General features: G+C 70.2%; 58 protein-coding genes, 1 tRNA gene and 1 rRNA gene (1 of these 60 running past the window's edge). 24 read left to right on the top strand and 36 right to left on the bottom strand.

Annotated elements, in window-relative coordinates:
* A protein-coding gene (locus BCF44_RS00300; protein ID WP_116172036.1) for an MFS transporter crosses the window boundary here: on the bottom strand, window positions 1-942 show its 5' portion. Its footprint begins 294 nt before the window's first position; the window shows 942 of its 1,236 coding nt (coding positions 1-942); the start codon lies at window positions 940-942; its stop codon lies beyond the left edge, outside the window.
* 504 nt (window positions 943-1,446) lie between these two features.
* On the opposite strand from BCF44_RS00300, the gene BCF44_RS00295 reads away from it, so the two are divergent.
* Window positions 1,447-2,376: an SDR family oxidoreductase gene (locus BCF44_RS00295; RefSeq protein WP_116172035.1), complete on the top strand. Its 930-nt coding sequence runs from the start codon at window positions 1,447-1,449 to the stop codon at window positions 2,374-2,376.
* A gap of 130 nt (window positions 2,377-2,506) precedes the next feature.
* On the opposite strand, the gene BCF44_RS55190 is transcribed toward BCF44_RS00295, so the two are convergent.
* Entirely contained in the window at window positions 2,507-2,788 is a 282-nt protein-coding gene (locus BCF44_RS55190; protein ID WP_170217273.1) for a YciI family protein, read from the bottom strand.
* Between the two features lie 64 nt (window positions 2,789-2,852).
* Between BCF44_RS55190 and BCF44_RS00285 the strand changes: the two genes are divergently transcribed.
* Window positions 2,853-3,410, top strand: coding sequence for a SigE family RNA polymerase sigma factor (locus BCF44_RS00285; RefSeq protein ID WP_246014754.1), 558 nt, complete (start codon window positions 2,853-2,855; stop codon window positions 3,408-3,410).
* Here BCF44_RS00285 and BCF44_RS00280 read toward each other — a convergent pair.
* The gene (locus BCF44_RS00280) at window positions 3,407-4,171 is read right to left on the bottom strand and encodes a DeoR/GlpR family DNA-binding transcription regulator (RefSeq protein ID WP_116172796.1); all 765 of its coding nucleotides are present in this window, start codon (window positions 4,169-4,171) and stop codon (window positions 3,407-3,409) included. The genes BCF44_RS00285 and BCF44_RS00280 overlap by 4 nt on opposite strands.
* 75 nt (window positions 4,172-4,246) lie before the next feature.
* Here BCF44_RS00280 and BCF44_RS00275 point away from each other — a divergent pair, with 75 nt between their 5' ends.
* The 7 genes from BCF44_RS00275 (at window position 4,247) to BCF44_RS00245 (ending at window position 10,916) form a co-directional block, all read left to right on the top strand.
* The gene (locus tag BCF44_RS00275) at window positions 4,247-5,134 is read left to right on the top strand and encodes an SIS domain-containing protein (protein ID WP_246014753.1); all 888 of its coding nucleotides are present in this window, start codon (window positions 4,247-4,249) and stop codon (window positions 5,132-5,134) included.
* Between the two features lie 15 nt (window positions 5,135-5,149).
* A complete protein-coding gene (locus BCF44_RS00270) occupies window positions 5,150-6,097 on the top strand; it encodes an ROK family protein (protein ID WP_281283066.1) in 948 nt (315 codons plus the stop codon).
* 100 nt (window positions 6,098-6,197) lie between these two features.
* A complete protein-coding gene (gene nagA, locus BCF44_RS00265) occupies window positions 6,198-7,325 on the top strand; it encodes an N-acetylglucosamine-6-phosphate deacetylase (protein WP_116172031.1) in 1,128 nt (375 codons plus the stop codon).
* 81 nt (window positions 7,326-7,406) lie between these two features.
* On the top strand, window positions 7,407-8,057 hold the full coding sequence (locus BCF44_RS00260; protein ID WP_147328334.1) for a hypothetical protein: 651 nt from the start codon (window positions 7,407-7,409) through the stop codon (window positions 8,055-8,057).
* A 37-nt stretch (window positions 8,058-8,094) separates the two neighbouring features.
* The gene (locus BCF44_RS00255) at window positions 8,095-8,847 is read left to right on the top strand and encodes a DedA family protein (protein ID WP_342775549.1); all 753 of its coding nucleotides are present in this window, start codon (window positions 8,095-8,097) and stop codon (window positions 8,845-8,847) included.
* A 93-nt stretch (window positions 8,848-8,940) separates the two neighbouring features.
* The gene (locus tag BCF44_RS00250; RefSeq protein ID WP_116172028.1) at window positions 8,941-10,332 is read left to right on the top strand and encodes an FAD-dependent oxidoreductase; all 1,392 of its coding nucleotides are present in this window, start codon (window positions 8,941-8,943) and stop codon (window positions 10,330-10,332) included.
* Entirely contained in the window at window positions 10,290-10,916 is a 627-nt protein-coding gene (locus tag BCF44_RS00245; protein ID WP_170217272.1) for a TetR/AcrR family transcriptional regulator, read from the top strand. Before BCF44_RS00250 ends, BCF44_RS00245 begins: the two co-directional genes overlap by 43 nt.
* On the opposite strand, the gene BCF44_RS00240 is transcribed toward BCF44_RS00245, so the two are convergent.
* On the bottom strand, window positions 10,906-12,288 hold the full coding sequence (locus BCF44_RS00240) for an FAD-binding oxidoreductase (protein WP_116172026.1): 1,383 nt from the start codon (window positions 12,286-12,288) through the stop codon (window positions 10,906-10,908). The two genes, BCF44_RS00245 and BCF44_RS00240, sit on opposite strands and share 11 nt — an antisense overlap.
* 135 nt (window positions 12,289-12,423) lie before the next feature.
* Here BCF44_RS00240 and BCF44_RS00235 point away from each other — a divergent pair, with 135 nt between their 5' ends.
* From BCF44_RS00235 to BCF44_RS00215, 5 genes are all read left to right on the top strand, one after another.
* Window positions 12,424-12,921, top strand: a complete 498-nt coding sequence (locus tag BCF44_RS00235) for a MarR family winged helix-turn-helix transcriptional regulator (RefSeq protein WP_116172025.1) — start codon at window positions 12,424-12,426, stop codon at window positions 12,919-12,921.
* Window positions 12,918-15,491: an MFS transporter gene (locus BCF44_RS00230; protein ID WP_116172024.1), complete on the top strand. Its 2,574-nt coding sequence runs from the start codon at window positions 12,918-12,920 to the stop codon at window positions 15,489-15,491. Before BCF44_RS00235 ends, BCF44_RS00230 begins: the two co-directional genes overlap by 4 nt.
* 78 nt (window positions 15,492-15,569) lie before the next feature.
* On the top strand, window positions 15,570-16,241 hold the full coding sequence (locus BCF44_RS00225; RefSeq protein ID WP_246014752.1) for a DedA family protein: 672 nt from the start codon (window positions 15,570-15,572) through the stop codon (window positions 16,239-16,241).
* Between the two features lie 10 nt (window positions 16,242-16,251).
* Window positions 16,252-16,725, top strand: coding sequence for a hypothetical protein (locus tag BCF44_RS00220; RefSeq protein ID WP_116172023.1), 474 nt, complete (start codon window positions 16,252-16,254; stop codon window positions 16,723-16,725).
* Complete coding sequence (locus BCF44_RS00215; RefSeq protein ID WP_116172022.1) at window positions 16,722-17,066, top strand: hypothetical protein; 345 nt, start codon at window positions 16,722-16,724, stop codon at window positions 17,064-17,066. Before BCF44_RS00220 ends, BCF44_RS00215 begins: the two co-directional genes overlap by 4 nt.
* On the opposite strand, the gene BCF44_RS00210 is transcribed toward BCF44_RS00215, so the two are convergent.
* From BCF44_RS00210 to BCF44_RS00180, 7 genes are read right to left on the bottom strand one after another with little or no spacing between them, the layout of a single operon-like run.
* A complete protein-coding gene (locus BCF44_RS00210; RefSeq protein WP_116172021.1) occupies window positions 17,049-17,438 on the bottom strand; it encodes a CoA-binding protein in 390 nt (129 codons plus the stop codon). The two genes, BCF44_RS00215 and BCF44_RS00210, sit on opposite strands and share 18 nt — an antisense overlap.
* The gene (locus BCF44_RS00205) at window positions 17,435-18,061 is read right to left on the bottom strand and encodes a nucleoside/nucleotide kinase family protein (protein WP_116172793.1); all 627 of its coding nucleotides are present in this window, start codon (window positions 18,059-18,061) and stop codon (window positions 17,435-17,437) included. Before BCF44_RS00205 ends, BCF44_RS00210 begins: the two co-directional genes overlap by 4 nt.
* Entirely contained in the window at window positions 18,055-18,891 is an 837-nt protein-coding gene (locus tag BCF44_RS00200; protein WP_116172792.1) for a PfkB family carbohydrate kinase, read from the bottom strand. The genes BCF44_RS00205 and BCF44_RS00200 overlap by 7 nt, the downstream gene beginning before the upstream one ends.
* Before the next feature lie 5 nt (window positions 18,892-18,896).
* Window positions 18,897-19,892: a LacI family DNA-binding transcriptional regulator gene (locus tag BCF44_RS00195; protein ID WP_116172020.1), complete on the bottom strand. Its 996-nt coding sequence runs from the start codon at window positions 19,890-19,892 to the stop codon at window positions 18,897-18,899.
* Between the two features lie 56 nt (window positions 19,893-19,948).
* A complete protein-coding gene (locus BCF44_RS00190) occupies window positions 19,949-20,755 on the bottom strand; it encodes an ATP-binding cassette domain-containing protein (RefSeq protein WP_116172019.1) in 807 nt (268 codons plus the stop codon).
* Complete coding sequence (locus tag BCF44_RS00185; RefSeq protein WP_116172018.1) at window positions 20,752-21,774, bottom strand: ABC transporter permease; 1,023 nt, start codon at window positions 21,772-21,774, stop codon at window positions 20,752-20,754. Before BCF44_RS00185 ends, BCF44_RS00190 begins: the two co-directional genes overlap by 4 nt.
* A gap of 44 nt (window positions 21,775-21,818) precedes the next feature.
* Window positions 21,819-22,916: a substrate-binding domain-containing protein gene (locus BCF44_RS00180; RefSeq protein ID WP_116172017.1), complete on the bottom strand. Its 1,098-nt coding sequence runs from the start codon at window positions 22,914-22,916 to the stop codon at window positions 21,819-21,821.
* Window positions 22,917-23,319: 403 nt separating this feature from the next.
* Here BCF44_RS00180 and BCF44_RS00175 point away from each other — a divergent pair, with 403 nt between their 5' ends.
* Entirely contained in the window at window positions 23,320-24,321 is a 1,002-nt protein-coding gene (locus tag BCF44_RS00175; RefSeq protein WP_116172016.1) for a LacI family DNA-binding transcriptional regulator, read from the top strand.
* Here BCF44_RS00175 and BCF44_RS00170 read toward each other — a convergent pair.
* From BCF44_RS00170 to BCF44_RS00120, 11 genes are all read right to left on the bottom strand, one after another.
* Window positions 24,318-25,154 carry an NAD(P)H-binding protein gene (locus tag BCF44_RS00170; protein ID WP_116172015.1) on the bottom strand — a complete coding sequence of 279 codons (837 nt, stop codon included), beginning with the start codon at window positions 25,152-25,154 and terminating at the stop codon, window positions 24,318-24,320. The genes BCF44_RS00175 and BCF44_RS00170 overlap by 4 nt on opposite strands.
* Window positions 25,155-25,220: 66 nt before the next feature.
* Window positions 25,221-26,312, bottom strand: a complete 1,092-nt coding sequence (locus tag BCF44_RS00165) for a glycoside hydrolase family 76 protein (RefSeq protein ID WP_342775547.1) — start codon at window positions 26,310-26,312, stop codon at window positions 25,221-25,223.
* A gap of 42 nt (window positions 26,313-26,354) precedes the next feature.
* Window positions 26,355-27,011, bottom strand: a complete 657-nt coding sequence (locus tag BCF44_RS00160) for a TrmH family RNA methyltransferase (RefSeq protein WP_116172014.1) — start codon at window positions 27,009-27,011, stop codon at window positions 26,355-26,357.
* Complete coding sequence (locus BCF44_RS00155) at window positions 27,008-27,526, bottom strand: LemA family protein (RefSeq protein WP_116172013.1); 519 nt, start codon at window positions 27,524-27,526, stop codon at window positions 27,008-27,010. The genes BCF44_RS00160 and BCF44_RS00155 overlap by 4 nt, the downstream gene beginning before the upstream one ends.
* Window positions 27,527-27,535: 9 nt before the next feature.
* Complete coding sequence (gene pyrE, locus BCF44_RS00150; protein WP_116172012.1) at window positions 27,536-28,087, bottom strand: orotate phosphoribosyltransferase; 552 nt, start codon at window positions 28,085-28,087, stop codon at window positions 27,536-27,538.
* Between the two features lie 14 nt (window positions 28,088-28,101).
* The gene (locus BCF44_RS00145) at window positions 28,102-28,881 is read right to left on the bottom strand and encodes an SDR family NAD(P)-dependent oxidoreductase (RefSeq protein WP_116172011.1); all 780 of its coding nucleotides are present in this window, start codon (window positions 28,879-28,881) and stop codon (window positions 28,102-28,104) included.
* Window positions 28,882-28,921: 40 nt separating this feature from the next.
* Window positions 28,922-29,638: a type III secretion system chaperone family protein gene (locus BCF44_RS00140; protein ID WP_170217327.1), complete on the bottom strand. Its 717-nt coding sequence runs from the start codon at window positions 29,636-29,638 to the stop codon at window positions 28,922-28,924.
* Window positions 29,639-29,794: 156 nt separating this feature from the next.
* The gene (gene clpB, locus BCF44_RS00135) at window positions 29,795-32,386 is read right to left on the bottom strand and encodes an ATP-dependent chaperone ClpB (protein ID WP_116172009.1); all 2,592 of its coding nucleotides are present in this window, start codon (window positions 32,384-32,386) and stop codon (window positions 29,795-29,797) included.
* 182 nt (window positions 32,387-32,568) lie between these two features.
* The gene (locus tag BCF44_RS00130) at window positions 32,569-33,018 is read right to left on the bottom strand and encodes a MarR family winged helix-turn-helix transcriptional regulator (RefSeq protein ID WP_116172008.1); all 450 of its coding nucleotides are present in this window, start codon (window positions 33,016-33,018) and stop codon (window positions 32,569-32,571) included.
* Window positions 33,018-33,467, bottom strand: a complete 450-nt coding sequence (locus BCF44_RS00125; protein ID WP_116172007.1) for a MarR family winged helix-turn-helix transcriptional regulator — start codon at window positions 33,465-33,467, stop codon at window positions 33,018-33,020. The genes BCF44_RS00130 and BCF44_RS00125 overlap by 1 nt, the downstream gene beginning before the upstream one ends.
* A 63-nt stretch (window positions 33,468-33,530) precedes the next feature.
* Complete coding sequence (locus BCF44_RS00120; protein WP_116172790.1) at window positions 33,531-34,274, bottom strand: pyridoxamine 5'-phosphate oxidase family protein; 744 nt, start codon at window positions 34,272-34,274, stop codon at window positions 33,531-33,533.
* A 302-nt stretch (window positions 34,275-34,576) separates the two neighbouring features.
* Between BCF44_RS00120 and BCF44_RS00115 the strand changes: the two genes are divergently transcribed.
* A complete protein-coding gene (locus tag BCF44_RS00115) occupies window positions 34,577-35,680 on the top strand; it encodes an FAD-binding oxidoreductase (protein WP_116172006.1) in 1,104 nt (367 codons plus the stop codon).
* A gap of 72 nt (window positions 35,681-35,752) precedes the next feature.
* Here the strand turns inward: BCF44_RS00115 and BCF44_RS00110 are convergent, their stop codons facing one another.
* The 4 genes from BCF44_RS00110 to dnaK are packed head-to-tail and all read right to left on the bottom strand — an operon-like array spanning window position 35,753 to window position 39,830.
* The gene (locus BCF44_RS00110; RefSeq protein WP_116172005.1) at window positions 35,753-36,184 is read right to left on the bottom strand and encodes a heat shock protein transcriptional repressor HspR; all 432 of its coding nucleotides are present in this window, start codon (window positions 36,182-36,184) and stop codon (window positions 35,753-35,755) included.
* Window positions 36,184-37,362, bottom strand: coding sequence for a molecular chaperone DnaJ (dnaJ, locus tag BCF44_RS00105; RefSeq protein WP_116172004.1), 1,179 nt, complete (start codon window positions 37,360-37,362; stop codon window positions 36,184-36,186). The genes BCF44_RS00110 and dnaJ overlap by 1 nt, the downstream gene beginning before the upstream one ends.
* A 27-nt stretch (window positions 37,363-37,389) precedes the next feature.
* Window positions 37,390-37,989 carry a nucleotide exchange factor GrpE gene (gene grpE / locus BCF44_RS00100; RefSeq protein WP_116172003.1) on the bottom strand — a complete coding sequence of 200 codons (600 nt, stop codon included), beginning with the start codon at window positions 37,987-37,989 and terminating at the stop codon, window positions 37,390-37,392.
* Window positions 37,986-39,830 carry a molecular chaperone DnaK gene (dnaK, locus tag BCF44_RS00095; RefSeq protein WP_116172002.1) on the bottom strand — a complete coding sequence of 615 codons (1,845 nt, stop codon included), beginning with the start codon at window positions 39,828-39,830 and terminating at the stop codon, window positions 37,986-37,988. Before dnaK ends, grpE begins: the two co-directional genes overlap by 4 nt.
* 231 nt (window positions 39,831-40,061) lie before the next feature.
* Here dnaK and BCF44_RS00090 point away from each other — a divergent pair, with 231 nt between their 5' ends.
* Entirely contained in the window at window positions 40,062-42,266 is a 2,205-nt protein-coding gene (locus BCF44_RS00090; protein WP_116172001.1) for a (Fe-S)-binding protein, read from the top strand.
* A 54-nt stretch (window positions 42,267-42,320) separates the two neighbouring features.
* Here the strand turns inward: BCF44_RS00090 and BCF44_RS57295 are convergent, their stop codons facing one another.
* Complete coding sequence (locus tag BCF44_RS57295) at window positions 42,321-43,001, bottom strand: LPXTG cell wall anchor domain-containing protein (protein WP_116172000.1); 681 nt, start codon at window positions 42,999-43,001, stop codon at window positions 42,321-42,323.
* A 175-nt stretch (window positions 43,002-43,176) separates the two neighbouring features.
* Here BCF44_RS57295 and BCF44_RS00080 point away from each other — a divergent pair, with 175 nt between their 5' ends.
* Window positions 43,177-44,160, top strand: coding sequence for a cation diffusion facilitator family transporter (locus BCF44_RS00080; RefSeq protein ID WP_116171999.1), 984 nt, complete (start codon window positions 43,177-43,179; stop codon window positions 44,158-44,160).
* Here BCF44_RS00080 and dcd read toward each other — a convergent pair.
* A complete protein-coding gene (gene dcd, locus BCF44_RS00075) occupies window positions 44,157-44,738 on the bottom strand; it encodes a dCTP deaminase (protein ID WP_116172789.1) in 582 nt (193 codons plus the stop codon). The genes BCF44_RS00080 and dcd overlap by 4 nt on opposite strands.
* A gap of 70 nt (window positions 44,739-44,808) precedes the next feature.
* Between dcd and BCF44_RS00070 the strand changes: the two genes are divergently transcribed.
* Window positions 44,809-44,879: transfer RNA gene (locus BCF44_RS00070), tRNA-Gly, on the top strand.
* A gap of 238 nt (window positions 44,880-45,117) precedes the next feature.
* Here the strand turns inward: BCF44_RS00070 and BCF44_RS00065 are convergent.
* Window positions 45,118-45,996, bottom strand: coding sequence for a LysR family transcriptional regulator (locus BCF44_RS00065; RefSeq protein ID WP_116171998.1), 879 nt, complete (start codon window positions 45,994-45,996; stop codon window positions 45,118-45,120).
* A gap of 130 nt (window positions 45,997-46,126) precedes the next feature.
* Between BCF44_RS00065 and BCF44_RS00060 the strand changes: the two genes are divergently transcribed.
* Entirely contained in the window at window positions 46,127-46,729 is a 603-nt protein-coding gene (locus BCF44_RS00060; RefSeq protein WP_116171997.1) for an ester cyclase, read from the top strand.
* Window positions 46,730-46,743: 14 nt separating this feature from the next.
* Here the strand turns inward: BCF44_RS00060 and BCF44_RS00055 are convergent, their stop codons facing one another.
* From BCF44_RS00055 to BCF44_RS00045, 3 genes are all read right to left on the bottom strand, one after another.
* Window positions 46,744-47,106: a VOC family protein gene (locus BCF44_RS00055; protein ID WP_116171996.1), complete on the bottom strand. Its 363-nt coding sequence runs from the start codon at window positions 47,104-47,106 to the stop codon at window positions 46,744-46,746.
* 204 nt (window positions 47,107-47,310) lie between these two features.
* Window positions 47,311-48,021, bottom strand: coding sequence for a VOC family protein (locus BCF44_RS00050; RefSeq protein ID WP_116171995.1), 711 nt, complete (start codon window positions 48,019-48,021; stop codon window positions 47,311-47,313).
* Between the two features lie 31 nt (window positions 48,022-48,052).
* Entirely contained in the window at window positions 48,053-49,429 is a 1,377-nt protein-coding gene (locus tag BCF44_RS00045; protein ID WP_246014751.1) for a sugar porter family MFS transporter, read from the bottom strand.
* Between the two features lie 319 nt (window positions 49,430-49,748).
* Between BCF44_RS00045 and BCF44_RS00040 the strand changes: the two genes are divergently transcribed.
* From BCF44_RS00040 to BCF44_RS00025, 4 genes are all read left to right on the top strand, one after another.
* The gene (locus BCF44_RS00040) at window positions 49,749-50,450 is read left to right on the top strand and encodes a LuxR C-terminal-related transcriptional regulator (protein WP_116171994.1); all 702 of its coding nucleotides are present in this window, start codon (window positions 49,749-49,751) and stop codon (window positions 50,448-50,450) included.
* A gap of 9 nt (window positions 50,451-50,459) precedes the next feature.
* Window positions 50,460-51,089, top strand: coding sequence for a LysE family translocator (locus BCF44_RS00035; RefSeq protein WP_116171993.1), 630 nt, complete (start codon window positions 50,460-50,462; stop codon window positions 51,087-51,089).
* A gap of 90 nt (window positions 51,090-51,179) precedes the next feature.
* Window positions 51,180-53,015, top strand: coding sequence for an acyl-CoA dehydrogenase (locus tag BCF44_RS00030; protein WP_116171992.1), 1,836 nt, complete (start codon window positions 51,180-51,182; stop codon window positions 53,013-53,015).
* A 123-nt stretch (window positions 53,016-53,138) separates the two neighbouring features.
* The gene (locus BCF44_RS00025; protein WP_116171991.1) at window positions 53,139-53,480 is read left to right on the top strand and encodes a PLDc N-terminal domain-containing protein; all 342 of its coding nucleotides are present in this window, start codon (window positions 53,139-53,141) and stop codon (window positions 53,478-53,480) included.
* Here the strand turns inward: BCF44_RS00025 and BCF44_RS00020 are convergent.
* From BCF44_RS00020 to rrf, 4 genes are all read right to left on the bottom strand, one after another.
* On the bottom strand, window positions 53,477-53,770 hold the full coding sequence (locus tag BCF44_RS00020) for a GroES family chaperonin (RefSeq protein WP_116172787.1): 294 nt from the start codon (window positions 53,768-53,770) through the stop codon (window positions 53,477-53,479). The two genes, BCF44_RS00025 and BCF44_RS00020, sit on opposite strands and share 4 nt — an antisense overlap.
* 36 nt (window positions 53,771-53,806) lie before the next feature.
* Window positions 53,807-55,648, bottom strand: a complete 1,842-nt coding sequence (locus BCF44_RS00015) for an NHL domain-containing thioredoxin family protein (RefSeq protein ID WP_246014750.1) — start codon at window positions 55,646-55,648, stop codon at window positions 53,807-53,809.
* A 59-nt stretch (window positions 55,649-55,707) separates the two neighbouring features.
* Complete coding sequence (locus BCF44_RS00010) at window positions 55,708-56,082, bottom strand: hypothetical protein (protein ID WP_116172786.1); 375 nt, start codon at window positions 56,080-56,082, stop codon at window positions 55,708-55,710.
* An 80-nt stretch (window positions 56,083-56,162) separates the two neighbouring features.
* Window positions 56,163-56,249, bottom strand: a 5S ribosomal RNA gene (gene rrf / locus BCF44_RS00005); the annotation flags it as partial.

Raw genomic sequence — 56,249 nt, 5'->3', positions numbered from 1 at the left:
CACGAGATTGGGCTCCAGCGCGCAGATGAATAGCGGCAGTCCGGACAGAGCCGCCAGCGGACCGATCAACCGCAGCCGTTGTTCCGGCGGCATGCGGGTGATCACCAGGGCGCCGACGATGGCGCCCACCGGGGTGGCCGCGAGCAGCCACCCCACGTAGACCGGATCCGGCGTCGGCGTGTGGGCCAGCGCCGACAGGTAGGGCACGACCAGACCCTCCGCGGCGACCGGCAGGCCGATCATCCAGATCATCAGCGCCAGCGTGCGCAGCTGGCTGTCCGCCCAGATCAGCCGGGCGCCGCGATGGGTCGAGGTCCACAGCGACACCTGCTCGCCATCCGCCGACCCGGCGGCCGGGCGGGTCCGCACGCCGACGAAGATCAGCGCGGCGGAGGCGGCGAAGCTCGCGGCGTTCACCGCGAGCGCGCCGTACGGGGTGAGCAGCGTGACCAGGAAGCCGCCGGCGGCGAATCCGGCGACCTGGGAGATCTGGCCGACCACCGCCCGCAGGCTCTGCCCGACGGTGAGCTCGTCGCCCGCAAGAACATCGGCCAACAGAGCCCCACGCGCCGCATTCGACGGCGAACCCAGAAGTTGAGTGGCGAAAAGAAGGAGAAACAGCGACGGAAGCGAAACGCCGGGGATAGCCATGATCCCCATCAGCGTCGCCCGGCACAGATCCGCGCAGATCATCACGGTGCGTCGCGGATAACGATCGGCGAGGCCGGCGAGCAATGGCCCGAACAATGCGGGCAGCATCGTCAAAGCAAAGGTCAGCGCGGCCAGGGCAGCGGAGCGTGTTCGATCGAACACAAGAAGTGACAAAGCAACCCGGGCGACCTGGTCACCCGCGGTGGAAATGAGCTCGGCCAGCCACAAGGCCCGGAACTCGCCGTTGGCGAAAACGTCCCGGTACCTGGCAGCGCGCCCGGTCCCCTCCAACTTGCGCCCCTCGTCTCCCCCGTACCCCGCCCTCCCAGTAGCGGAGACAGTTCGTTTCCTGTCGTTTCGTCCGGTAGCCCGTCACCCCTGGCAGGCTCTTCCTCTCTCACCGTAGCCAGCGAAATCCCGTCAACCCAGCTCGTTCAGATATCGATCGCGTCATTCACAGTTGACTTTCCGTGATCGTACGGTCGCAGGGCCGATCCGCAAAGGGGTGACCCCAAGTTCGGGTCGGACGGCCCGATCGGGGTGATCACACCCGGCAGCGCGGGCTGCTTCAGCGCTATGTTCGAATGCCGGTGAAGATCGGAAGATCGGACCTTGGCGCGTCCCGTCCGACCTGGCCGACACGCCGGAAAACATCGTTCACCCCGGCCGACACATATGTCGAGGTCGAGGCCCACTTCTCGGAAATCCGGACCGGTCATCGTATTGAACTCGCCAGTAGCTTACTGGCAGTAGGTTGGGCTACCGTGCTCGGAGGAGCCATCCGAGGAGGCACACGTGGGCACGGACAACACGCTGGCCGGCAAGGTGGTGCTGATCACGGGCGCGGCCCGCGGGATCGGGGCCGAGACGGCCCGGCGCCTGGCGGCGCTGGGGGCGAAGGTCGCGCTGGTCGGGTTGGAGCGGGAGCAGCTGGAGGCCACCGCCAAGGAGTGCGGGCCGGAGGCCGGCGCCTGGGAGGCCGACGTCACGGACTGGGCGGCCATGGAGGCGGCGGTGGCCGGCGTGGTGGACCGCTATGGCCGCATCGACGTCGTGATGGCCAACGCCGGCATCGCGGCCACCGGCTTCGTCCGTTCCATCGACCCGGCAGCGTTCGAGCGGACCATCGAGATCAACCTGCTCGGCGTGTGGCGGACGGTGCGGGTCACCCTGCCGCACCTCATCGCCAGCCGCGGTTACTGCCTGGTGGTGTCGTCGCTGGCGGCCATCACGCACGCCCCCGGCATGGCGGCCTACGCGGCCAGCAAGGCGGGCGTGGACGCCTTCGCCGACAGCCTGCGGGCAGAGGTCCGCCATCTCGGCGTGGACGTCGGCACCGCGTACTTCTCATGGATCGCCACGGACATGGTCACCAGCGCCGACCGGCACCCGGTGTTCGGCAAGATGCGCAGCCGGCTGCCCGGCCCGATGGGCCGCACCTACCAGGTCTCCGACGTGGGCAAGGCCGTGGTGCTGGGCATCCGCCGCCGGGCCCGGGCGATCCACGTGCCGGGCTGGGTCGGCGGCCTGAAGCTGTTCCGCGGCGTCGTCAACCAGCTGTCGCTGCCGATCGCCGCGATGGGCGCGAAGGACGCCGACCAGGCGGCGCTGGACGACGTCAAGGCCCGCGGCGCGGAGGCGTCCCGGCCGGTCGGCCCCGGCGGGGCCGCCGGCTTCGACAGTGCTGAACGCCGCGCGTTCCGCGCGGAGCGAGGCCGCTCGTGACCGGTGCCTTCCCTGGCCGGATTTAGCCCGCCGCATCAGTTCAGGCGGTGGGTGCGTCGCGTGGCGGCGGGCGAAATCCGGCTGCGGTCCAGGCACCGGCGCGGCCTCGCGGCTACTTGGCGGGGCTAACTCAGCTCACCCAGGTGCCGAGCACCGCGTTCCACGGCGTGATCTTGGTCGCCGAGATCACCTCGGCCGCCTTGTACGGGTCGTTGTCCAGGTAACCCTGGACGGTCGCCTCGTCGTCGGCGTCGAACAGCAGCAGCGCGCCGTCGTCGGCGGTCCAGGCCCCGGCGGCGAGCAGCGCACCTGTGTCGACCAGCGTGCCCAGGTACTCGCGGTGCGCCGGTCGGACGGCGTGCCGACGCGGCACGTCCTCGATGTAGCTGTACTCGACGGCGAACTTGGGCACGGCATACCTCCGTAGTGAGCGTTCGACGGCCAACCTAATGCACCTGTTGGGTATTCTCGCCGCCGTGGACGTGCAGTCGAACAGCGTCGAGCGGACCTTCTCCCACCTGCGGGCGGTGGACGGCCCCGAGCCCTCCACGGCTGCCCCGCTGACCTTGGAGGATCTGTACCGCCAGCACCGGATGCGCCTGGTCCGGCTGGCGATCCTGCTGGTCGACGAGCCGGCGACGGCCGAGGACGTGGTGCAGGAGGCCTTCACCGGCCTGCACCGCAACTGGGGTGGCCTGCGGGACGCCCAGGCCGCGGTCGGCTACCTGCGCACGGCCGTGGTCAACGGCAGCCGGTCGGTGCTGCGGCGCCGCAAGACGGCCCGCGACTACACGCCGCCGCACACCGCCAACGCCCGTTCCGCGGAGAGCCTGGCGATGCTGACGGCCGAGCACCAGGCCGTGGTCAACGCGCTGGCCAAGCTGCCGCCGCGGCAGCGCGAGGTGCTGGTCCTGCGCTACTACGGGGACCTGTCCGAGGCCGAGATCGCCGAGGCCACCGGCATCTCCAAGGGCACGGTCAAGTCCACCGCCAGCCGTGCCCTGGACGCCCTCCAGAAGGCGATGGCCAACTAGACCAGCTGAACCTCGAGGCCACGGTCGCGGAACTGCGCGACCATGGCCTCGTCGGCGTGCACGTCGGTGATCAGCACGTCGATGTCCTCGACGGCGCAGATCCGCACGAACGCGGCCCCGCCCAGCTTGGACGAGTCCGTCACGGCCACCACCCGCCCGGAGCGCTCGGTGAGCAGCCGGTTGATGGCCGCCTCGCCCTCGTTGCTGGCCGTCGCGCCGTGCTGGGGGTCGAGGTGGTCGACGCCGAGGAAGATGACGTCCAGCGTCAGCTCCGCGGGGATCATCCGGGCCAGCGGCCCGATCAGCTCGTACGACTGCGGCCGCACCACGCCGCCGGTGACCACCAGCTTGATCTGCTGCCGGACGGCCAGCTCGTTGGCGATGTTCAGGGCGTTGGTGACGATGGTGAGGTCCAGGTCGGTGCGGGCGGCCAGCGCGCGGGCCACCTCGGTGGCGGTGGTGCCGCCGTTCAGCCCGACCACGGATCCCTTGGTGACCAGCGCGGCGGCCGCCTTGGCGATGCGCAGCTTGTCGTCGGCGTGCCGGGCGGTCTTGTAGCGCAGCGGCAGGTCGTAGGACACGGCGTGGGCCACGGCGCCGCCGCGGGTCCGGGTCAGCAGCTGCTGCTCGGCGAGGTGGTCGAGGTCGCGGCGGATGGTCGCGGCGGACACGTCGAGCTCCTCGGCGATGTCGTCGACCTCGATCCGACCGCGCTCGGCGAGCAGCTCCAGCAGCGAGTTGAGCCGCTCGTACCGGTTCATGCCGATCCCCTTCATTGCACGTTTCTGCGCAAGTATGCTCCTTAACGGACACTAATGAGCAGCCAAGGGAGGACTGTGGCCGCGCACTTCGTCGAGACGGAGATCATCACGCAACCGGACTGCTGGCGGCGGGCGGCCGGGCTCGCACCCGACAGTCTGCCAGCGCCGGGCGAACGCGTCGCGGTGATCGGCTGTGGCACGTCGTGGTTCGTCGCCCAGTCCTACGCGCGGTTACGGGAGGACGCCGGCCAGGGCGAGACCGACGCGTTCGCCGCCTCCGAGTTCCCGTTCGACCGCCGCTACGACCGGATCGTGGCGATCACCCGCTCCGGCACCACCACCGAGGTGCTGGACCTGCTGGACCGGGCGCGCGGCACGACGCCGACCCTCGCGCTGATCGGCGACCCCGAGACGCCGATCGTCGGCACGGCCGACCAGCTGGTGGTGCTGGACTTCGCCGACGAGCGGTCGGTGGTGCAGACCCGGTTCGCCACCACCGCGCTGGCGCTGCTGCGGGCCAGCCTCGGCGAGGACCTGGGCCGAGCCATCGCCGACGCCGAGCTGGCGGTCGTCGAGCCGCTGCCGGACGAGCTCGTCGAGGCCGAGCAGTTCACGTTCCTCGGGCACGGCTGGACGAACGGGCTCGCGCTGGAGGCGGGCCTGAAGATGCGCGAGGCCGCCGGCGCGTGGACCGAGTCCTACCCGGCGATGGAGTACCGGCACGGCCCGATCAGCATCACCGGCCCGAACCGGGTGGCGTGGATGTTCGGCACCGCGCCGGCGGGGCTGCCCGAGCAGATCCTCGCCACCGGCGGCATCTTCCGCGCCGGCGACCGCGACCCGATGGCCGAACTCGTGACCGTTCAGCGACTGGCCGTGGCGATCGCCCTGGGCAAGGGCCTCGACCCCGACCAGCCCCGGCATCTGACCCGCTCCGTTGTCTTGCGAGGTGTAGACCAATGATGCTTACCTCCGCTCGTGGCTCGCACTAGGTACGTGGTGTCCGTCGACGTCGGCGGCACGGACATGAAGGCCGCATTGGTCACCGGGACGTCCGCCCAGGCGTCCGTGGTGACGAGCCGGCGCCGCGGCACGCCGCGCGGCGAGGACGGCACCGCCACCGCGCACGCCGTGGTCGGCGCGATCGTCGAGCTGGTGGACGAGCTCAGCGCCGCCGTGGACCACCCGATCGACGCGGTCGGCGTGGTCGTGCCGGGCGTGGTCGACGAGGAGCAGGGCATCGGCGTCTTCTCGGCCAACCTGGGCTGGCGGGACTTCCCGTTCCGGCTGCTGCTGGCCGAACGGACCGGCCTGCCGGTGAGCTTCGGCCACGACGTGCGGGCCGGAGGTTTGGCCGAGCACCGCCTGGGCAGTGCCCAGGGCATGACGGACGTGGTCATCATGCCCATCGGCACCGGCATCGCCGCCGCCCTGATGGTCGGCGGCCGCCTCCACGTGCACGGGGGCGAGCTGGGGCACGTCGACGTCGGCCACGGCGAGCCGTGCGGCTGCGGCCAGCGCGGCTGCGTGGAGACCGTCGCCTCGTCGGCGGCGATCGCCCGCCGCTACTCGGCCCGTACGGGCAAGCAGGTCGACCGGGCGGCCGTGGTCGCGGACCTCGTGCGGGCCGGCGACCCGGACGCCGTGGCGGTGTGGCACGACGCCGTCGACGCCCTGGCCAAGGGCATCCTGATCGCCGCCACGCTGCTCGGTCCGGAGGCCGTGGTGCTGGGCGGCGGGTTGGCACTGGCGGGTGATCTGCTCATCGAGCCGTTGCGGAAGCGGCTGGCGGAACTGATCGTGTTCCAACGGCAGCCGGAACTGCTGCTCGCCGCGCTGGGCGACGAGGCCGGGTGCCTGGGAGCCGCGTTAATGGCCATCGACGCCGTGGACGCGCCGGCCTCTGGAGGTGAAGGACGGACATGACGCGTCTGTTCAGCGGCATGGCCGTCCGAGCCGAAGAGGCCGGCCACCTGGCGTCCACGGCCCCGCCCGGGACGGGCGGCATAGGCACAGCGGAGGCGTAGTGGCTGATCTGGTGCTTGCCGGCGGTCGGGTGCTGACTCCCGACGGCGTGCTGGACCCCGGCTGGGTGTCCGTGACGGGCGGCCGCATCGACGCCGTCGGCGCCGGTCCACGACCGGACGCCCTGGTCGACCTGGCCGGGAACTGGCTGGTGCCGGGCTTCGTCGACGTGCACTGCCATGGCGGCGGGGGCCGGGCGTTCACCGGCCACGACCCGGCGCTGGCGATCGCCGCGCACCGCCGGCACGGCACCACCACCACGATGGCGAGCCTGGTGTCACGGCCGATCCCCGAGCTGGCCCGACAGATCCGGGAGCTGTCGGAGCTGGTCCGAGGCGGCGATATCGCCGGCATCCACCTGGAGGGCCCGTACCTGTCGGCGGCGCGCTGCGGGGCGCACGACCCCCGGGTGCTGCGGCCACCGGACCTCGACTCCGTGCGCACGCTGCTGGCCGCCGGCGGCGACACCATCAAGATGATCACCATCGCGCCGGAGCTGGAGGGCGCGGTCGCGGCGACGAAACTGTTGGTGGACAACGGAGTTCTCGTCGCCATCGGACACACCGACGCCGCCGAGGCGCAGGTGCTGCCCGCGGTGGACGCCGGCGCCTCGGTCGCCACGCACCTGTTCAACGGCATGCGCCCGCTGCACCACCGTGAGCCCGGGCCGGTCGGGGCGCTGCTGGACGACGAACGCGTCAGCGTGGAACTGATCTGCGACCTCGTGCACCTGCACCCGACGGCCGTGCGGCTGGCCGCGCACCACGCGGGCCCGTCGCGGACGCTGCTCATCACCGACGCCATGGCGGCGGCCGGCATGGGCGACGGCGTCTACGACCTCGGCGGGCTGGAGGTCACCGTGCAGGACGGCGTGCCCACGCTGGCCGGCGGTTCGCTGGCCGGCAGCACGCTGACGATGGACCAGGCGTTCCGGAACTTCGTGCAGCAGTGCGGGTTGTCGATGGCGGAGGCGGTCGCCGCGACCGCCGGCCGGCCCGCGCAGCTGCTGGGTCTGGCCGACGAGGTCGGCGCGGTGGCGGTCGGGCTGCTGGCCGATTTCGTCGTGCTGAACCAGGATCTGCGGGTGGTGGACGTCTACCGCCGGGGTCACCGGGAGGATCGTTCGTGACCCTCACCCGAGCGGTGGATGCCGGCGCTTTCCCCGCGACCCGGCTGCTCCGCGTGCCCAGAAGCAACTAACGTGGTCTCCGTGAGCAAGTCCGACGACCCGGAGCGGCTGCTGGCGGAGGCGCTGCGCGCCCAGGCGGTGAGCACGCCGGTGACGATGCCGCCGCTGCCCGCGGTTCTGACGGAGGCGGCCGACGCCCCGAAGCCCGAGGCCGAGCCGGCGCCGGCCGTCGAGGACGATCCCGTCGACGACGAGGCCGTGGCCGACAAGGCCGAGGAGCAGCCCGAGCCGGACACGTTCACCAAGGCCAAGGCCGTCACCCTCGACGACGCCCTGGCCGAGCCGCCCGGCCGGACGGCGGACACGCCGTTCACCGAGGAGATGGTGCTGCGCGAGCTCTCCTCCGGCCCGATGACCGGCGAGCTGGCCACCATCCGGATCAACAACGCCCAGCAGCACTACGACACCGAGCGGTTCTCGCCGCTGGAGAACCTGTACGGCCCGGTCGGCGGCCCCGGCTTCGGGCTGATCTCCGGCACCGAGGTGGGCAGCACGGTCGGCCCGCCGGTCGGCGAGTTCGACCACCTGCCGCCGGAGCCGGTGACCCGGGCGGTGCCGACCACGAAGATGCCGGCCCAGCCGGGCCAGGTTCCGGGCTGGTTGATCCTGCTGTTCGCGCTGGTGCTGGGCCTGGCCGGCGGGGCCGTCGCGGCCGTGCTCAGCATGCTCTGAATCGGGCACTCAGGGAGCACCTGTACCTTGGTGAATCGTGACCACCGCGATCGCCGCGAGCACGACCACCATCGTCGCCCTGCCGGGTTGGCTCGACGCCAACACCATCCTCCAGGGCCTGGGGCCGTACGTCTTCCTGGGCGTGGCTCTGCTGATCTTCGCCGACTGCGGCATCCTGATCGGCTTCCTGATCCCCGGCGACACGCTGCTGTTCACCCTCGGCCTGCTGATCGCCCAGCACGTGGTGGACATGCCGATCTGGCTGGCCTGCGTGATCCTCTCGGTGTGCGCGGTCGTCGGCAACGTGACCGGCTACTACATCGGCGCCGCGATCGGCCCGAAGCTGTTCAGCAACCCGGATTCCAAGATCTTCAAGCGCAAGCACATCGAGCGCACACACGAGTTCTTCGAGCGCTACGGCGCGCGGGCCATCATCCTGGCCCGCTTCGTGCCCATCGTGCGCACGTTCATCACCGCGGTCGCCGGCATCGGCAAGATGGACCAGCGCAAGTACTTCACGTACTCCGCGATCGGCGGCGTGCTGTGGGCGGTCGCCGTGCCGCTGCTCGGCTTCTTCCTCGGCCAGGTGTCGCTGGTGCACGACCACCTGGAGATCTTCCTGATCGCCATCCCGGTGCTGTCGGTCATCCCGATCGCGTTCGAGGTCATCAAGGCCCGCCGCGAGCGGATCGCGCGGGAGGCGGTGGGCCCGGCCCTGGACGCCACCCAGCAGTTCGACGTGCAGGCCGAGGAGATGGACGCCACCCAACGCATCGACCGCATCCGCTGACCACCAGTCGACGCCGCCCCCTGGACGGGGGCGGTTTCTTCTGCTCCAATTTGTAAACAGTGCTGTACTGTTTACAAACCCTGGGGAGGGGTCATGACGGTGCTGATCGTGGGTGCGGGGCCGACCGGCCTGACGGCGGCGTGCGCCCTGCTGCAACGCGGCGTGCCGGTGCGGGTGCTGGACGCGGCGGACGGGCCGGCGACGACGTCCCGTGCGCTGGGCGTGCAGCCGCGCGGCGCGGAGGTGCTCAACCGCGTGCGGGCGCTCGGCGACCTGCCGGAGCGCGGCATGGACATCCGCTACGTCAAGGCCATCGCCGGCGGCAAGCCGGTGATGACGCTGCGGCTGGACCGGATGCGGGGCCAGGGGGCGCTGATCGGCCAGTCGGAGATCGAGAAGTCGTTGCGGGACCGCCTGTCCGAGCTCGGCGGCAAGGTCGAATGGGGCACGGCCGTCACGGACGTCAGCCAGGACGCCGACGGCGTCACGGTGCGGGCGGGCGAGGACATTCACGGCGACTGGCTGCTCGGCTGCGACGGGGCGCACAGCACCGTCCGCAAGCTCGCCGGTATCGACTTCCCTGGCGTCCCGCTGGCGGAACGGTTCCTGTTCGCCGACGTCCACCTGGACTGGTCGCTGCCGCGCGACGGCGTGACGACCTGGCTCGGCACCGCCGGCATGTTCGCGGCGTTCCCGTTGCCCGGCAACGATCTCTGGCGGATCCAGGGCGACTTCCCCGGCACGGAGCCGGTCGATGTGCTGACCGAGCTGCGGACGATGCTGCCGGCGCGGACGGGACTGCGAGCCGAGTTCAAGGCCTGCGACTGGACGTCCTCGTTCACCATCCACCGACGGCTGGCCGGCACGTACCGCAAGGGCCGGATCCTGCTCGCCGGCGACGCGGCACACGTGCACAGCCCGTTCAGTGGCCAGGGTATGAACACCGGCATCGGCGACGCCGAGAACCTGGCGTGGAAGCTGGCCATGGTGATCAACGGCCGGGCCGGGGACGGCCTGCTCGACACGTACGAACAGGAGCGGCGGCCGATCGCCCAGGAGGTGTTGAGCGGCACCACCGCCCTGACGTCCTTCGTGCTGGGCCTCGGCTTCTGGCGTCGGCTGCTCCGGGACGCGGTGCTGCTCCCGCTGTTCAATCTCCCGCTGGCGCAACGGAAGTTGTTCGAACGGACCAGCCAGCTGGCGACCAGCTACCGGCGCGGGCCACTCGGCCCGTACGGCGACCGGGACCCCGAGATCGCCGCCCGCTGGACCGACGGCCGCTGGGTGCTGGTGGTGCCCACCGAGAACGACCCGCACGTGGCCGTCGCCCAACAGCATCTCGGCGAGGACCTGCTCGTGGAGACCGGCCCCGAGCTCAAGCTGGTCCGCCCCGACGGACACCTGGCTTGGCACGGACGGCCGTCACCGGCAAGGCTACGCACGTGGCTGGAAACCGCGCTGATCAAAATCGGGCCGATGAGCTGAAGACCGCCGGTCGGCCCCGGGACCCCGAGGCCGACGCGGCGATCCTGCGGGCGGCGCTGGAGCTGTTCGCGGAGCGCGGGGTCGACGGCACCAGCATCGAGCAGATCGCCAAGCGGGCCGGCGTGGCCCGGCTGACCGTGTACCGGCGCTGGTCGTCCAAGGAGGAGCTGCTGGCGCAGGCGATCGTCTACGGCCGCAACGCGCCCGAACTGACCGACGAGGAGTACGACACGCTGCCGTACCCGGAGGTCATGGCGCGGATGGTCGGCTCGATGGCCGAGTCCATCGCCGACCGCCGGCTGGCCCCGCTGCTGGCCCAGCTCATGGGCTCCACCTTCAGCCACCCGGAGCTCTTCGACGCCTTCTGGGCGGCGTCCGGCGCGAAGCGCCGGGAGGGCGGCGTCCGCCTGATCCGGCGCGCGATTCGCGAGGGTCTGCTGCCGGCGGACGCCGACCCCGAGGTGATCGTGGACATCATCATCGGGTCGCTGTTCTACCGGCTGCTGGCGCCGCCGCGGCACGAGGACGTGGGCGATTTCGTGCTGAAGGTGTTGCGGCAGGTGGGTTTCCGGCCTACTCCATAGCGAACATGGACCCCGGGTTGAACAGGTTGCCCGGGTCCAGCGCCTGCTTGATCGAGCGGTGCACCGCCAGTCCGACCGGCCCGATCTCCCGGGCCAGCCACTCCCGCTTGATCTTGCCGACGCCGTGCTCGCCGGTGACCGTGCCGCCCAGGCCCAGCCCCAGCTCCAGGATCTCGTCGAAGGCGACGCGGGCGCGGGCGAACTCGTCGGCGTCGGCGGGGTCGTAGACCATCGTCGGGTGCATGTTGCCGTCGCCGGCGTGCCCGACCACCGCGACCTTCACCCGGTTCCGCTCGCCGATCCGCTGGCAGCCGGCGATCAGGTCGGCGATCGCGGTCCGCGGCACGCACACGTCGTCGGTGAGCCAGGCGCCGTAGACCTCCAGCGCGGTCAGCACCGCCCGCCGCGCGGTGAGCAGCATCTTGCCCTCGGCCAGATCGGTCGTCACGTACGTCAGGTCCGCGCCGGCGGCCTGGCAGGCCAGCTCGACCTTCTCCAGCTCCAGCCGGGCGACCTCGCCGCCGGAGTCGGACTGGCACAGCAGCAGCGCCTCGCAGCCGGGCGGCCCGACCTCGGTGTTCAGGTGCTGCTCGACCGCCTTGATGGAGACGGAGTCCATGATCTCCATCAGCGACGGCACGGTGCCGCTGCGCACGATGTTCGTCACGGCCACGCCGGCCGCCTCGGTCGTGCTGAAGGCGGCCATCAGCGTGGCCGGGGCCTGCGGCAGCGGCCGCAGCGCCAGCACGGCCTTGGTGATCACGCCGAGCGTGCCCTCGCTGCCGACGAAGAGTTTCGTCAGGTCGTAGCCGGCAACCCCCTTGACCGTGCGCCTGCCCGTCTTCAGGAGGGAGCCGTCCGCGAGAACCACTTCGAGACCCAGCACCGAGTCCGTGGTCACGCCGTACTTGACGCAGCACAGGCCGCCGGCGTTGGTGGACAGGTTGCCCCCGATGGAGCACCAGTCGTAGCTGGAGGGGTCCGGCGGGTAGAACAGCCCGTGCTTCTCCACGGCGTCGCGCAGGTCGAGGTTGACCACGCCGGGCTCCACGACGGCGAGCCGGTTGTCCGGGTCGATCTCCAGGATGGTGTTCATCCGGGTGGTCACCAGCATCACGCAGCCGTCGACGGCGTTGGCCGCGCCGGACAGCCCGCTGCCGGCGCCGCGCGGCACGATCGGCACCCCCGCCTCGCCGCAGACGCGGACCACCGTCTGCACCTGCTCGACGTCATTCGGGAAGACCACGGCCAGCGGCTGCCCGACCGGCGCCAGCGGCATCATGTCCCGGCTGTAGGTGGCGGTGACGTCCGGATCGACCCGCACGGAGTCGGATCCGAGCGCTTCCTGGAGGGACTGAACGACGGCGTTCATGCAGTTCACCGTAGTCACCCGGTCGAGTGTTGAGTTTCACAACCATTGGACTTGCCCACTACTCTCTTCGGACAGATGCTTGTACTATCCAACTGATTGGTTGGAGCAACCATCGATCTTCGAGGGAGGTAGGACATGGAGACGACCCAGGAGCGGCTGGACAACGCCGACCAGCTGGGGCTCCAGCTGGTCCGCTTCCTTCGGCTGCTCGAGCGCGCCAACCACCAGTTCCACGACAAGCCGCACGGCGTGGAGAAGGCCGGCTACATGCTGATGGCCCACCTGGTCATCAACGGCCCGCAGCGCACCAGCGCGCTGGCCGACGCCGTCCACTCCGACCCGTCCACGGTCAGCCGGCAGGTGGCCCAGCTGGTCCGCGCCGGCCTGGTCGAGCGGCGGGCCGACCCGCTGGACGGGCGCGCGTGCCTGCTGGCCGCGACCGCCGCCGGCCGCCAACTCTTCGACGACCTGCGCGCCAAGCGCAACCACCACATCGACCAGATGCTCGGCACCTGGCCGATGGAGCGCCGCCACCAGCTCGTGGAGCTGTTCGACGCGCTCAACACCGACATCGAGAACTACCGACCGCAGATGGCCACCGCGATCGCCGAGCAGCGAAAGGCAACACGATGACGAGCACGGCCGCTCCGGTGGCGGCGAAGACCTCGAAGGCAGAGCACGCCCCGGGGACGTTCACCCACCGACAGATTCTCACCATCCTGTCCGGCCTGATGCTGGGCATGTTCCTGGCGGCGCTGGACCAGACCATCGTCTCCACCGCCATCCGCACCATCGCCGACCAGCTGCACGGCCTGGACGAGCAGGCCTGGGCGACCACCGCCTACCTGATCACCTCGACCATCGCCACGCCGCTGTACGGCAAGTTGTCCGACATGTACGGCCGGAAGCCCTTCTACCTGGCCGCGATCTTCATCTTCGTGGCCGGCTCGCTGGCCTGCACCTTCTCCACCTCGATGTACGAGCTGGCCGCGTTCCGCGCGTTCCAGGGCATCGGCGCCGGCGGCCTGATGTCGCTCGCGCTGGCCATCATCGGCGACATCGTGCCGCCCCGCGAGCGGGCCCGCTACCAGGGCATGTTCCTGGCCGTGTTCGGCACCTCGAGCGTGCTCGGCCCGGTCATCGGCGGCGCCCTGGCCGGCCAGTCCAGCATCCTGGGCATCGACGGCTGGCGCTGGGTGTTCCTGGTGAACGTGCCGATCGGCATCGTCGCCTTCGCGGTCGTCGCCATCGTGCTCAACCTGCCGCGCCGGGCGTCCAACGTGAAGCGGCGCATCGACTGGCTGGGGTCGGCGTTCATCACCATCGGCCTGGTGCCGCTGCTGATCGTCGCCGAGCAGGGGCGTGAGTGGGGCTGGACCTCGCAGGACGCCTGGATCTGCTACATCGTCGGCGCCGTCGGCCTGATCGCCTTCGTGGTCGCCGAGCACTACGCCAAGGACGACGCCCTGATCCCGCTGCGGCTGTTCCGCAGCTCGGTGTTCAGCCTGACCTCGGTCACCGGTCTGCTGGTCGGCGTGGCGATGTTCGGCGGGATCGCGATGATCCCGCAGTACCTCCAGATCGTGAAGGGCAACACCCCGACCCAGTCGGGCCTGCTCATGCTGCCGTTCGTGCTGGCGATGATGATCTCCTCTCTGGGCTCCGGCATCATCACGTCCAGGACCGGCCGGTACAAGATCTTCCCGATCCTCGGCACCGTGCTGATCGGGGCGGGCGCGGTGCTGTTCGCCACCCAGCTGCACTGGGACACCAGCCTGGTCGAGGTCGACATCTACATGGCGATCTTCGGCATCGGCCTGGGCCTGTGCATGCAGACGCTGACGCTGGCCACCCAGAACGCGGTGCCGCCGCGCGACATGGGCGTGGCGACCGCGTCCGCGACCTTCTTCCGGTCGATGGGTGGCACCGTCGGCACCGCCGTGTTCCTGTCGCTACTGTTCAGCACCGTCGGCGACAAGATCGCGGACGCCTTCAAGGCGATCGTGCCGACGCAGGCGTTCCAGACCGCGATCCACACCCCGTCGGTGGTGCAGGACCCGAACAACGCGCCGCTGTTCTCCGCGCTCAAGGGCGGCAACGCCGGCGGCGCGCTGCAGGACTCGTCGTTCATCCAGCACCTCAACCCGGCGGTCCTGGCCCAGCCGTTCCAGGAGGGCTTCACGAACGCGATGCACATCGTGTTCCTCGGCGCCGCGATCGTGGCCGCCGTGTCCTTCGTCCTGACCCTGGTCACCAAGGAGGTGCCGCTGCGCACGCAGTCCGGCATCCAGGCCCAGGCGGCCGAGGACGGCGTGCTGCTGACCGCCCCGACCGACGAGCCGGTGCCGGCGGCGGTCGCCGCGGCCACCGAGCCGTTCGAGTCCGGTCGGCACGCGGTGAACGGCAACGGTCACACGCACCTGGAGGGCAGCCTCGGCACCCTCGTCGGCACCCCGGTGACCGGCTTCGTGCGGCGGCCCGACGGCAGCCCGGTGCACGCCGCCGCGCTGACCGTGATCGACCTGAACGGCAAGCAGGTCGGGCGGACCGTCAGCGGGCAGGACGGCGGCTACGACCTGGCCGCGCCGTCCAACGGCACGTACGTGCTGATCGCCTCGGCCGGCTCGCACCAGCCGCAGGCCTCCACCGTCGTGGTCAACGGCGCCCCGGTGAACTTCGACGTGGTGCTCACCGGCACCAGCGGGCTGGTCGGCGTCGTCTCGGCGCTCGGCGGCGCGCCGGTCGTCGAGGCCACCGTGACGCTGGCCGACGTCCGCGGCGAGGTGGTCGGCTCCCGGTCCACCGACGGCGGCGGCTCGTACCAGTTCACCGAGCTGGTGTCCGGCGAGTACACGCTGGTCGTCAGCGCCGAGTCGTTCCGGCCCACCGCCCTGTCGGTGACCGTCGGCGAGGCCGGCACCACCCGTCGGGACGTGGAGCTGCTCGGCGGCGCGACGCTCGGCGGCGTGGCCCGCGGGGGCGACGGACAGCCGCTCAGCGACGCGCGGGTGACCCTGGTCGCGCCAGACGGGCAGGTCGTCGCGGTCACCACCACCGGTGAGGACGGGCAGTACAACTTCGGGGATCTGTCCGAGGGTGACTACACCGTGATCGCCAGCGGGTACCCGCCGGTGGCCGCCGCGCTGCGCGTCACCGCTGGTCAGGAGCTCGTCCACGACGTGGAACTGGGCTATTCGGAGTAACGGGTCATAAGACACGGCGGCTGTCCCCTTCACACGGTTCGGGGACAGCCGCCGTGGTGACGACATAGGGTGTCAAGCGTGCACCTGCACGAGATGGCCTTCGGATCACTGGACGCCGTCGGCCCCGTAGTGCTGACGGTGATCGCTCTCGTGTGCATTTTCGTCGAGTGCGGCTTCCTGATCGGCCTCCTGTTTCCCGGCGATTCGCTGCTGTTCACCGCCGGGATCTTCTTCGCGCAGCAGCACCACGGCGTGCAGGCGTGGATCTTCGCCGGGCTCGCCTGGGCCGCCGGCGTCGGCGGCGGGCAGTGCGGCTACCTGTTCGCGCGGCGCACCGGACACAAGTTCGTCGCCCGCCGCGACGGCAAGATCCTGAACAAGCGCAACCTCGATCGGGCCCAGCGCCTGCTCGACGGCTGGGGCTTCTGGGCCGTGACGATCGCTCGCATGGTGCCGTGGGTGCGGACCGTCGTGCCCACCATCGCCGGCGCCGCCCGGATGAACCCCGTGAAGTTCCTGCTCGCCTCGATCGTCAGCACCGCCGCGTGGGTCGGCGTGTTCATGACCGTCGGCTACTTCGGCACCGGGCTGCTGGACCAGGTGCCGTGGCTGAAGACCGCCGCCCTGGTGATCGCCCTCGGCGTCGTGGTGACCACGACCGTCATCGGCGTCATCCACTACCGCCAGGACAAGCAGCAGCCCGCCGAGGACGAGCCCGTCGACGCGGAAATCAGCTCGACGACCCCGTAAGACTGGCGGAGTGGAACTCACCGCCGAACTGAGCCGCCGGGTCGACGAGCTCAACATCGGCCGCCTGCTGGGCGGCGTGCTCCTGACCGACTACATCCGACTGGCCTGCGACCTGCTGGTCGCCGGCGTCGAGACGCCGGCCGTGGTCGAGGTCGCCGCCGCACCGCCGGACGACAAGGCCTCGTGGGCGGGCATCGAGGAGCCGATCAACGCCATGTTCGTCGACCTCGGGCGGACCTGGCCCGACACGACGACCGCCGCGTGGATCCGGGCCCGAATGATCGCCACCGCGATGCTGTCCGGCGAGCTGTCCGTGGCTATCGGCGGCGAGAAGCTGTGGTCACTCGCCAATTCGGTGCCCTACACCGAGATGTTGGTGATCCACGAAGCCGTTGACGAGTACGGGCTGCTCGGCGGCGAGGCACGAATGACCGGGCTCGCCGAGGACGTGCTGCGCGAGGCGGCGGAAAGGCTCGACCGATGATCCCCAGCGACTGGGTGGCCCATCACCGCGAGGACGACCGCGAGCTGCTCGGCTACCTCCGGCCGGTCGACGGCGGCTTCGAGCCGGTGACGGTATTCGGGCACCCGCTCGGCGAGGCCGGCGACTCCGACGACGCGGCGGCGATGCTGGACGCGATCGGCCTGAGCTACCTGGCCGAGCGCTGGCTGCTGACGGTGCCCGGCCGGGACGAGCCGATCGCGGTGCAGGTGGTGGAGGCCGATCCCGACCACGTTCGGGTGAAAAGCGTCGACCACCGCTACGAGGGCGACGCCTTCCTCACGTTGCCGGTGCCGGTCTCGGGGCTACAGCCCCAGCATTGACCGCTCGACGGCGATGCAGCGGTCCTCGACGTAGGCGAGCCCGCCGGCCTCGGCGATCTCGCGGGCCCGGTCGTTGGCGATGCCCAGCTGGAGCCACAGGGCGCCGGCGCCGACCCGCACAGCCTGCTCGGCGATGGCGGGGGTCTCGTCGGCCGGGCGGAAGACGTTCACGATGTCGATCTTGTCGGGCACGTCGAGCAGGCTGCGGTAGGCCTTCTCACCGAGGATTTCAGTGGCGGTCAGGTGCACCGGGATCACCTTGTAGCCGGCGGCCTTGAGCGAGGCCGGCACGGAGTGCGCGGCCTTCCACGGCTGGGTCGACAGCCCGACGACGGCGATCGTCTTGGCGGAGGTCAGCAGGTCCCTGATCACGTCAACTCCTCCTCAGCGATGACCAGATCGGCACGCCCCGAGGTGGCGTCGACCCGTACCGCGTTGGCCTGATCAGAGCCTAACGCGCGGCCACGGGCCTGTTCCGGCGAGCGACCGAACGCCTCGTGACGGGCGATCAGACGGGCAATCCTGACCGGTTCGGCCGGCGCGAGGAACCACGCCTCGTCCAGCAGCGGCCGGACGCCGGCCCACGGGCCCTCGGCGAGCAGCAGGTAGTTGCCCTCGGTGACGACCAGCGGCGTGCTCGGCGGCACCGGCACGGCGCAGGCGATCGGCTCCTCGATCTCGCGCCGGAACTCGGGGGCGTAAACGGTGTCGGGGCCGTGTCGACGGAGGCGATCGAGCAGGTCGACGTAGCCGGCGGCGTCGAAGGTGTCCGGCGCGCCCTTGCGCTCGGCCCGGCCGAGTCGGTTCAACTCGCGCTGCGCCAGGTGGAAACCGTCCATGCCGACCAGCACGGCCCGGTCGCCGAGCGCCTCGACGATGCGGGCGGCCAGGGTGGACTTGCCGGCTCCGGGCGCGCCGCAGATGCCCAACAGCGACCGCCGGCCGGTGACCGCCAGGCGTTCGGCCCGGGCCACCAGGTCGTCGAATCTCACCAGGTTCCCCCTCGTACCTCGTCCACCCAGCCGCGCGGGCCGACGTGCCGCACCTTGATGCCCGCGACCCGGTTGGCGAGATCGATCAGCCCGGGCAGCTCGTGGGGCGTCGGCACGTGGCCGAGCCGGCCGATGCCAAACGTCAGCGCCCCGTGCCAGACGTCGCCGGCTCCGGAAGTGTCCCGGGCGGCGACCCGCTGCGCGAAAACCTCGCCGATGCGGCCTTCGCACGACCACTCGACCGCCCGTGGACCGTGCGTGCGGACCACGACCGGCACGCCGCGGTCGTGCAACTCCTTGGTGCTGAGCGGATAACTCGCCGAACAGGCGCAGACGTCCACCAGCGGCAACAGTTCCTCGTGTACGTCCTTGAAGCTGCCGGCGTCCAACACCACCGGCGCGGACGCCTTCGCCACCCGCAGCGCCAGCGCCGGATGGTGCCCGTCGACCAGCACGGCGTCCGCCTCGAGGATCTCCACCGGCGGCGAAATCGTCGTGCCGGCGGCATTGTGCGACACCACGGTCCGCTCGCCGTCACGGTCCCGCACGGTCACTGCGCTCACTGTCGGCGGATCCTGCTTGGCGGGCAACAGGTCCACCACGGTCACGCCGTGATCATCCAAGTCCCGCAAGGCAAGCAGCGCCAGCGGATGCGCGCCGAGCGCGGTCAACAGCGTCGGGATGCCGCCGAGCGCGGCGACCGCGACAGCGGCGTTGGCCGCAGGACCGCCCGCGGCCAACGCCACCGTCTCCGACTGCACCTTCTCGCCGGCCGCGGGTATCTCGCCCACCCGCTGCACGACGTCCACAGTGCACAGTCCGGCGAGCAGAATTCTGGTCACTCGGGCAACCGTAGTTCGCCGGATCCCCGGACGATCAGGCGGGTGAGAACGGTGTGCACGGCCGGCGGTGACTGGTCGCCGTTCATTCGGTCGAACAGTCGCGACACCGCCTTGCGGCCGACCGCCGCCGGATCCTGTGCCATGACGGTGATACCCGGTTGGAGCACGGCGGCAAACGGGATGTCGTCGAATCCGACGATGGCGACGTCGTGCTGGAGGTCCCGCTCGTGCAGTGCCTCGACAACGCCGACGGTGACCAGGTTCTGGCTGGTGAAGATCGCCTCCGGCGGGTCGCCGGCGAGCAGGTCGTTCGCGGCGCGCCTGGCCTGCTCCGCGGTGCGCAGGCCGTGCCGGACCATCCGGTCGTCCGGCACGAGCCCCGCGGCGGCGAGCGCGTCGGTGAAACCGGCGAAGCGTTCCGCCGCTGTCGGTATGGCCATGTCGTCACCGAAGTAGGCCACACGGCGACGCCTGGTGCGCAACAGGTGCTCCACCGCCGTTCTGGCCCCACCCCGGTTGTCGGACACGATGGCGTCCGCCAGCAGCGGGGTCGGCAGCCGATCGACGAACACGAACGACATGCCGGCCTGCTGCTCGCTGAGCACGTACCGATAGTCCTGCGCGGCGGGCATGATGATCAGCCCGTCCACCCGCCGGTCGATCAACTTCCTGGTCAGTTCCCGTTCCCGCTGCGGATTCTCGTCCAGGCTGGCGGCCAGGACCAGCACACTGCGGTCACGCGCGTAGTCCTCCACCGCCCGGAAGACCGCGGAGGAGAACGGGTTGCCGATGTCCTCGAGCAGCAGCCCGATGGTGTTGGTGCGGCCCCCGCTGCGGCGCAGGTTGGCCGCGGTCAGGTTGGGTCGGTAGCCAAGCTTGTCCGCGGCCGACCGCACACGCTCGACCAGTTCCGGAGCGACGGTGGACACTCCGTTGACGACCCGGGACACGGTCTTGATGCCTACGCCGGCGAGCGCAGCCACGTCCCGCATGGTCGGTCTGTCCTTGGGCTGCGCACTTTCCGACAGCACGATGGTCTCCTGATTCCTTACGTGTTCCTCGGCGTGTCCACCAGATCGTCGGCGTCCTGAGCGGGATCGAGTGTCGCCGCACCGGTCATGATGGCCACCGCCTCGGCCGGTGTGTGCGACCGGGGGGTGATGACCCCGAGCCGCCGGCCGAGCCGCTGGATGTGGATCTTGTCGGCCACTTCGAACACGTTGGGCATGTTATGGCTGATCAAGATCACCCCTAGGCCGCGATCCCGCAGGTCGCGAATCAGCCTGAGCACCTGGCCGGTCTCCCTGACGCCGAGAGCCGCGGTCGGCTCGTCCAGGATCACCACCTTGCTGCCGAACGCCGCGGCCCGGGCCACCGCGACGGCCTGTCGCTGGCCGCCGGACAGCGTCTCCACGGCCTGGTTGATGTTCTGCAACGTCGTGATGCCGAGATCATCGATGCGCTGTTTCGCCTGCTTCTTCATGGCACCGGTGTCCAGCATCCGGAACACCGTGCCCAGCACACCGGGGCGGCGCTGTTCCCGGGCGAGAAACAGGTTGCTCGCGATGTCCAGCGCCGGCGCGACCGCGAGGGTCTGGTAAACGGTTTCGATCCCGGCCGCCCTGGCGTCCTGGGTGGTCCGGAAGCTGACCTGCCGGCCCTCTACGCTGATCGTGCCGGCGTCCGGCACCATCGCGCCGGACAGGCATTTGATCAGCGTCGACTTGCCCGCGCCGTTGTCCCCGATGACCGCCAGCACCTCGCCCGCCGACAGCGTGAGGTCCACCCGGTCCAGGCCGACCACGTGGCCGAACGTCTTGGCAAGGCCCCGTGCCTGCAACACCGGCTCGCTCATGACTTGACGCTCCTGATCCACTGGTCGGCGGCGACCGCCACGATGACGAGGACGCCCACCGCGAGTACCTGGTAGTTGGGGTTGACGCCGATCAGGGCGAGGCCGTTGTCGAAGACCTGGACGATCAGCGCACCGATCAGCGAGCCGACCACCACGCCTCGGCCGCCGAACAGACTGGTGCCGCCGATCACCACGGCCGTGATGCTCTCCAGGTTGGCGTTGAGACCGGCGTTCGGGTCGGCGCCGTTGATCCGGCCGACCAGGATCCACGCGGCGATGCCGATCACCGCGCCGGCCACCACGTAGGCGGACAGGAGCACGCGGCTGGTCCGCACCCCGGCCAGCCGGGCGGCCTCGGGGTCGTCGCCGGTCGCGTACAGGTGCCGTCCCCATGCCGTCTGGCGCAGCGCGTAGGCGAAACCGATGTACAGCAACAGCATCATCAACACGCCGACGGTCAGGCCGAACCGTCCGATCGGGATGACCGTGCCGCTCCAGGTCAGGAAGGTGCCGGGATTCAGCGTGATCGTCTGGCCCTGCGCGTAGATCAACGCCAGTGCGGTGAAGACGGACAGGGTGCCGAGCGTGACGATGAACGGCGGCAGCTTGATTCGCGTGACCAGCAGCCCGTTGAGGAAGGCCGCGGCCACGGCCAGCGCGAAGCCGATCAGGAACGCGACCACGTCAGGCATGCCGCCGAACGCGAGCTTGCCCATCACGAGCGTGGCCAGCACCATGATCGCGCCGACCGACAGGTCGATTCCGGCGGTGAGGATGACCAGGGTCTGGCCGACCGCGAGGGAACCCACCACGGCCGCCTGCTGCAACAGGATGGACAGGTTCTCCGGCCGAATGAACCGCGGATTGGCCACGGCGAACACGACACAGGCGATGACCAGCACCACCAACGGGCTCAGCGCCGGCATCCGGTGCAGCACGCCGTGCAGTCGCCGGTCCAACGAGTCGCGGGGCTTGGTGATGTCCTCGGCGGACGCGGACGTGTCGAGTGTCTGGGACATGCGGAGCCCTTCCCTTCGATCGGTCTGGTTCGGCGGGTCGCCGCTCAACTGCCCCAGCAGGCGGTGGCAGCCTGCCCCGGCGTCTGGCTGGTCACCCCGGGCAGCGGATTGGCGGTGGCGAGCGCGGTGCCGGTGTTGATGAAGGACTGACCGGCCGGCAGGCCCGGCTTGGCTCCGCCGCTGGCCAGCTTCGAGATGGCCTGCACGCCGTCGCTCGCCATCTTCCCGGGGTACTGCACCGCGTCCGCCGCGATGGTGCCCTGCTTGACCAGGCCGTTGAGGTACTTGCAGCTGCCGTCGATGGTCACCACCAGCACGTTCGTCTTGCCGGCGGCCTGCAACGCCTGCAACGCGCCTTCGGCGGCGGGCTCGTTGATCGTGTAGACGACGTTGACGTCGCCGTTGGCGGACAGGCAGTTCTCCATGGCCGTCTTGCCGCCCGGGATGGCGCCCTGGGTCGGTTGGTGGCAGGCCACCGTGTAGTCGCCGCCCGTGCCGCCGGTGTAGTGACCGGACTTGGCCTCTTGACCGTTCTCGGTGGCGCTGCCCGGGGCGATGCCCATGCCCTCCAGGAAGCCGTGGTCACGGGCCGTGTCCACCGACACGACCTGGTTGTTGAACAGGTCGAGCATGGCGATCACCGCCTTGCCGCCGTTCAGCTTGGCCGCCGCGTACTGGCCGATCAGTTTGCCGGCCTGCTCGTTGTCGGTGGCGTAGGTGACGTCCACGACGCTGGCCGGGGTCGGCGCGGTGTCCAGCGCGATCACGTAGATGCCGGCGTTGCGCGCCTTCTGCAGCTCGGTGTTGACCGCGTTGCCGTTGACAGTGATCAGGATGCCCTTGTCGCCGCGGGAGATGGCGTTGTCGATCGCGGCGATCTGGGACTGGGTGTCACCGTCGGACTGCCCTGCGGCCACCGTGAGTGACACGTTGTCCTTCGCCGCCTCGGTCTTCGCGTCCTTCTCCATCGACACGAAGTAGGGGTTGGACAGGGTCTTCAGAATCAGCGACACACCCACCGCACCGCTGGAAGTGTCCGAACCGCAGGCAGCCAGCGCCCCCGAGCAGACCAGGACGGCCAGCCCGAGGGCCACCCGGCGGCGGCCGATCCGGCGGGGCGCCGCACCGTCACGTGTGTGCATGAGAAGAGTCCTTCCGTAGCCAGCCCGACACCTGCGAGACAACGTTGTCCCCGGTTATAGACCGTCACCTGTGACGACCGCAACACGTCGCAGAAATGCGGTCGTTGCAACTCGGCAACATCAAATTCCCCATGGTCTGAACCATTATTCGCAGATTTCCGCCATCCCGTCGGTGCGAATGACACCGCCCCACGCCGCCCTTCCGGGTGGCCGGCACACCCGTCGCCTGCTTTGGAGACAACGTGATCCCGACGCCGGCCCGGCGCCGAGGGCCAACGTCGACACGCCGTTGATCACCGGCCCGGCCGGACCTCGGCGACTGCGGTAGGGTCCATAGCCAAGCGTTTGCGCAAACGCTTGGCGGCTTGATGTCTCGGTCACATAACGTTGCAAGGAATGTGCCATGGTCACGATGAAGGACGTCGCTCAGCTGGCCGGAGTGTCGATCACGACGGTCTCCCACGTCGTCAACGGGACCAGAGCCGTGGCCGCGGAGACCAAGGAGCGGGTGCTCGATGCCGTGGCCAGGACCGGCTACACCGGCGACGTCATCGCCCGGTCTCTCGTCACCGGCGGCACCCGGTCGCTGGGTGTGGCGATCTCACTGGTGGCCAACCCGTACTTCGCCGAGCTGATCCAGGCGATCGAGAGCGAGGCGACCGCGGCCGGATACACGCTGCTGCTGGTCGACACGCATGACGAGGCGGAAACCGAGGAGTACTCCATCCGCATGCTGCGCGCCCGTCGGGTGGACGGCGTGCTGCTCACACCGTCGCCGGGAGCGGTGGGTTCGGTACTGCCGGAGCTGCGCCGGCTGAACATCCCCACGGTGCTCGTCGACCGGCTCCCCGGCAACCAGCCGGTCGACCAGGTCGGCCCGGAGAACGTGCAGGCGACCTCGGCCCTCGTGCAGCACCTCGGCGAGCTCGGGCACCGCCGCATCGGCATGGTCGGCGGGGCCAGCGGGCTCACGACGTCGTCCGAAAGGGTGCTCGGTTACCGGCTCGGGCTCGGCCGCGCCGGCCTGCCGTGGGATCCCGAACTCGTCATCTCCGGCGAGTCGTCGGCGGAGGACGGCGCGACGGCCCTGGCACGGCTGTTCGATCTGCCGCTGCCACCGACTGCCGTGGTCGCCGGCAACAACAACATGATGGTCGGCATCCTGCACGAGGCCCGCCGCCGCCACATCAAGATCGGCACCGACCTCGCCGTGGTCGGCTACGACGACGTCGAATGGGCCGAACTCGTCGATCCGCCCCTGACCACCATGGCCCAGCCCGTCGCCGACATCGGCCGCACCGCCGTCCGCATGCTGCTGGCCCGCATCCAGGACCCGTCGCGGGAACCCCAGACCGTCCGCCTGCAGGCCAAGCTCATGCACCGCCAGTCCTGCGGCTGCGCCTAGCGGAAGTCCGCCGCGTGGTCGGCGGCCCACTCCGCGAAGGTGCGAGCCGGTGTGCCGGTGATCTGCTCGACGGTGTCGTTGACCAGCTCGGGCTTGGCGACCAGGGCGGCGTGCGCGGCCAGCAGGCCGTCGACCACTGCCGCCGGCTGACCGGCGAAGATCTCCCGCCGAGCCACCTCGTCGGAGACCTCCTCGAAGCGCACAGGCCGGCCGATGGCGTCGCCGATCGTGTGGGCCTGCTCCACCTGGCTGATCGCCGCCGGCCCGGTCAACACCGGCCGAGTCCCGGTGAGCGCGTCCCCGGTCAGCGCCCGTACGCCCACCGCCGCGATGTCACGCTCGTGGATCAACGCCCGGCGCGCGGCCCCGTGGAACCAGCGCACGACGCCCTCGGCACGGATCTGCGGCGCCCAGTTGAGGGTGTTGGCCGCGAAGCCGGTCGGCCGCAGGAACGTCCACTCCACGCCGGCGTCCTCGATCAACCGCTCCAGCATGGCGTGGGAGCCGAGGATGCCGCCGGTCGCGTCGGCGGAAGCCCCGTTGGCGGACAGGTAGACCACCCGACGCGCCCGCTTCGCGATCTCCGTGACGACGGCCGGCGCGGCGTGGTCGGCGGCGATGGTGGGCCAGACCAGGAACACCGACTCGACGTCCGCCAGGGCCGGCCCGAGGCTGGACGGGTCGGCCAGGTCCCCGCGCACCACCTCGACCCCCTCCGGCAGCGCCGTGCGCTCGGGGTCCCGCACCAATGCTCGTACGGCAACACCCTTGTGCAGCAACTGGTTCAGCACGCTGCCGCCGGCCCGACCCGTGGCCCCGGTCACCAAGATCACTGTTCTTTCCTCCCCGGCACAGTGGTTCACCTCCCGACCACCATGCAACCTCAACCTTGGTGGAGGTCAACCGAGGCTGGGGTGGACGTCGTTGCGCTCCAACGCCGCGGCCGCCTCGAAGAGCATCCAGCCGGAGAGTTGCACGGAGAGGTCCCGCTCGGCGCGGCGGCGGCCGCGGGCGGCGGGCATGACCCATTCGGGACCGAACAGCGGCCCGCCGCGGACCTCGTCGCGGTTGCGCCACGCGGAGTCGGCGGAGAGATAGACGATCTGGGCCGCCTCCTTGTCGCCGAGGACGATGGCGGCCTGGGCGAGGTAGCGGGCGAGGATGCCGGCGAACAGCCCGCCGTCACCGCCGCCGTTGCCGGGGAGCACCCCGCCCTCGCCGACCATGTGCTCGGCGACGGCGAGCACGGTGCGCCGGGCGAGGTCGGCCCACAGCTGCTGGCCGGTGGCCTGCCAGAGCTGGAGACACGCCCCGATGTAAACCCCTTGGCAGTACGTGAAGACCCACTCCACGACACCGGTGACCTCACCGTCGGGGTCGACCCGCAGCCCGTCGAGGACCAGCCCCGTGGCGGGGTCGATGAGCCACTCGTCGATCCAGTCCACAATGGACATAGCCCGCTGGAGGTCGACGCGGTCGCCGAGCCGGGTGAACAGCATCGCGGCGGGACCGTTGGCGGGCACGTTCTTGAGATTGTCCTTGGTACGCCACCAGATGCCGCCACCACCGTGGTCGGTCCAGCCCTGCCGGAGCCGCCCCCGGATCTCCTCCAGCGCCTCGGGCCGGTGCACGCCGAACTCCGCGCCGCAGCGCCAGAGCGCGAGGCCGAGCCACGCGATGTCGTCGTAGTACCGGTTGAGCCACCGCCGGCCGTTGCGCAGCCGGATGGTGTCGATCAGCCGCTGTACGTCACGCAGCCGCTCCGGCGACGGCGACCGGAGCTGGGCGTCGACGAGGCAGTCGAGCAGGTGCGCCTGCCACCAGTAGTGCCAGGTGACGTGCAGCCGACGCCCCCACGCGGGCCAGCCGGTGACGGCGATTGTGGTGCCGGGAATGCCCCACAGCCGACGCAGGTGTCTGGTCCGCACGGCCCGTTCGGCCATCGCCGCCCGTGCGGCCCACAGCGCGGGGGCGTTCGGGGAGTCCGTCACCACCCCATCGTGCTGGCTTGATCGATTCCGCTGACACCGGTCTCACCAGGACGTATGAAGGTCGGCGTGTTGCGCTACCCAAGCGTGCATCACGATGCCCGCGGCGACCCCCGCGTTGATGGATCGGGTCGACCCGAACTGGGCGATTGACACGACGACGTCCGCGGACGCCTGCGCGGCGGCGGAAAGGCCCGGCCCCTCCTGGCCGAACAGCAACACGCAGGCCCGCGGCAGCGCGGTGTTCTCGATACGCACCGAGCCGGGGGTGTTGTCCACGGCGACGATCTCCAGCCGCTCCGACCGGGCGAACGCCACCAGCGACTCGACGTCCTCGTGGTGGTGCAGGTGCTGGTACCGGTCGGTGACCATCGCCCCGCGCCGGTTCCACCGACGCCGCCCGACGATGTGCACGGCCCGCGCGGCGAAGGCGTTGGCGGTGCGCACGACGGTGCCGATGTTGTGGTCGTGCTGGAAGTTCTCGATGGCGACGTGGAACGGGTGCCGCCGCCGGTCGAGGTCGGCGACGATCTCCTCCCGCCGCCAGTACCGGTAGTGGTCCACCACGTTGCGGCGGTCGCCCTCGGCCAGCAGCTCGGGGTCGTACCGGTCGTCGTCGGGCCACGGCCCTTCCCACGGTCCGACGCCGACCTCGTACCCGGCCGCGACCCACTCGGTCGGGCCCAGGTCGTCCTCGGTCACCGGGTTCGCCCGCCCGGCAGGAAGTACTGCGCGCGGGCCACCTTGGTCGCGCCGGCCACGATGTTGCTGGGGAAGGCGACGATCCGGTTGTTCAGCGTGTGCACGCTGTCGTTGTACGCACGGGCCTGCGCCGCCACCCGCTCCTCGCTCTCGCCCATCCGCTCCCACAACAGCCCGAAGTCCCTACCCGCCCGCAGCCCTTCCGGCACCCCGGCCAGGAAGCCGGTCAGCTCCTCGTTGAGCACCTGCTCCGCCACGCCCTGCGCCACCGGCCCCGCACCCCTGCTCGCCATCGCCTGCGACCGCGCCTGCACGATCGTGCTCACGTTGACGCCACCGGCCTTCGTCACGGCGACGAGCCCGCCGATCAGGTCGTGCCGCCGCTGCAACTCGTCGTCCACCTGTCGCCACAACCGCTGCACGACCGTCCGCTGCACGACGAATCTGCGGTGGCTCAGGGCGGCGCCGAGCACGATCAGCAGCAGCACCGCCACGACGCAGAGGGCAGCGACCAAGGACGCCTCCTACAGACCCAGATCCGAGAGATCGAGAAGGTACCGGTAGTCCAGCCCGGCCTCCTCGATGGCTTCCCGTACCCCGGTGTTGCGGTCGACAACCGTGGCCACGCCGACGACGGTCGCGCCGGCCTCGCGCAGCGCCTTCACGGCGGTCAGCACGCTGCCGCCGGTGGTGGACGTGTCCTCGACGGCGAGCACCCGCTGCCCGGCGACCTCGATGCCCTCGATCCGACGCTGCATGCCGTGCGCCTTGGCCTCCTTGCGGACGACGAAGGCGTCGAGCACGTCGCCCTCGGCCGCAGCGGCGTGCATCATCGCGCAGGCCACGGGGTCGGCGCCGAGCGTGAGGCCGCCGGCGGCGACGTAGTCCCAGTCGGCGGTGAGCTGCCGCAGCAGCTTGCCGATCAGGGGCGCGGCCGCGTGGTGCAGCGTCGCGCGCCGGAGGTCGACGTAGTAGTCGGCCTCCTTGCCGGAGGACAGGGTGACACGGCCGTGCACGACGGCAAGCTCGGAGACAAGACGGGCCAGTTCGGACTTCGCCGGAGATTCCACTCGCACGGATCCACACCCTCTCATGTCCGGCCGCGGCCGGCGGCGACGCGCCCGGCGATCCTCCTCACCAATCCGCGCGGCACCAGGCGGGACAGCCCGACGACGGCCTTGTACTGAAGCCCCGGCACGCTGACCGCCTTGCCCCGCCCCAGATCCGCCAGGCACTCGTCGACGACCTGGTCGGCGTTGAGCCACCACAGCTCGGACGTCTTGCTCATGTCGATGCCGGCGCGCTCGTGGAACTCGGTGTGCACGAAGCCGGGGGCGACCGCGATCAGCCGCACGCCGGAGCCGGTCAGCGCGATGGCCAGCCCCTCGGTGAACGAGGTGACATACGCCTTGCTGGCCGAGTACGTGGAGCCGCGGCCGGGCATGAAGCCGGCGACGCTGGACACGTTGATGATCGCGCCGGCTCGGCGCGGCACCATCGTCTCCAGGACGGCGTGGGTGAACCGCATCACGGCCGTCACGTTGACGTCCAACTGCTTCTGCATGTCCTCGACGTCGGAGGTCCAGAACTCGCCGGACGTGCCGAAGCCGGCGTTGTTGACCAGGACGTCCACCGGCCGCAACGCGTCCCGCAGCCGGGCCTCGACGATCGCGCGGCCCTCGGCGGTGGCCAGGTCGGCGGGCAGCACCTCGGACTCCACACCGTAGCGGCGCTTCAGCTCGGCGGCCTGCTCGGCCAGCCGGGACTCGGTGCGGGCGACGAGCACGAGGCGGTCGCCGTCGGCGGCGAAGCGGCGCACGAAGGCGGCGCCGATACCGGAGGTCGATCCGGTGACGAGACAGGTGGCCATGCCGCGAACTGTACGTGCGCGTCAGGCCGATCCGGATGCCTCAGGCCGGATTGCGGCCGCCGAACGAGGGCCGGTAGACCTCGCCGCCGGGGTTGTCGTCGGACGACGAGTCGTCAGCCGACGTGTCCGCGTCGAAAGGGTCGACCACGTCGGCCAACTCGCCGACGTCGCGCAGCAGGCGCTCCAGCCGGGCCGGGCTGGCGCCGGGCGGCGCGGCCGCGAGCACCCAGTCCTCCTCCAGCCAGACCACGGTGACGTCGCCGCCGATTTCCTCGGCCGCCTCCACCAGGTCGGGCGTGATGAGCATGCGGGCGGCGGTCAGGTCGGACACGAAGGCGTAGCGCTGCCCGACCGGGCCGAGCAGATCCGGCATCTGTTCCCGCTGGAACGGCACGCTGGGCAGCCACAGCTCGACGACCACCGGGTGCGTCCGCCGGCAGCGGATGCCGACCAGCACCGAGTTGACCTTGCCGCCGTTCTCCAGGTCGAGCACGTACACCTGGCGGCGCCCGTCCGCGGTGAAGGTGGACCCGGCGACGACGTCACGGGCCACGCCGCTGCCGTAGTAGGCGATCGCCCCGTGGTGCCAGCGTGTCGGCAGCACGTGGTCTGTCTCGGCGAACTGCCAGCCACGCAGCCCCGCCCAACGCCGCCGCTCGCGGTTGCGAGCCGTGCGTTGGGCGCGGTCTGTCGCCAGCAGTGCCAGCCCGGCCACTGCCAGGACGACGAACGCCGTGAACCAGACCCACGCAGGTATCACAACAGGCAGGGTAGCGGCCGCTCGGCGGATTACGAAGATCACTAGTGGGTCAGTTCTGCCTAGAACCGGTCACGATGTGCTTTCCGGTCACCCCAGGACACGACCCCGGCCGGCGCCGAATTTCGGCGCCGGCCGGGGTCGAAACCTCGCCCATCAGGCGGTCAGCGACCGGCCGACCATCAGGCCCGAGTTGTCCTCGACCACGTCGACCAGCACGGTGTCGCCGTCCCGGATCTCGCCGGCCAGGAGCTCCTTGGCCAGCTGGTCGCCGATGGAGGACTGCACCAGCCGGCGCAGCGGCCGCGCGCCGTAGACCGGGTCGAACCCGTTCAGCGCGAGCCAGTCGCGGGCGCCCGGCGAGACCTCCAGCGACAGCCGGCGCTGGGCCAGCCGCTTGGCCAGCCGGGCCACCTGGATGTCCACGATCTGGGTCAGCTCCTCGGTGGCCAGCGCGTGGAACACCACCACGTCGTCCAGCCGATTGAGGAACTCCGGTTTGAAGTGCCGCTGCACGGTCGCGAGCACCGCGTCCTTGCGCTGCTGCTCGGTCAGCACCGGGTCGGCGATCGCCTGCGAGCCGAGGTTGGACGTCAGCACCAGGATGGTGTTGCGGAAGTCCACCGTCCGGCCCTGGCCGTCGGTCAGCCGACCGTCGTCCAGCACCTGGAGCAGCACGTCGAACACGTCCGGGTGAGCCTTCTCCACCTCGTCCAGCAGCACCACCGAGTAGGGGCGGCGGCGCACCGACTCGGTCAGCTGGCCGCCCTGGTCGTAGCCGACGTAGCCGGGCGGGGCGCCGACCAGGCGGGCCACCGAGTGCTTCTCGGCGTACTCGCTCATGTCGATGCGGATCATCGCCCGCTCGTCGTCGAACAGGAACTCGGCCAGCGCCTTGGCCAGCTCGGTCTTGCCGACGCCGGTCGGGCCCAGGAACAGGAACGAGCCGGTCGGGCGGTCCGGGTCGGCCACGCCGGCCCGGGTCCTGCGCACCGCGTCGGACACCACGCGCACGGCCTCGGCCTGGCCGACGACCCGCGCGGCGAGCTCGTCCTCCATCCGCAGCAGCTTGGCCGTCTCGCCCTCGAGCAGCCGCCCCGCCGGGATGCCGGTCCACGCGCTGACCACGTCGGCCACGTCGTCCGGGCCGACCTCCTCCTTGAGCATGACGTCGCCGGTGGGCGTGTTCGCCGTCGCCGCCGCCAGGTCCTTCTCCAGCGCCGGGATCCGGCCGTAGCGCAGCTCGGCGGCGCGGCCCAGGTCGCTGTCCCGCTCGGCCCGCTCCGACTCGCCGCGCAGCTGCTCCAGCTGCTCCTTGAGCTCGCGGACCTTCTCGATGGAGCCCTTCTCGTTCTGCCACCGGGCGGTCAGCGCGGACAGCTCCTCGCGCTTCTCGGCCAGCTCGGCCCGCAGCGCGTCCAGCCGCTCCTTGGAGGCCTGGTCGGACTCCTTCTCCAGCGCCATCTCCTCGATCTCGAGGCGGCGCACGGCCCGCTCCACCTCGTCGATCTCGACGGGCCGGGAGTCGATCTCCATCCGCAGCCGGGACGCCGCCTCGTCGACCAGGTCGATGGCCTTGTCCGGGAGGAAGCGGGCGGTGATGTACCGGTCGGACAGCGTCGCGGCGGCCACCAGCGCGGTGTCGGTGATGCGGACACCGTGGTGCACCTCGTAGCGCTCCTTGAGGCCGCGCAGGATGCCGATGGTGTCCTCCACGCTCGGCTCGCCGACCAGCACCTGCTGGAACCGCCGCTCCAGCGCCGGGTCCTTCTCGATGTGCTGGCGGTACTCGTCGAGCGTGGTCGCGCCGACCATGCGCAACTCGCCGCGGGCCAGCATCGGCTTGATCATGTTGCCGGCGTCCATCGCGCCCTCGCCGGTCGCGCCGGCGCCCACGATGGTGTGCAGCTCGTCGATGAAGGTGATCACCTGGCCGTCGGAGTCGGTGATCTCCTTGAGCACGGCCTTGAGCCGCTCCTCGAACTCGCCGCGGTACTTCGCGCCGGCCACCATGGAACCGAGGTCCAGCGCGACGACGCGCTTGCCGCGCAGCGACTCCGGCACGTCGCCGGCCACCACCCGCTGGGCCAGGCCCTCGACGATGGCGGTCTTGCCGACGCCGGGCTCGCCGATCAGCACCGGGTTGTTCTTGGTGCGCCGGGACAGCACCTGCACGACGCGGCGGATCTCGGCGTCGCGGCCGATCACCGGGTCGAGCTCGCCGTCGCGGGCCCGCTGGGTCAGGTCGACGCCGTACTTCTCCAGCGCCTGGAAGGTGCCCTCGGGGTCCGGACTTGTGATCCGGGCCGAGCCGCGCACCTTCGTGAAGGCCTCGCGCAGCGCGTCCGGGGTGGCGCCGTGCCGGCGCAGCAGGTCGGCGACCTGCCCGCCCTCGGCGGCCAGCCCCACCAGCAGGTGCTCGGTGGACACGTACTCGTCGCCCATCTCGGTGGCCAGCCGCTGGGCGTGCGTGATCACCCGCAGGCCGTCGCGGGACAGCTGCGGGGCGGACATGGTGGCGCCGGTCGCCGACGGCAGCGAGTGCGCGAGCTTCTCCAGCTCGGCGCGGACCTGCGCCGGATCGGCCCCGACCGCGGTGAGCAGCGGGGCGGTCAGACCGTCACCCTGGGCCAGCAGCGCGGCGAGCAGGTGGACGGGCGTGATGTCGGGATTGCCGGCCATGGTGGCGGCCTGCGCCGCCTCGGACACCGCCTGCTGCGTCTTCGTGGTCGGGTTGAACTGGTTCATCTCCCACCTTCGGGCGAGACTCGTTGGACACCTGGTTCAACGTCAGCAAAGTTGAGTCTGTTCCGCTCAAGTCGAGAATATCCGACGCGTCACCCACATGCGAATCACCGTTGTCCACACGGTCCCGGCGGTTGTCCACAATCCCCAGGTGACGATCCACAGGGGCTGGGCCGTCAGGGTGATCACGCTTCCAGCGTGGCCCGCAGGGCTGCTACCAGGTCGCGGAGCACGTGGTTGGTGGCCGCGAGCCGGTCGTCGTCCCAGCCGCCGAGCGCGCCGATGATCAGGTCGGCCTGTTTGCGCTTCCAGCCGGCCAGCACCTCGACGCCCCGCTCGGTCGGGCTGATCAGCGCCACCCGGCCGTCGCTGGGCGACGGCCGGCGGTCGACCAGACCCACCTTCTCCAGCTGGGCGATCTGCCGGCTGACCACGGACGTGTCCACCACCCGCTGCTCGGCCAGGTCGGACACCCGGCACTCGCCGCGGGCCACCACGTCGGCCAGCAGCGCGCCGGCCGCCGGGTGCAGGCCGAACTCGTCGTCCCAGAACCGCATCCGCACCGCGTTCTGGATCTGGTTGAGCATCCGCAGCTGGCGGATCAGCTCCAGCGACTCGTCCACCGACGGCCCCATCACAACACCTCGTTCAGCCGCTCCAGCAGGGTGGAGAAGGTCTGGATGTCCACGGTGGACCACTGGTCCAGACGCTCCCGGAGCAGCTTGCGGCGGTCGGCGCGGACGGCGGCCAGGCGGTCGTGGCCGGTGTCGGTGAGCTGCACGATGCGGGCCCGGCCGTCGGCGCTGTCCACGGCGCGCTCCAGCAGGCCGAGCTCCTCCAGCCGGGCGATCTGGCGGCTGACGGTGGACTTGTCGAGCCCGGTGCGCTCCACGATCTCCGCGGCGCGCACCGGGCCGGTCTCGTACAGGTGCACGAGCAGGGCGTAGGAGGCAGTGTCCAGGCCGGGGTGGACGGCCGCGGCGACCTGCAGGGAGAAGCTGCGGGCCCGGCCGAACAGCACGGACAGCGCCCGCTCCACGGCCTGGGCTGCCTCCCTGCGGTCAGCCTGCTCCTGCTCGTCCACCCTGGTCCTCCACTCGCGTCGGAACGGAGGACAAACCGTAGTGGGCCGGGTGTCCGATCCCTGCTAGCGGGCCGCCGTTCCGGCCGAACGGACACCGAAGTAGTCCCCGCCCTTGCGACGGCTGTCGTCGGTGCCCCAGTCCCGGGTGCGGTCCACCGGGACCAGCCTGGGGATGTGCTTGCGGCAGTGAATGTAGGCCTCGACCACCTCCAGCACCACCCAGCGCTCGGGGGTGCGGCCGCGCTCGAACTCCGAGGGCAGGTCGGGGTGCACCGCGCGCAGCTCGGCGTCGTCGACGATGCGGGCCCGGCCGTTGACGTGCAGGCCGATCAGGTCGGTGACGAAGTCCACCATCAGCATCGCGACGTGCGCGTTCTCGCTGATGTTGCCCAGGCTGGCCATGACCCCGTTGCCCCGGTACTCGGGGTATGCCAGCCAGCGCTCGCCGAGCACCTGCACGAAGCCGGCCTGGCCGGCGCGGAAGGACACGTCGCACTCGCCCTTGCCGTCGGCGGTGCCGATGAAGGCCATGTCCATCCGTGTAACGAAGGACCGCATCTCGTCGTTTAAGTGGTCGAGAACCTGGTCGCGGTAGAACCGGTTGGCCCGGTCCACGGTGCCGAAGGCGCGCTGGAGCAGGTGCTCCCCACGGGAGCCCGGTAAGTCCTCATTGCCCGGACGGGCGCCGAGAAGGTCGTCGGTGCGCAGGGTGATGTCGGTCACTGCGCGGGACGGCGCATCCGACAACTCCAGTTGGAGCAGCTCGGGACCGGCGGTACCGGTCGGACCAAGGGGGACGGGGGTCATGGTGATCCACCGTGTCATGTCGGCCGCGTTCTGCACACCCCCGGCGCATTGTTCGCCCGTTCGTAGGATGCTCTGTCAACGGTTAGTTACCCCAGTCCACTCGAACGTGGCATCAAGTCCCACAAAGACCCGATGGCGAGTTAGGGTCCACCCTGTCGGGGGACGGATGCTTGACCACGGGACTCCTTGCCAGGTGCCCCTGACTACGTGGAGACTGCGCCCGGACCATGACAGCCAACGCCGTGTTGAACCCCTTGCCTTCGTCAAACCCTCACCGCGAACCGCCACCAGGTGTCACCGCGATGGTGCGGATGATTCGCGAGAGCTTCGCGGTCGTCGAGCCGTGCGCGGATGAGGTTGCGAAGTTCTTCTACGGGATGCTGTTCAGCCTCGCGCCGACCACCCGCGACATGTTCCCCGTGAACATGGAGGTGCAGCGCAGCCGCCTGCTGCGCGCCCTCGTGCACGTCGTGCAGATGGTCGACCGCCCCGACGACCTGATCCCGTTCCTGCGCCAGCTCGGCCGCGACCACCGCAAGTTCGGCGTGGTCTCCAGCCACTACGAGGCCGTCGGCACCGCGCTGCTCGCCGCGATCAAGAAGTTCGCCGGCAAGTCGTGGACGCCGCAGGTGGAGCGGGCCTGGGCCGAGGCGTACACGATCATGGCCCGGTCCATGCAGGAGGCCGCCGCGGCCGACGAGGGCCCGGCGTTCTGGCCGGCCACCGTCGTCGAGCACAAGCGGCTGAGCTGGGGCCTGGCCATGGTGCGGGTCCAGCCCGACTACCCGGTGCCCTACCAGCCCGGCCAGTACGTGAGCGTGGAAACGCCGCAGCGGCCGCGGCTGTGGCGGTACTTCAGCCCGGCCAACGCCCCTCGCGAGGACGGCAGCGTCGAGTTCCACGTGCGGGCCGTCAACGGCGGCTGGGTCAGCCGATCGATCGTGGCCCACACCCAGGTCGGCGACCAGTGGCGGCTCGGCGCGCCGATGGGCCGGCTCAGCGTGGACCGCGAGGCCGGCAAGGACATCCTGATGGTCGCCGGCGGCACCGGCGTGTCGCCGATGCGATCCATCCTGGACCACCTCGCCCAGTGGGGCGAGAACCCCCGCGTGCACCTGTTCGTCGGCGGCCGCACCCGTGAGGACCTCTACGACCTGGAGAACCTCCAGCGCATCGCCCAGAGCAACCCGTGGCTGACGGTGGTGCCGGTGGTCGAGTCGGAGCCGGGTCTCCAGGGCTTCGAGCACGGCTCGCTCGCCGACGTCGTCACCCGTTACGGCGCGTGGTCGGACCGCGAGGTCCTGGTCTGCGGCTCGCCCGCGATGATCCGCGCGACCGTCTCCCGGATGCTGGTCGCGGGCACGCCCTTGGACCACATCCGCTACGACCCCTTCACCCTCGACTAACCCTTTAACGCCACATGCGCTTCCTACTTGGCATCAGGTGACAAGTAGGAAGCGCATGTGGCGTTAAAGCGGCTACTGCTGCTTGGGCTTCCAGACGACGATCTGCTGCTGGTGGCGGACCGGGACCAGGTCCCGGCGGTAGGAGGCGTGCACCGCAGCCGCCGCCTGCTCCGCCGCCGCGTGCGCCGCGGCCAGCTCCTCCAGCACCTCGGTCAGCCGGGCCTTCAGCGCGTCCACCTGGTTCTCCAGGTCGATGATGCGCTTGATGCCGGCGAGGTTGACGCCCTCCTCCTGGGACAGCCGCTGCACCTCACGGAGCAGCGAGATGTCCCGGGCCGAGTAGCGCCGGCCGCCGCCGCTGGCCCGGCCCGGCGACACCAGCCCGAGCCGGTCGTAGCTGCGCAGCGTCTGCGCGTGCAGGCCGGACAGCTGGGCCGCCACCGAGATCACGAACACCGGGGTGTCCTCGTTGGTCCCCGGCGGGAACGAGAACGGGTTACCCATCACGCGTCACCCTTTCCCAGCAGCTCGTCCAGTTCGGCCCTCGGGTCGTGGTCGGCGGTGGCCTCGGCGTACGCCCGCAGCGCCTCCTCGGCCTTGCCGTCCAGCCGCGCCGGCACCGCCACCTGCAACGTCACCAACAGGTCGCCCTTGCGGCCGTCCCGACGCTCGATGCCCTTGCCGCGCACCCGCAGGATGCGGCCGCTGGCCGTGCCCGGGTGCACCTTCACGTTGACCCTCGAGTCGAGCGTCGGCACCGTCAGTGTGGTGCCCAGCGCCAGCTCGGGGAAGGTCACCGGGACCGTCACCGTGAGATCGTCACCGGAACGTCCGAACACCGCGTGCGGCGCGACGTGCACCCGTACGAACAGGTCGCCGTTCGGGCCGCCGTTGCGTCCGGGCTCGCCCTGGCCGGCCAGCCGGATGCGCTGACCGTCGTCGACGCCGGCCGGGATCCGCACGGTCAGGGTCCGCACCTTGGTGCTCACGCCCTCGCCGCCGCACTCCGGGCACGGGTCGTCGATGATCTTGCCCTTGCCCCGGCAGTCCGGGCACGGCTCGCTGAACGCGAACGCGCCCTGGTTCCGGCTCACCAGCCCCGCGCCCTTGCAGGTGGGGCAGGTGCGCGGCGTGGTGCCCGGCCGGGCGCCGTTGCCGCCGCAGGTGCCGCAGGTCGACGGGCTGGACAGCCGCAATGGCACCGTCGCGCCCTTGACCGCCTCGACGAAGTCGATCCGCACGTCGGTCTCGACGTCGTCGCCGCGCCGGGCGCGGTTGGTCGACGCCGCCGACGCCCGCCCGCGCCCGCCGAACAGTCCGCCGAGCAGGTCGCCGAGGCCACCCGCGCCGGCCCCGCCGGCGCCCTGGGCCCCGCCGAACAGGTCACCGAGGTCGAACGTGCTGGTGCCGCCGCCGAAGCCGCCGCCAGGCCGGAACCCGCCGGAGCCGAACAGCCGCCGCGCCTCGTCGTACTGCTTGCGCTTCTCGGCGTCCGACAGCACGCCGTAGGCCTGCGAGACCGACTTGAAGCGGGCCTCGGCCTTGGCGTCGCCGGGGTTGGCGTCCGGGTGCAGCTCCCGGGCCAGCTTCCGGTACGCCTTCTTGATCTCGTCGGCCGAGGCGTCGGAGGAGACGCCCAGGTCGCCGTAGAAATCCTTGTCGATCCAATCCCGTGCGCTCACCGGGCGTCCCTCCCTTCTCGGTCGTGCTTACTCAGCGGGCGCCGGCTCATGGTCGGTGACCGCGACCAGCGCCGGCCGCAGCAGGCGCTCGCCGAACCGGTAGCCCCGCCGCAACACCGCGGTCACGGTCGGCCCGGTCACCTCGGCCGAGGTGTTGTGCTGCACCGCCTCGTGCACCGAGGGGTCGAACTCCTCGCCCTCGTGGCCGAACGGCTCGAGGCCGCTGGCCTGGAGCACCGCCGTCAGCTTGTCGCTGACCGACTTGAACGCGCCGGTCAGGTCGCCGTGCGCGGCGGCCCGCTCCACGTCGTCCAGCACGCCCAGCAGCTCGTTGACGATCTGCCCCTTGGCGGCCAGCGCGTTGACCTCGCGGTCCCGCTCCACCCGCTTGCGGTAGTTGGCGTACTCGGCCTGGAGGCGCTGGAGGTCGCCGGTGCGCTCGTCGAGCTGCGCCTTGAGCTCGGCGGCCGGGTCGGCCACCGCCTCGTCGGCGGCGTGCCGGCCGACCGACGCGGCGTCGTCGGCCAGCTCGCCCGGCTCCGCTTCGCGAACCTCGCCCGTCTCCGGGTCGATCCGTCGGCGGTCGTTGACCACCACCGACTCCTCGCGCTCGGGGTTGTCGCTCACTTCTTGGGGTCCTCGTCCACGATCTCGGCGTCGACAACGTCATCGGCCTGCGGGCCGGCCTGCGCGCCGTCGCCGGCGGCCGCGCCCTCGGCGCCCGGCGTCGCGTTGGCGTACAGGGCGGAGCCCAGCGCCTGCGACTCGGTGGCCAGCTTCTCCACCGCGGACTTGATCGCGCCGATGTCCGTGCCCTTGAGGGCCTCCTGGGCCTCGACGATGGCCGCCTGCACCTTCTCCTTGGTGTCGGCCGGCAGCTTCTCGTCGTTGTCCTTGATGAACTTCTCGGTGCTGTAGACCAAGGTCTCCGCCTGGTTGCGGGTCTCGGCCTCCTCGCGGCGGCGCTTGTCCTCCTCCGCGTGCTCCTCGGCGTCCTTGATCATGCGGTCGATGTCGTCCTTCGGCAGCGCCGAGCCGCCGGTGATGGTCATCGACTGCTCCTTGCCGGTGCCCAGGTCCTTGGCCTGGACGTGCACGATGCCGTTGGCGTCGATGTCGAAGGTGACCTCGATCTGCGGCACGCCGCGCGGGGCCGGCGGCAGCCCGGTCAGCTCGAACATGCCGAGCTTCTTGTTCTGCGCCGCGATCTCGCGCTCGCCCTGGAAGACCTGGATCTGCACGGACGGCTGGTTGTCGTCGGCCGTGGTGAAGATCTCGGACCGCTTGGTGGGGATCGTGGTGTTGCGCTCGATCAGCTTGGTCATGATGCCGCCCTTGGTCTCGATGCCCAGGGACAGCGGGGTGACGTCGAGCAGCAGGACGTCCTTGACCTCGCCCTTCAGCACGCCGGCCTGCAGCGCCGCGCCGACGGCGACGACCTCGTCCGGGTTCACGCCCTTGTTCGGCTCGCGGCCGCCGGTCAGCTCCTTGACCAGCTCGGTCACGGCCGGCATGCGGGTGGAGCCGCCGACCAGCACCACGTGGTCGATGTTGCCGATCTGGATGCCGGCGTCCTTGATCACGTTGTTGAACGGCGCGCGGCAGCGGTCCAGCAGGTCGGAGGTGATCCGCTGGAACTCGGCGCGCGACAGCGTCTCGTCCAGGAACAGCGGGTTCTTGTCGCTGTCCACGGTGATGTAGGGCAGGTTGATGCTCGCGGTGGAGGACGAGGACAGCTCGATCTTGGCCTTCTCCGCGGCCTCCCGGATGCGCTGGAGCGCCATCTTGTCCCGGGTCAGGTCGATGCCGTTGCTGGACTTGAACTTCTCCACCAGCCAGTCGACGATGCGCTGGTCCCAGTCGTCGCCGCCCAGGTGGTTGTCACCGGAGGTCGCGCGAACCTCGACCACGCCGTCGCCCAGCTCCAGCAGCGAGACGTCGAAGGTGCCGCCACCCAGGTCGAAGACCAGGATGGTCTGCTCCTTCTCGCCCTTGTCCAGGCCGTAGGCCAGGGCGGCGGAGGTGGGCTCGTTCACGATCCGGAGCACGTTGAGGCCCGCGATCTGGCCGGCCTCCTTGGTGGCCTGGCGCTGCGCGTCCTCGAAGTAGGCCGGGACGGTGATCACCGCGTCGGTGATCTCCTCGCCCAGGTACGCCTCGGCGTCCCGCTTGAGCTTCATCAGCACCCGCGCGGAGATCTCCTGCGCGGTGTACTTCTTCCCGTCGATCTCGGTCGCCCAGTCCGTGCCGATGTGGCGCTTGACCGACCGGATCGTACGGTCCACGTTGGTGACGGCCTGGTTCTTCGCCGGCTGACCGGTCAGAACCTCGCCGTTCTTGGCGAACGCCACGATGGACGGGGTGGTACGCGAACCCTCGGAGTTGGCGATCACCGTCGGCTCACCGCCCTCAAGGACGGCGACGACGGAGTTGGTCGTCCCCAGGTCGATGCCGACCGCACGCGCCATTGAACTGCCTCCCTGAACTGTGCACCGCTGCCGGTTGAGCAGCGTCGACTCAAGTTTGCCAGGCCGACCGGAGTTGAGTCCAGTCCGCTCAAGCTTCCTGCTCGTCCAACGAGAGACCCCCGCCGGTTGTTCCCGGCGTGATGCGAGCCATGCCACTTCCGTAGTTACTGGACAGTAACTTCGTTTAGGCTTCCCGGACGACTTGTCCGTAACGGGAAGGGCGAGGGAGCAATGGGTGCTCTACAGGTCACGCTCGGGGTGATCGGCGTTGCCGTCAGCGTCGTCGCGTGGGGCATGTTCGCCGCCGCGGTGCTGCGCCAGGTGCGCACCATCCGGCTCGGCCAGCCCGACCCCACCCGCAACGGCCCGTTCCTGCCCCGGCTCGCCACGCTGGTCAAGGAGTTCGCCGCGCACACCAGGATGGCCAAGGTGCGCACCGTCGCACCGTGGCACTGGCTGGTGATGTGGGGCTTCCTGATCGGCTCGCTGGTGCTGTTCGAGGCCTACGGCGAGGTCTTCGTGCCGTCCTGGCACTGGCCGGTCATCGGCGACTGGGCGGTCTGGAACCTGCTCACCGAGATCCTCGGCGTCGGCACCGTCGTCGGCGGCGTGGCGCTGGCCGTGATCCGGCAGCTCAACCACCCGCGCCGGGCCGACCGGCTGTCCCGGTTCGCCGGCTCGAACTTCAAGCAGGCCTACTTCGTCGAGGCCGTGGTGATCATCGAGGGTCTCGGCATCCTCGGCGTGAAGGTGTTCAAGGAAGCCAGTGGGCTGGAGAACCAGCCGCTGTGGGCCAACTTCGTCACCGCCCCGCTCGGCCACCTGCTGCCCGCCAACCCGGACCTCGTCTCCGTGATGGCGATCATCAAGCTGCTGTCCGGCATGATCTGGCTCGCCGTGGTGTCGAAGAACCTGACCATGGGCGTGGCCTGGCACCGGTTCAGCGCCTTCTTCAACATCTACTTCAAGCGCGAGGACGACGGCGCAGTGGCGCTGGGCGCGCTGCGGCCGATGATGAGCGCCGGCAAGCCGCTGGACTTCGAGGAGGCCGACCCGGAGAAGGACGTCTTCGGCGCCGGCAGGATCGAGGACTTCAGCTGGAAGGGCTGGCTGGACTTCAGCACCTGCACCGAATGCGGCCGCTGCCAGTCGCAGTGCCCGGCCTGGAACACCGGCAAGCCGCTGTCGCCCAAGCTGGTCATCACACAGCTGCGCGACCACGCATATGCCAAGGCCCCGTACCTGATGGCCGGCGGCCGCAAGGACATGGCAGGCGACGAGATCGGCATCGTCGGCGACGACGCCGAGGCCCGGCTGGCCAAGATCGACGTGCTGGCGCTGGCCGAGTCCGGCCGGCCGCTGATCGGCGGCGCCGAGGAGTTCGGCGTGATCGACCCGGACGTGCTGTGGTCGTGCACCAGCTGCGGCGCCTGCGTCGAGCAGTGCCCGGTCGACATCGAGCACGTGGACCACATCGTCGACATGCGCCGCTACCAGGTGCTGATCGAGTCGAACTTCCCGACCGAGCTCGGCGGCATGTTCAAGAACCTGGAGAACAAGGGCAACCCCTGGGGCCAGAACGCCAAGGACCGGCTGGCCTGGACCGAGGGTCTGCCGTTCGAGGTGCCGGTGTTCGACGGCGAGCTGGCCGCCGACGTGGAGTACCTGTTCTGGGTCGGCTGCGCCGGCGCGTTCGAGGACCGGGCCAAGAAGACCACGCAGGCCGTCGCCGAGCTGCTCTACAACGCCGACGTGAAGTTCACCGTGCTCGGCCCGGAGGAGACCTGCACCGGCGACCCGGCGCGGCGGGCCGGCAACGAGTTCCTGTTCCAGATGCTGGCGCAGCAGAACGTCGAGGTGCTCAACACCGTCTTCGAGGGCCGCGAGCCCGGCAAGCGCAAGATCGTCGTCACCTGCGCGCACTGCTTCAACACGCTGGCCAACGAGTACCCGCAGCTGGGCGGCACGTTCGAGGTCGTGCACCACACGCAGCTGCTCAACAAGCTGGTGCGGGAGAAGCGGCTGGTGCCGGTCGCGCCGATCGCCGAGGACGTCACCTACCACGACCCGTGCTACCTGGGCCGGCACAACAAGGTCTACGACGCGCCGCGCGAGCTCGTCGGCGCGACCGGGGCCGAGCTGCGGGAGATGCCGCGGCACGGCGACCGGTCCATGTGCTGCGGCGCCGGCGGCGCGCGGATGTGGATGGAGGAGCGGATCGGCAAGCGGATCAACGTGGAGCGGGTGGACGAGGCTCTCGGCACCGCGCCGACGAAGATCGCCACCGGCTGCCCGTTCTGCCGGGTCATGCTCAGCGACGGCCTGACCGCGCGGAAGTCCGAGCAGGCGGCCGCCGACCACGTCGAGGTCGTCGACGTGGCGCAGCTGCTGCTGGCCGCGGTCAAGCGCGGCGAGGAGAAGCCCGCACAGGTGTAGTTCCTCCGATACATAAAGGGGGCGGTGCCGTCGGCACCGCCCCCTTTGTGTATGTCATCGGCGGCGGGCCAGGAACAGGGTTGCGACGCCGCCCGCCAGCAGCAGCACGCCGCTGATCACCCACCACACCGCGTCCACGCCGGTGTTCGCCAGCTGGGCGGCCGCGGCCACCGGCGCGGTCGTGGTGGTCGGCTTGGACGTCGTGGTCGGCGCCGACGCGGCGTTGTTCGACGGGTCGACGTCGCTGTCGGTGTCGATCAGTTGCGCGGTCAGCCGGCCGTCGATCTCCTTGGTCACCTTGCCGCTGACCTCGGCGGCCCGGTTGCCGTTCGACTCCTGGGCGCGGAGGAACCGGATGTCCAGCCCGGTCGTGCCGACCGGGTCCGCCCACGAGCTCGGGCCGCCGTAGTGGTCGAGCGCGATATCGGTCGCGGCGTCACCCTGGTGCGGTCGGATGTACACGTACTTGCCGCCGTCGATGGCTCGCGGCGAGGCCTGCACCGACGGCGCGGCGGCCACCACGTCGTGCAGCGTGTAGTGGTCGGTCGCGTCGGTCGCGGTGTCCCCGATCTTGATCCCTGGCAGCAGCGGCTCGTCGGGCTGGCGGATGCCGTCCCCGTTCAGGTCCTTCCAGGCGACACCCGAGATGGTGACGGTGGTGGTGTCCGCGTGCGCGGCGGCAACGGACAGTAGTAACAGCACGGCGGCAAGGGCCGCCGCGGCGATGCGCCTCATCGAAATCGTCCCCCCTGCGGTGGTTCTCAACCGCCCGGAGGACGTGCTCGCAGCGGCCTCGGTTGCGTTGTGCTGCAAGGAGAATTAACTGTCCATCATCGACTGTTCAGGTGAACATGAAAGGACGTGCCAACTCATCACCCGGTTGCGTCCCAACTCGGTTACGGTTGGCCGCGTGGCTGACGAAGGCAGCGGTGAGAGCACGCTGACCGTCCTGGTGGCGCTCGGCATCAACGTCGGGATCGCCCTCATGAAGGCCGTGGCCGGGGTGATCAGCGGGTCCGCCGCCATGCTGGCCGAGGCCGGGCACTCGGTGGCCGACACCATCACCGAGGCGCTGTTGCTGACCGCGCTGCGCCGCTCCGAGCGGCCCGCCGATCGTCGGCACCCCTTCGGCTACGGCAAGGAGCGCTACTTCTGGTCGCTGCTCGCCGCCGTGTCGATCTTCACCTCCGGCGCCGTGTTCGCCCTCGTCCAGGGCTACGACGCACTCGTCAACGGCAGTGCCGACGAGGGAAACCCGCTCGTCGCGTACATCGTGCTGGCGCTGGGCTTCGCGCTGGAATCCGTGTCGCTGTCGCGGGCCGTCGTCCAGATCCGCAAGGAGGCCGCCGAGGACGACACCTCGATCGTCAAGTACCTGCGGGACATCGACGACCCCACCGCCAAGACCGTGTTCTTCGAGGACGCCGCCGCGCTGATCGGCCTGCTGCTGGCGTTCCTCGGCCTGTTCCTGCACCAGCTCACCGGGTCCGTCGTCTACGACGGCGTCGCGTCCCTACTCATCGCCGTGCTGCTCGCCGGCTGCGCGTACGTGCTCGGGCGGACCAACCGGGGCCTGCTCATCGGCCGCCAGGCCGACGCCGCCCTCGTGCGGGCCGTGCGCCAGCGGCTCTTCGAGGCGCCCGAGGTCGAGGTCGTCGTCGACCTGCTCACCATGCTCACCGGCACCGATCGGGTGCTGCTCTGTGCCCGCCTCGACTTCGACGACGCCCTCGGCGCCGCCGACCTGGAACGGGCCTGCGTGCGCATCGCCGCCGAGCTCACCGCCGAGTTCCCGGCGCTGGACGAGATCTTCCTCGAGCCCGTGCCGCGGGAGGACCAGGACCTGCGGGCCCGGGTACTCGCCCGCTACGGCCAGGAGTTCGTCTCCGACTAGCGCCTGGTGTCGGTCCGCTGGAAGTTCAGGTATGCCCGCGACGGCGTCGGGCCGCGCTGGCCCTGGTAGCGGGAGCCCGCCTGCTTCGAGCCGTACGGGTGCTCCGCCGGGCTCTCCAGCCGGAACAGGCACAGCTGGCCGATCTTCATGCCCGGCCACAGCGTGATCGGCAGGTTCGAGACGTTGGACAGCTCCAGCGTGATGTGCCCCTCGAAGCCCGGGTCGATGAAGCCCGCCGTCGAGTGCGTCAGCAGGCCCAGCCGGCCCAGCGACGACTTGCCCTCCAGCCGGCCGGCCAGGTCGTCCGGCAGGCTCACCCGCTCGAACGTCGCCCCCAGCACGAACTCGCCCGGGTGCAGCACGAAGGGCTCGTCGCCCTCGGTTTCCACCAGCGTCGTCAGGTCGTCCTGCTGCTGCTGGGGGTCGATGTGCGTGTACTTGGTGTTGTTGAAGACCCGGAAGAACCGGTCCAGCCGCACGTCGATGCTCGACGGCTGGACAAGATCCACGTCCAGCGGCTCCAACACCAGCCGTCCGGACTCGATCTCTTTGCGCAGGTCCCGGTCACTCAGCAGCACCCGGACAGCGTAGCCGCCCACCCGAGTGCTGGACGCCGACGCCTCGTCGTGTAAGCTGTGGAACGATCTTGCGGGTGTAGTTCAATGGTAGAATGACAGCTTCCCAAGCTGTAAACGCGGGTTCGATTCCCGTCACCCGCTCGGGCTTGAGGGCTCCGTGTCTGCCGAAAACGCAGACCGGAGCCCTCGCCGTTTGTATCTGGGGGACGACCCCCAGACCCCCGATGCGGGGGCTTCGCCCCCACGCCCCCATTCCCGGGCTTGAGGGCTCCGTGCCTGCCGAAAACGCAGACCGGAGCCCTCGCCGTCTGTATCTGGGGGACGACCCCCAGACCCCCGATGTGGGGGCTTTGCCCCCACGCCCCCATTCCCGCGGTTGCTACTGCGTTGCGCTTGCCAGTAGGGCGTCGAAGACGGCCTTGAGGTGGGGGCGGTTCTGGCGGTTGCGGCGGGTGGCCAGGTAGATCGGGTTGAGCACGGGGGCGGTGGGCCGGTGCAGGACGGCCAAGCGGCCGGCGGCGAGAGCTGGGCGGGCGTAGTGGACGGGGACCACGGAGAGCAGCGTGCTGTCGGTGACATAAGTGAGGATCGACGTCATGTCGGGGATCGTCACGGCGGCCGGCGGGGCGGGCAGGCCCCAGCAGGTGCGGAAATAGCGGCGCAGCATCGGCATCTCCTCGGAGTAGCCGACGAAACGGCGGCGGGGTAGCTCCTCGACACGGAACGGCTCCTGGTCGGGGCGGCCGATGAGCACGAACTCCTCGTCGAACCAGTGGCGCAGGTGCAGGCGGGCACGGGGCGTGCCTTCGATCTTGGTGACGACGGCGATGTCGAGGCGGTCGTCGAGCAGGCCGGCGACGAGGTCGTCGGAGAGGCCGATGCGGTGCCGGAGGGAGACGCCTCGGTCGACGAGGGGCCCGAGGGCGCTGGCTATGTGGCGGTCGAACTGGGAGGCGGGCGAGCCGAGGAAGACCGGGCCGGCGTCGACGGCGTCGGTGCGGCGGCCGTCGACGATCAGGTCGAGGCCGTCGAGGTGCGGCGCGATCTCGGCGGCGAGGGCGTGGCCGGCCTCGGTCGGGGCGATGCCGCGGCCGGCGCGGGCGAACAGCGGCCGGCCCGTGAACCCCTCGACGGCGCGCAGGTGATGCGACACCGCCGGCTGTGACAATCCCAACTGCTCGGCGGCGCGGGCGACCCCGCCGGTTCGGTAGACGGCGAGGAACGAGCGAAGTGCGACCAGCTCCTGGGCGGTGGACACGGATCCAGCTTATCGGTCGCAACCATGCCATAAACCTGACGAATGAATGGATGCGCGACGGGCAATGGCCCGCTGGCGGCCACCGACCGTTTCATGAGGCCCGTCAACACCTTTCGCCGAGGAGGACCTCATGTTGGACCGTCGAAGCCTGATCGGACGGGGCGGCGCCGCCGTGTTCGGCGCGCTCGCGTTGTCGGCGGTGGCCGACGGCACGGCCCTGGCCGCCCCCGAGCACTACACGCCGTTGCCCGACCCGTCGGCGACGCCTGTGCCCAACCCGCCGTACCCCAACAACTTGACCGCCCAGGAGCGGGCGCACCTGAGGACGTTCGACGAACTCGACTTCGTCGTGTTCACCCAGGCCGACTGGGCCCGCCTGCACGAGAGCCACGCTCAGAACATCCGCGTGCACTGGCCCGACGGGCACTACACCGACGGCATCGACAAGCACATCGCCGACCTGGCCGCCATGTTCGTGTGGGCCCCGGACACCCGCATCCACAGCCACCCGCTCCGCGTCGCCAAGGACAACCTGACCGCGGTCACCGGCGTCATGCAGGGCACGTTCAGCCGCCCCATGCCCGACGGCAAGGGCGGCTTCATCGCCCCGACCAACCGCAAGTACTCCATCAACATGGCGACGGTCGGCATCTGGAACCGCCGGGGCACGATGGACGAGGAGTTCCTGTTCTGGGACAACACGAACTTCTACCAGCAGATCGGTCTCGGCTGAGGAAAGCCTTGCGGCTAAACGAACTGGGTCAGCGACAGGGTGTTGCCGTCGGGGTCGCGGAACCATGCGACGCGGTCGCCGCCGGGGGTGGTCCAGATGCCGGCCGCGTCCTGGCCCATCCCCTCGTACCGGGTGAACTCCACGCCACGGCCGGAGAACTCGGCCACGGTGGCCGCGATGTCGGGCACGGCCCAGCCGAGCACGGTGAACGGCTGCGGTTGGAGGGAGTCGACCAAGGTGGCGCGGAGCATCACGGAGCCGGCCCGGAACACGGCGGCGAACGGGGTGGTCTCCTCGTGCGCCAGGCCGAGGACGGATCCGTAGAACTCGACGGCTCGATCGAGGTCGGTGACGGGGACGAACGCGATGAGGTCCATGAGCGTCACCTTCCCGGCTCGACGGTCATGACTGAACGGCGAGCCGGCCGGTGAGCGCGACTCGGTGGGTGGCTCGTCCTGCGTCGGGGGGCGTCCGCAGGACGAGTTCTCCACACGTGCGCGGATCGCCGCGCGATCAGCACGGTACGCAGCCACAGCGGCACTCCGCAGAGTCGTAAGGCCCTAATCGCCCGTTCGGATGGATCAGCCCGCCGGGCGGAGCACACAGAACTCGTTCTCCTCGGGGTCGACCAGCACCGCCCACGGCAGGTCCCCCTGCCCAAGATCGGCCCACCCTGCGCCCGCCGAGAGCAGTCGATCCACCTCAACGGCGTGGTCGTCGACGGCCGACGGGCGCACGTCCAGATGCACCCGATTCTTGACGGTCTTGACGGCCGGACTGGCGACGAATTCCAGCCACGCGCCGGCGTCCGCGGCGAGCGACGCCCAGTCGGAACCACTGCGGGTGAGCAGCCGGCCGGTCGCCTCGGCCCAGAACCGAGCCAGCCCCACGGCGTCCCGTGCGGCCACCACGATCGCCGCCACCGGCCCGATGCCGCGGTACTCGTCCCGGGGCTCCAGCACGCAGAACTCGTTGCCCGCCGGGTCCGCCAGCACGACCCACGGCACGTCGCCCTGGCCGATGTCCACGTGCCGGGCGCCGAGACCCAGTAACCGGTCCACGATCGCCGCCTGGTCCTCGACGGACGCACTCGCGAGGTCGAGGTGCACCCGGTTCTGCCCGGTCTTGGGCTCGGGCACCGGAACGAAAGCGAGGTCGAAGCCGGGGAGCCCGACATCGACCTCGTTCTCGTCCTGGTACGTGATCGCCGCGCCGAGCGCGGCCGACCAGAAGCCCGCGAGGGCCGCCGGGTCGGCCGCGTCCACGACCACGTTGTCCAGTCGGGTAGTCATGCCAGGCACGCTACCCAGGGGGTCCGACAGTTCAGACGGTCACGCGCTCGCGCAGCTCCAGCTCGATCTGCTCCAGCGTGCGGCCCTTGGTCTCCGGCACGAACTTGCCGACCAGCAGCACCAGGACGATGCAGACCGCCGCGAAGATCCACGCCGCGCCGGCCAGGCCGAGACCCGTGTACATCACCGGGAACACGAAGGTGATGGTGAACGTCGCCGCCCACAGCACGACGCTCGCGGTGCCGGTGCCGATGCCGCGGACCCGCAGCGGGAACACCTCGCCGATCATGACCCACACGACCGCGCCCCAGCCGAGCTCGTAACCGGCCAGGAACAGGATCAGCAGCACCAGCGTGATCGGGCCGATGACGCTGGTGTTGTGGATGAAGCTGACGCACAGGCCGAGCACGATCAGCGTGCCGGCCATCAGCAGGCCGCCGACACGCAGCAGCGGCTTGCGGCCCCAGCGGTCGACCACGAACATCTCGCCCACCGTGAACGCCACCTTGACGATGCCGAGCACGACGGCGGCGAGCAGCGCGGCGGACGCGCCGTAGCCCAGGTTCTGGAACATGATCGGGGCGTAGGTGTTGACCGCGTTGACGCCGGAGAACTGCTGGCCGATGGCCAGGATCAGGGCCACCACCAGCGCGGGCCGGGCCCACTTGGCGGTCAGGTCCTTGAACGTGCCCTTCGCCTGCTGGCCGTCCAGCCGGATGACTTCCTTGATCTGGTCGAACTCGGCGTCGACGCCCTCGCCCTGAAGCGTGCTGGCGAGCACCGCGCGGGCCTCGTCCTCGCGGCCGTTCTTGAGCAGCCAGCGCGGCGTCTCCGGCATGCGCAGCATGCCGACCAGCAGGATCACCGCGGGGATCAGCGCCGCGGCGATCATCGCCCGCCAGTTGCCCGAGTCGGCGAGGATGTCGTCGACGATGTACGCGATGAGGATGCCGCTGACGATCATGAGCTGGTTCAGCGACGAGAGCAGGCCGCGGACCTTGCCCGGGGCCAGCTCGGCCAGGTAGGTCGGCACCGTCGCGGACGACGCGCCGACCGCGATGCCGACGATGAACCGGAACGCCACCAGCGTCTCGAAGTTCGGCGCGAACGTGCAGCCGATGGTGCCGAGCGCGAACACGCTCGCCGCGACGATGATGGTGCGGCGCCGGCCGAGGCCGTCGGCCAGCTTGATCACGGTCAGCGCGCCGATGATGGCGCCCGCCGCCAGCGCGCCGTTGACGAAGCCCTGCTGAAGCGCCGTCAGCGACCAGACCTTCTTGATGAACAGCAGGACACCTGAGATGACGCCCAGGTCGTAGCCGAACAGGATGCCGCCGAGGGCACCGAAGAAGAACAGAGTTCCTCTGTTGATGTTCCGCCGTGCCGGCAGACCCTCCGTTTGCTGCACGCCAGATCGCCTCGTTTCTCTGATCCGACCCGCGGGAGTCGGTTCCATGCGGAAGACCGCGATCCGGCGGCGGACGGACCCGGCATCCACTCAGGATGTGTGACGTAGGTCCTACGTGCGTATTTCGGCGAGAGGAACCCTTCCGAGGGGATTGAGTCACATTTGTGACTGACTTTCAGGTAGGTGAACCGCAGGGCTTCAGACGTCCCCGGTATCACCCGCTTGGGGGATAAAAGCGCTGCTCCGAGCGTGGGCGCCGTCAGGGGCGCGACCACCGGGCGTCCCCTGTACCCCGAGGGAGGAAAGATCGGAGCACGGCATGACCGCACCGCACATCGCTGGCCAGCGCACACCACCCGGCCAGCGGCGATGCCAGGCCACCATCGGCGTCGCCCTGCTCGACCAGGTGCCGCTGTTCCGCGAGGGCCTTTCCACGCTGGTCAACCGCACCCCCGGCCTGCACTGGAGCGGCGCCGCCCGCGATCACCGCGCGGCCGTGCAGCTGCACGAGCGGCACCACCCCGACGTGCTGCTGATCGACTCCGCGCTGGACCCGCTGGGCCACTTCACCCGCGTGCTGACCGAGCACGACGAGCGGATGGTGGTGCTGACGGTGCTCCGTGACGCCCACTGCACAGCGGAGTTCGCGCAGCGGGCGTTCCGCCGAGGGGCCCGCGGCGTGGTGCCCCGAAACGCCGAACCGCCGCAGATCGTCCAGGCGATCCACCACACGCCGATCAGCCGCCGCTACATCGACCCGACGCTGGCCCCGGTGCTGGCGGCGGCCGACCCGGACGGCCAGCCGACCAGCGGCGTCCTCACCCGACGCGAGTTCGAGGTGCTCCAGCTCATCGCCGACGGCCTGGAGAACCGGGCCATCGCGGCGGCACTGTTCGTGTCGGTGGAGACCGTCCGGACCCACATCAAGGGGATGCTCCGCAAGCTCGGGGCGCGCGATCGGGCACACGCCGTCGCCATCTCGTACCGAATCGGCTTGCTCGTGGCCGCCACGGACAGGTGAACTTGGGTCGTGATCTCCGCGGCGTTCGTGCTCACCTGCCTGCTGGTCATCGTCGCCCCCGGCCCGTCGCTCGCCGTGCTGCTGACGCAGTCGCTGCGCTCCGGCCGCGCGGCCGGCCTGGCCACCGTGGCCGGCAACACCACCGGCCTGATCGTCTGGGCCACGGCGTCGGCGTTCGGCCTGACGGTGCTGATCCGCACCTCCGAGATCGCGTTCGTGGTGCTGAAGGTCGCCGGCGCGGTCTACCTGTGCTGGCTGGGCGTGCAGTCGTTGCGCCGCTCCCGCCGCGAGCCGGCGAAGCTGGCCGAGGCCGAGGAGGGGGCGCAGCGGGGCCTGCTGGCGTCGCTGCGGGCCGGCTTCATGACCAATGTGACCAATCCCAAGGCGGCTGTGCTCTATCTCGCCCTGCTGCCGCAGTTCCTGCCGCCGGACGGCAACCCCTTGGTCGACACGTTCGTGCTCGCCGCCGTCCAGATGGCCCTCAGCGCGAGCTACTACACCCTCGTTGTGCTGGCGATCGGCCTCGCCCGGCGGCTGCTGTCGCGGCCGGTGGTGCGCCGCTGGATGGATCGGGTGAGCGGGCTGGTCCTGGTCGGTCTGGGTATTCGCATGGTCACGCTGAGCAGGGCGGCCTTGTAGCGGGTCGCCACAACCGGGCGAAGGGCCTTGCCGAGGTTACTGGCAGGTAATATCCTGATTGTTACCGGCTAGTAGGGGAGCAAGGAAGCCATGGGCCACTACAAGAGCAATGTGCGTGACCTGGAGTTCAACCTCTTCGAGGTGTTCAACGTCCAGGAGACTCTCGGCACCGGGCCGTTCGAGCAGGGCGACGAGGACACTGCTCGAGGCGTGCTCAGCGAGCTGAACAACCTGGCGATCGGGCCCCTGGCGGAGTCGTTCGCCGACGCCGACCGCAACCCGCCGGTCTTCGACCCCAAGACGCACTCGGCCACGCTGCCCGAGTCGTTCAAGAAGAGCTACAAGGCGCTGTGGGACGGCGAGTGGTACCGCCTGTCCCTGCCCGAGGAGCTGGGCGGCCTCGGTGTGCCGCCGTCGGTGTCGTGGGCCGCGTTCGAGCTGATCCTCGGCGCCAACCCGGCGCTGTTCATGTACATGGCCGGCCCGAGCTTCGCCGCCGTCGTGCACCGCAACGGCACCGACGAGCAGAAGCACTGGGCCGAGCTGATGATCGAGCGCGGCTGGGGCGCCACCATGGTGCTCACCGAGCCGGACGCCGGCTCCGACGTGGGCGCCGGCCGCACCAAGGCCGTGCTCCAGGCGGATGGCAGCTGGCACCTGGACGGCGTCAAGCGCTTCATCACGTCCGGCGACCAGGACATGACCGAGAACATCATGCACCTGGTGCTGGCCCGCCCCGAGGGCCCCGGCATCGAGGCCAAGGCCGGCACCAAGGGCCTGAGCCTGTTCCTGGTGCCGAAGTTCCACTTCGACAGCCAGACCGGCGAGCTGGGCGAGCGCAATGGCGCCTTCGTCACCAACGTCGAGCACAAGATGGGCCTCAAGGTCTCCACCACCTGCGAGGTCACCTTCGGCCAGCACGGCGTGCCGGCCCAGGGCTGGCTGCTCGGCGAGGTGCACGACGGCATCGCGCAGATGTTCCAGGTCATCGAGTACGCCCGGATGATGGTCGGCACCAAGGCGATCGCCACGCTGTCCACCGGTTACCTGAACGCCCTGGCCTACGCCAAGGAGCGGGTGCAGAGCGCCGACCTGACCCGGATGACCGACAAGGCCGCGCCGCGGGTCACCATCACCCACCACCCGGACGTGCGCCGCAGCCTGATGCTGCAGAAGGCCTACGCCGAGGGCCTGCGCGCGGTGTACCTGTACACCGCGACGTTCCAGGACCAGATCCAGGCCGGCGCCGGCGACGTCAAGCTGGCCGAGCGGATCAACGACCTGCTGCTGCCGATCGTGAAGGGCGTCGGCTCGGAGCGGGCCTACGAGCAGCTCGCGCAGTCGCTGCAGACCCTGGGCGGCTCCGGCTTCCTCCAGGACTACCCGATCGAGCAGTACATCCGCGACTCCAAGATCGACAGCCTGTACGAGGGCACGACCGCCATCCAGTCGCTGGACTTCTTCTTCCGCAAGATCATCCGTGACAAGGGCCAGGCGCTCGGCTTCATCAACAACGAGATCCAGAAGTTCCTGGACAACGAGGGCGGCAACGGCCGGCTCAAGGAGGAGCGGGCCGCGCTGGCCCAGGCGCTCCAGGACCTCCAGGGCATCCTCGGCACGATGATCGGCTTCCTCACCTCCTCCCAGGAGGACGTGAACAACGTCTACAAGGTCGGCCAGAACAGCGTGCGGCTGCTCATGTCCGCGGGCGACGTGCTCGTCGGCTGGCTGCTGCTGCGCCAGGCCGAGGTGGCGCTGGCCGCGCTGGCCGGCACCCCGTCCGCCAAGGACAAGGCGTTCTACGAGGGCAAGGTCGCGGTGGCGTCGTTCTTCGCCAAGAACGTGCTGCCGGAGCTGACCGCGCGCCGCAAGATCGCCGAGACCACCGACAACGCGCTGATGGACGTGGACGAGGCGTCCTTCTGAGTTCTCCTCGAACGGCGGCGGGCCCGACGGGCACGCCGCCGTTTTTCGTGTTCCGTAGGCGGATTGTCAGGGGTCCGTGCCACTATCTCCCTCGGCCCGTCCGTACCAGGGGGAGTGATAGCTGTGCTCTACTTCGACGGAGCGCTCGGCATCGCGGTGTTCTGCTTGTGGATCTTCTGTCTGGTGGACGTGATCGTCACCGACGAGTCGGCGGCCCGACACCTGCCGAAGATGTTGTGGCTGCTGGTGGTTCTGCTGCTGCCGCTGGTCGGCTCGATCCTGTGGCTGGCCGTGGGCAAGCCGCGGATCCAGTCGCGCGGCTACGCCACGACGTCCCGGTTCCCGGAGTACGACCGGCCCGGCCGGCACATCGCGGTGAACCCCGACGACGACGCGGAGTTCCTGCGCAAGTGCCGGGAGCGCGCCGAGGAGCAGCGCCGGCGAGCCAAGGAGGAGGGGCTCTAGAGGTAGAGGCCGGTGCCCTGCTCGGTCTGTTCGTTCGCGACGGCGTGGATGTCGCGTTCCCGCATCACCGTGTAGGTCTGCGCCTGCACCTCGACCTCGAGCTGGTCCTCCGGGTTGAACAGCACCCGGTCGCCGACCTTCACGTTGCGCACGTGCCCGCCGACGCCCAGCACGTCACCCCAGGCCAGCCGCTTCGCGACCTGCGCGGTGGCCGGGATGACGATGCCGCCGCTGCTGCGACGCTCACCGTCCTCCGGCGAGATCTTCACCAGCACCCGGTCGTGCAGCATCTGGATCTGGAGCTTCGACTCTGCCACGCGCCGATTCTACTTCGCCGGCTCGTCGACCCCGCCCATGACCAGCGCCAGCCGGGCCGGACCGCCGCTCGTCACGCGAATCGGGACACCCCAGTCCTGCCGGGTCAGGCGGCACACAGGGTGCTCGGCGCCGTCGTCACAGCTGGCGGCCTGCGCGACGACGTGCAGCACGCCCTCGGCAAAGCCCTCGGCGATGGTCAACTTCCTTGCCAGGTCGGTCGATTCGCCCGCGCCGGCGGCGATCAGCCCCGACGGTGAGGACGTGATCTCCAGGCGGGTCGACGGGCCGTACCGGTCGTCCAGCTTCTGGCCGGGCGGCGGCGTGAACACCACCGCCAGCTCGACCTCGCCGACGCCCAGTTCCGACGGCGGCCGGCGCACCTGGTGCGCGTCGCCGGCGACGATCTTGGCGGACACCCCCGGCGGCACCGGGCGCTCCAGCCGGTGCGCGGCGGAGGCGACGACGACCAGTTCACCGTCCACAATGGCGGCCCCGGAGGGCTCGGCGACGTCGGTGGCCAAAGTGGACACTTCGCCGGTTTCCGGTTCGTAGCGCCTAATCGCGGAGTTGTACGTGTCGGCGATGGCGATGCTGCCGTCGGGCAACACCGCGAGGCCGAGCGGGTGCTGGAGCAGCGCCTGGTCGGCGGCACCGTCTCGGTGGCCGAAGTCGAACAGCCCCTCGCCGACGGCCGTGTGGACCTGCCGGTCGCTGTCGATCCAGCGCAGCGCGGACGTCTCGGAGTCCACAAGCCACAGCTTGTCGCCGTCGGCGGCGAGACCGGAGGTCTGGGCGAAGAACGCCTCCAGCGCCGTACCGTCCTTGAGTCCCTCCACCGTCGTCCCGGCGAACCTGGTGATCGTCCCGGCCAGCGGATCGAACAGGCTGAGGGTGTGATTGCCTGCCATGGCAACAACAACGCCGTTCGCCGGCGCCCACCACGCCACGTCCCAGGGGCTCGTCAGGTCGATCTTGTCCGCCGGCCCGTCGACGTCGCCCATGCGCCATTGCTCGCCGGTGCCGGCGATCGTGGTGACGTTCCCGGTGATCAGGTCGATTCCCCGCAGCAGGTGGTTCACGGTGTCCGCCACCACCGCGTCGTAGCCGACCTCCGCGGCGATTTCCCTGGGCAGCAAGGTAATACCCGCCGGCTCCGAGAAAGTTGTCTCCTTCGGACCACCGTCCCGCCGGCCACGCTCACCCGTGCCGATGCGCCGCAGCACCGTCTCGCCGTCCGCCGCCAACTCGACCACGCTGTGATGCGCGGAGTCCGTCACCAGCAGCGTTTCCTGTGGCGTGACAACGACCTTCGCCGGGAAGCGCAGCTCCGTCTCCTGCTGCCGCGGCGGCACGTACGGCCCATCGCCGCGGCGCAGCGTGCCCTTCGCGGTGTGCTCGTCGATCAGCGCGGCGATGATCCGGCGCAGCGCCTCCACGTGTCCCTCGCCCGCCGCCACGTGCACCACGTAGCCCTCCGGGTCGATCAGCACCAGCGTCGGCCAGGCCTTCACCGCGTAGTTCTGCCACGTGGTCAGGTTCGGGTCGTCCAGCACCGGGTGGTGCACCTCGTACCGCTCCACCGCCGCGCTCAACGCATCCGGGTCGGCCTCGTGCACGAATTTCGGCGAGTGCACGCCGATCGTCACCAGCACGTCCGGGAACTCCGCCTCCAGCGGGCGCAGCTCGTCCAACACGTGCAGGCAGTTGATGCAGCAGAACGTCCAGAAGTCCAGCAGCGTGATCCGGCCGCGCAGGTCCGCCAGCGTGATGGCCTTGCCGCCGGTGTTCAGCCACCCGCGCCCGACGAATTCGGGGGCGCGGACCCGGGCACGACGCTTCGCAGTGGTCACATGCTGAGTCAACACCAGCGGGGGAGTGCGGTGTTCCACGGTCCAGCATGTGAACGAGGTCAGCGCACGGTGTGGGGCCCGAGGATCTCGACGGCGTAGATGCCGACTCGGCGTTGTAGGCCGCGGTCGGCGGTGACGACGTAGATGGGCCGACCGGAGCCGGATTCGTCGGCGACCAGTTCGACGATGGCGTCGTCGCCGGAGTGGGGGGCGACATGCACCTGGACGGTGTCGGAGCTGGTGACGGTGCGGGCTTTGCCTTCGACGACGAGGATCACGTCGACGGGAGAGCCGGTCTGGGGGAGTCCGGTGGCGGCGAGCTCGACAAGGGAGTCCCGAAGCCTGGTGGTGGCGCCGGCGCGGTCGCGCCACCAGCCGTCGGGCACGGATCCGACCACGTTGGCGGCGTCGATGACCAGCAGCGGCTTCGTCACGCCCACGAACGTACAACGTGAAAAGGCCCGATGGGGATCGAGGAGCTTGCGCTCTACTCGATCCCCATCGGGCAAATTTTGTCCGGCGGCGTCCTACTCTCCCACACCCTCACGAGTGCAGTACCATCGGCGCAGGAGGGCTTAGCTTCCGGGTTCGGAATGGGACC

This window comes from Kutzneria buriramensis (genome assembly GCF_003387475.1).
Lineage (GTDB): Bacteria > Actinomycetota > Actinomycetes > Mycobacteriales > Pseudonocardiaceae > Kutzneria > Kutzneria buriramensis.
The sequence above is the reverse complement of the archived record's forward strand: the minus strand, read 5'-3'. Positions and strand labels throughout refer to the sequence as shown.

Excerpts from the sequence above, each read along its gene's own strand:
- BCF44_RS00250 (WP_116172028.1), top strand. The coding sequence starts at position 8,941 with ATGACGGTGCTGATCGTGGGTGCGGGGCCGACCGGCCTGACGGCGGCG.
- BCF44_RS00050 (WP_116171995.1), bottom strand. The coding sequence starts at position 48,021 with ATGACTACCCGACTGGACAACGTGGTCGTGGACGCGGCCGACCCGGCG.
- BCF44_RS00175 (WP_116172016.1), top strand. The coding sequence starts at position 23,320 with ATGGTCACGATGAAGGACGTCGCTCAGCTGGCCGGAGTGTCGATCACG.
- BCF44_RS00190 (WP_116172019.1), bottom strand. The coding sequence starts at position 20,755 with ATGAGCGAGCCGGTGTTGCAGGCACGGGGCCTTGCCAAGACGTTCGGC.
- BCF44_RS00055 (WP_116171996.1), bottom strand. The coding sequence starts at position 47,106 with ATGGACCTCATCGCGTTCGTCCCCGTCACCGACCTCGATCGAGCCGTC.
- BCF44_RS00195 (WP_116172020.1), bottom strand. The coding sequence starts at position 19,892 with ATGCGGGACGTGGCTGCGCTCGCCGGCGTAGGCATCAAGACCGTGTCC.
- BCF44_RS57295 (WP_116172000.1), bottom strand. The coding sequence starts at position 43,001 with ATGAGGCGCATCGCCGCGGCGGCCCTTGCCGCCGTGCTGTTACTACTG.
- BCF44_RS00145 (WP_116172011.1), bottom strand. The coding sequence starts at position 28,881 with ATGGCCACCTGTCTCGTCACCGGATCGACCTCCGGTATCGGCGCCGCC.
- BCF44_RS00240 (WP_116172026.1), bottom strand. The coding sequence starts at position 12,288 with ATGAACGCCGTCGTTCAGTCCCTCCAGGAAGCGCTCGGATCCGACTCC.
- dnaK (WP_116172002.1), bottom strand. The coding sequence starts at position 39,830 with ATGGCGCGTGCGGTCGGCATCGACCTGGGGACGACCAACTCCGTCGTC.
- BCF44_RS00130 (WP_116172008.1), bottom strand. The coding sequence starts at position 33,018 with ATGGGGCCGTCGGTGGACGAGTCGCTGGAGCTGATCCGCCAGCTGCGG.
- BCF44_RS00115 (WP_116172006.1), top strand. The coding sequence starts at position 34,577 with ATGGTGCGGATGATTCGCGAGAGCTTCGCGGTCGTCGAGCCGTGCGCG.
- BCF44_RS00180 (WP_116172017.1), bottom strand. The coding sequence starts at position 22,916 with ATGCACACACGTGACGGTGCGGCGCCCCGCCGGATCGGCCGCCGCCGG.
- BCF44_RS00040 (WP_116171994.1), top strand. The coding sequence starts at position 49,749 with ATGACCGCACCGCACATCGCTGGCCAGCGCACACCACCCGGCCAGCGG.
- BCF44_RS00185 (WP_116172018.1), bottom strand. The coding sequence starts at position 21,774 with ATGTCCCAGACACTCGACACGTCCGCGTCCGCCGAGGACATCACCAAG.
- BCF44_RS00120 (WP_116172790.1), bottom strand. The coding sequence starts at position 34,274 with ATGACCCCCGTCCCCCTTGGTCCGACCGGTACCGCCGGTCCCGAGCTG.
- BCF44_RS00090 (WP_116172001.1), top strand. The coding sequence starts at position 40,062 with ATGGGTGCTCTACAGGTCACGCTCGGGGTGATCGGCGTTGCCGTCAGC.
- BCF44_RS00280 (WP_116172796.1), bottom strand. The coding sequence starts at position 4,171 with ATGAACCGGTACGAGCGGCTCAACTCGCTGCTGGAGCTGCTCGCCGAG.
- BCF44_RS00110 (WP_116172005.1), bottom strand. The coding sequence starts at position 36,184 with ATGGGTAACCCGTTCTCGTTCCCGCCGGGGACCAACGAGGACACCCCG.
- BCF44_RS00060 (WP_116171997.1), top strand. The coding sequence starts at position 46,127 with ATGTTGGACCGTCGAAGCCTGATCGGACGGGGCGGCGCCGCCGTGTTC.
- BCF44_RS00030 (WP_116171992.1), top strand. The coding sequence starts at position 51,180 with ATGGGCCACTACAAGAGCAATGTGCGTGACCTGGAGTTCAACCTCTTC.
- BCF44_RS00020 (WP_116172787.1), bottom strand. The coding sequence starts at position 53,770 with ATGCTGCACGACCGGGTGCTGGTGAAGATCTCGCCGGAGGACGGTGAG.
- clpB (WP_116172009.1), bottom strand. The coding sequence starts at position 32,386 with ATGAACCAGTTCAACCCGACCACGAAGACGCAGCAGGCGGTGTCCGAG.
- BCF44_RS00215 (WP_116172022.1), top strand. The coding sequence starts at position 16,722 with ATGATCCCCAGCGACTGGGTGGCCCATCACCGCGAGGACGACCGCGAG.
- BCF44_RS00230 (WP_116172024.1), top strand. The coding sequence starts at position 12,918 with ATGACGAGCACGGCCGCTCCGGTGGCGGCGAAGACCTCGAAGGCAGAG.
- BCF44_RS00235 (WP_116172025.1), top strand. The coding sequence starts at position 12,424 with ATGGAGACGACCCAGGAGCGGCTGGACAACGCCGACCAGCTGGGGCTC.